Annotated in this window: 58 protein-coding genes (1 of these 58 only partly in view); 33 read left to right on the top strand and 25 right to left on the bottom strand. The window is 66.8% G+C overall.

Translation table 11 applies throughout. The annotated features are described in order from the left end of the window. The 3 genes from WMN78_RS16360 to WMN78_RS16350 form a co-directional block, all read right to left on the bottom strand. A protein-coding gene (locus WMN78_RS16360; protein ID WP_340534786.1) for an alcohol dehydrogenase catalytic domain-containing protein crosses the window boundary here: on the bottom strand, positions 1-543 show its 5' end (the start). 603 nt of this gene lie to the left of the window's left edge; 543 of the gene's 1,146 nt are visible here — the first part of the coding sequence; its start codon is at positions 541-543; its stop codon lies beyond the left edge, outside the window. Continuing rightward, a complete protein-coding gene (locus tag WMN78_RS16355) occupies positions 537-839 on the bottom strand; it encodes a YciI family protein (RefSeq protein ID WP_340534785.1) in 303 nt (100 codons plus the stop codon). The genes WMN78_RS16360 and WMN78_RS16355 overlap by 7 nt, the downstream gene beginning before the upstream one ends. A 138-nt stretch (positions 840-977) precedes the next feature. Then, positions 978-1,913: a LysR family transcriptional regulator gene (locus tag WMN78_RS16350; RefSeq protein ID WP_340534784.1), complete on the bottom strand. Its 936-nt coding sequence runs from the start codon at positions 1,911-1,913 to the stop codon at positions 978-980. Between the two features lie 48 nt (positions 1,914-1,961). On the opposite strand from WMN78_RS16350, the gene WMN78_RS16345 reads away from it, so the two are divergent. The 11 genes from WMN78_RS16345 (at position 1,962) to WMN78_RS16295 (ending at position 15,464) form a co-directional block, all read left to right on the top strand. Beyond that, positions 1,962-2,792: an IclR family transcriptional regulator gene (locus tag WMN78_RS16345; RefSeq protein WP_340534783.1), complete on the top strand. Its 831-nt coding sequence runs from the start codon at positions 1,962-1,964 to the stop codon at positions 2,790-2,792. Between the two features lie 212 nt (positions 2,793-3,004). Continuing rightward, entirely contained in the window at positions 3,005-4,381 is a 1,377-nt protein-coding gene (locus tag WMN78_RS16340; RefSeq protein ID WP_340534782.1) for an MFS transporter, read from the top strand. 76 nt (positions 4,382-4,457) lie between these two features. Next, entirely contained in the window at positions 4,458-5,627 is a 1,170-nt protein-coding gene (locus tag WMN78_RS16335; protein ID WP_340534781.1) for a Gfo/Idh/MocA family oxidoreductase, read from the top strand. Positions 5,628-5,636: 9 nt separating this feature from the next. Beyond that, positions 5,637-7,688, top strand: a complete 2,052-nt coding sequence (locus tag WMN78_RS16330) for an FAD-dependent oxidoreductase (protein ID WP_340534780.1) — start codon at positions 5,637-5,639, stop codon at positions 7,686-7,688. Beyond that, entirely contained in the window at positions 7,685-8,521 is an 837-nt protein-coding gene (locus WMN78_RS16325) for a sugar phosphate isomerase/epimerase family protein (protein ID WP_340534779.1), read from the top strand. The genes WMN78_RS16330 and WMN78_RS16325 overlap by 4 nt, the downstream gene beginning before the upstream one ends. Next, complete coding sequence (locus WMN78_RS16320) at positions 8,518-9,354, top strand: aldo/keto reductase (protein ID WP_340534778.1); 837 nt, start codon at positions 8,518-8,520, stop codon at positions 9,352-9,354. The genes WMN78_RS16325 and WMN78_RS16320 overlap by 4 nt, the downstream gene beginning before the upstream one ends. A 48-nt stretch (positions 9,355-9,402) precedes the next feature. After that, a complete protein-coding gene (locus tag WMN78_RS16315) occupies positions 9,403-11,250 on the top strand; it encodes an FAD-dependent oxidoreductase (protein WP_340534777.1) in 1,848 nt (615 codons plus the stop codon). Positions 11,251-11,380: 130 nt separating this feature from the next. Beyond that, on the top strand, positions 11,381-13,480 hold the full coding sequence (locus WMN78_RS16310; RefSeq protein ID WP_340534776.1) for a S8 family serine peptidase: 2,100 nt from the start codon (positions 11,381-11,383) through the stop codon (positions 13,478-13,480). Between the two features lie 30 nt (positions 13,481-13,510). Continuing rightward, a complete protein-coding gene (locus tag WMN78_RS16305) occupies positions 13,511-14,368 on the top strand; it encodes a CPBP family intramembrane glutamic endopeptidase (protein ID WP_340534775.1) in 858 nt (285 codons plus the stop codon). Between the two features lie 61 nt (positions 14,369-14,429). Beyond that, a complete protein-coding gene (locus WMN78_RS16300; protein ID WP_340534774.1) occupies positions 14,430-15,152 on the top strand; it encodes a DUF4386 family protein in 723 nt (240 codons plus the stop codon). A gap of 105 nt (positions 15,153-15,257) precedes the next feature. After that, positions 15,258-15,464, top strand: coding sequence for a hypothetical protein (locus WMN78_RS16295; protein ID WP_340534773.1), 207 nt, complete (start codon positions 15,258-15,260; stop codon positions 15,462-15,464). Here WMN78_RS16295 and WMN78_RS16290 read toward each other — a convergent pair. The 4 genes from WMN78_RS16290 to WMN78_RS16275 all read right to left on the bottom strand — a co-directional run bounded on the left by WMN78_RS16290 (position 15,461) and on the right by WMN78_RS16275 (position 19,015). Next, the gene (locus WMN78_RS16290) at positions 15,461-16,444 is read right to left on the bottom strand and encodes a CapA family protein (RefSeq protein WP_340534772.1); all 984 of its coding nucleotides are present in this window, start codon (positions 16,442-16,444) and stop codon (positions 15,461-15,463) included. The two genes, WMN78_RS16295 and WMN78_RS16290, sit on opposite strands and share 4 nt — an antisense overlap. A 4-nt stretch (positions 16,445-16,448) precedes the next feature. Continuing rightward, complete coding sequence (locus WMN78_RS16285) at positions 16,449-17,699, bottom strand: ABC transporter permease (RefSeq protein ID WP_340534771.1); 1,251 nt, start codon at positions 17,697-17,699, stop codon at positions 16,449-16,451. 2 nt (positions 17,700-17,701) lie between these two features. Then, positions 17,702-18,655, bottom strand: coding sequence for an ATP-binding cassette domain-containing protein (locus tag WMN78_RS16280; protein ID WP_340534770.1), 954 nt, complete (start codon positions 18,653-18,655; stop codon positions 17,702-17,704). A gap of 183 nt (positions 18,656-18,838) precedes the next feature. Further along, a complete protein-coding gene (locus WMN78_RS16275; protein ID WP_011693297.1) occupies positions 18,839-19,015 on the bottom strand; it encodes a CsbD family protein in 177 nt (58 codons plus the stop codon). A gap of 155 nt (positions 19,016-19,170) precedes the next feature. Here WMN78_RS16275 and WMN78_RS16270 point away from each other — a divergent pair, with 155 nt between their 5' ends. Then, positions 19,171-19,575, top strand: coding sequence for a hypothetical protein (locus tag WMN78_RS16270; RefSeq protein ID WP_340534768.1), 405 nt, complete (start codon positions 19,171-19,173; stop codon positions 19,573-19,575). A 4-nt stretch (positions 19,576-19,579) separates the two neighbouring features. Here the strand turns inward: WMN78_RS16270 and WMN78_RS16265 are convergent, their stop codons facing one another. Then, positions 19,580-20,323 (bottom strand): GAF and ANTAR domain-containing protein, encoded by a 744-nt coding sequence (locus WMN78_RS16265; protein ID WP_340534767.1) that lies wholly within the window; start codon positions 20,321-20,323, stop codon positions 19,580-19,582. 390 nt (positions 20,324-20,713) lie between these two features. Here WMN78_RS16265 and WMN78_RS16260 point away from each other — a divergent pair, with 390 nt between their 5' ends. Then, positions 20,714-22,051 (top strand): phosphoribosyltransferase, encoded by a 1,338-nt coding sequence (locus tag WMN78_RS16260; RefSeq protein ID WP_340534766.1) that lies wholly within the window; start codon positions 20,714-20,716, stop codon positions 22,049-22,051. On the opposite strand, the gene WMN78_RS16255 is transcribed toward WMN78_RS16260, so the two are convergent. Next, the gene (locus WMN78_RS16255; protein ID WP_340534765.1) at positions 22,003-23,082 is read right to left on the bottom strand and encodes a glycosyltransferase family 4 protein; all 1,080 of its coding nucleotides are present in this window, start codon (positions 23,080-23,082) and stop codon (positions 22,003-22,005) included. The two genes, WMN78_RS16260 and WMN78_RS16255, sit on opposite strands and share 49 nt — an antisense overlap. Before the next feature lie 288 nt (positions 23,083-23,370). Between WMN78_RS16255 and WMN78_RS16250 the strand changes: the two genes are divergently transcribed. Beyond that, the gene (locus WMN78_RS16250) at positions 23,371-25,041 is read left to right on the top strand and encodes a GAF domain-containing sensor histidine kinase (protein ID WP_340534764.1); all 1,671 of its coding nucleotides are present in this window, start codon (positions 23,371-23,373) and stop codon (positions 25,039-25,041) included. A gap of 61 nt (positions 25,042-25,102) precedes the next feature. On the opposite strand, the gene WMN78_RS16245 is transcribed toward WMN78_RS16250, so the two are convergent. From WMN78_RS16245 to WMN78_RS16235, 3 genes are all read right to left on the bottom strand, one after another. After that, entirely contained in the window at positions 25,103-25,732 is a 630-nt protein-coding gene (locus WMN78_RS16245; RefSeq protein WP_340534763.1) for a response regulator transcription factor, read from the bottom strand. Beyond that, on the bottom strand, positions 25,722-26,435 hold the full coding sequence (locus WMN78_RS16240; RefSeq protein WP_340534762.1) for a hypothetical protein: 714 nt from the start codon (positions 26,433-26,435) through the stop codon (positions 25,722-25,724). Before WMN78_RS16240 ends, WMN78_RS16245 begins: the two co-directional genes overlap by 11 nt. A gap of 129 nt (positions 26,436-26,564) precedes the next feature. Further along, positions 26,565-27,044 (bottom strand): universal stress protein, encoded by a 480-nt coding sequence (locus WMN78_RS16235; protein ID WP_340534761.1) that lies wholly within the window; start codon positions 27,042-27,044, stop codon positions 26,565-26,567. 61 nt (positions 27,045-27,105) lie between these two features. Between WMN78_RS16235 and WMN78_RS16230 the strand changes: the two genes are divergently transcribed. The 5 genes from WMN78_RS16230 to WMN78_RS16210 all read left to right on the top strand — a co-directional run bounded on the left by WMN78_RS16230 (position 27,106) and on the right by WMN78_RS16210 (position 30,755). Next, positions 27,106-27,495, top strand: coding sequence for a DUF3040 domain-containing protein (locus WMN78_RS16230; RefSeq protein ID WP_340534760.1), 390 nt, complete (start codon positions 27,106-27,108; stop codon positions 27,493-27,495). A gap of 103 nt (positions 27,496-27,598) precedes the next feature. Beyond that, complete coding sequence (locus WMN78_RS16225) at positions 27,599-27,739, top strand: hypothetical protein (protein ID WP_340534759.1); 141 nt, start codon at positions 27,599-27,601, stop codon at positions 27,737-27,739. Positions 27,740-27,894: 155 nt separating this feature from the next. Further along, positions 27,895-28,767: an NAD(P)-dependent oxidoreductase gene (locus WMN78_RS16220; protein WP_340534758.1), complete on the top strand. Its 873-nt coding sequence runs from the start codon at positions 27,895-27,897 to the stop codon at positions 28,765-28,767. A 7-nt stretch (positions 28,768-28,774) separates the two neighbouring features. Continuing rightward, positions 28,775-29,806 carry an aldo/keto reductase gene (locus tag WMN78_RS16215; protein WP_340534757.1) on the top strand — a complete coding sequence of 344 codons (1,032 nt, stop codon included), beginning with the start codon at positions 28,775-28,777 and terminating at the stop codon, positions 29,804-29,806. 145 nt (positions 29,807-29,951) lie between these two features. After that, positions 29,952-30,755: an NYN domain-containing protein gene (locus WMN78_RS16210; protein WP_340534756.1), complete on the top strand. Its 804-nt coding sequence runs from the start codon at positions 29,952-29,954 to the stop codon at positions 30,753-30,755. A gap of 4 nt (positions 30,756-30,759) precedes the next feature. On the opposite strand, the gene WMN78_RS16205 is transcribed toward WMN78_RS16210, so the two are convergent. Together WMN78_RS16205 and WMN78_RS16200 are read right to left on the bottom strand one after the other, a co-directional pair. Next, positions 30,760-30,975 carry a hypothetical protein gene (locus WMN78_RS16205; RefSeq protein WP_340534755.1) on the bottom strand — a complete coding sequence of 72 codons (216 nt, stop codon included), beginning with the start codon at positions 30,973-30,975 and terminating at the stop codon, positions 30,760-30,762. A 279-nt stretch (positions 30,976-31,254) separates the two neighbouring features. Next, complete coding sequence (locus WMN78_RS16200; protein ID WP_340534754.1) at positions 31,255-32,364, bottom strand: DNA alkylation repair protein; 1,110 nt, start codon at positions 32,362-32,364, stop codon at positions 31,255-31,257. A gap of 149 nt (positions 32,365-32,513) precedes the next feature. Here WMN78_RS16200 and WMN78_RS16195 point away from each other — a divergent pair, with 149 nt between their 5' ends. Beyond that, positions 32,514-33,296, top strand: a complete 783-nt coding sequence (locus WMN78_RS16195) for a phosphatase PAP2 family protein (RefSeq protein ID WP_340534753.1) — start codon at positions 32,514-32,516, stop codon at positions 33,294-33,296. Positions 33,297-33,302: 6 nt separating this feature from the next. Then, positions 33,303-33,608, top strand: coding sequence for an MmcQ/YjbR family DNA-binding protein (locus WMN78_RS16190; RefSeq protein WP_340534752.1), 306 nt, complete (start codon positions 33,303-33,305; stop codon positions 33,606-33,608). A gap of 8 nt (positions 33,609-33,616) precedes the next feature. Here WMN78_RS16190 and WMN78_RS16185 read toward each other — a convergent pair whose 3' ends face one another. Next, positions 33,617-33,934 (bottom strand): MerR family transcriptional regulator, encoded by a 318-nt coding sequence (locus WMN78_RS16185; RefSeq protein ID WP_340534751.1) that lies wholly within the window; start codon positions 33,932-33,934, stop codon positions 33,617-33,619. 143 nt (positions 33,935-34,077) lie between these two features. On the opposite strand from WMN78_RS16185, the gene WMN78_RS16180 reads away from it, so the two are divergent. The 5 genes from WMN78_RS16180 (at position 34,078) to WMN78_RS16160 (ending at position 38,055) form a co-directional block, all read left to right on the top strand. Continuing rightward, positions 34,078-34,503: an Hsp20/alpha crystallin family protein gene (locus WMN78_RS16180; RefSeq protein WP_340534794.1), complete on the top strand. Its 426-nt coding sequence runs from the start codon at positions 34,078-34,080 to the stop codon at positions 34,501-34,503. A gap of 77 nt (positions 34,504-34,580) precedes the next feature. Beyond that, positions 34,581-35,012, top strand: a complete 432-nt coding sequence (locus tag WMN78_RS16175; RefSeq protein WP_340534750.1) for a J domain-containing protein — start codon at positions 34,581-34,583, stop codon at positions 35,010-35,012. A gap of 18 nt (positions 35,013-35,030) precedes the next feature. Further along, the gene (locus WMN78_RS16170; protein ID WP_340534749.1) at positions 35,031-35,420 is read left to right on the top strand and encodes a hypothetical protein; all 390 of its coding nucleotides are present in this window, start codon (positions 35,031-35,033) and stop codon (positions 35,418-35,420) included. Between the two features lie 40 nt (positions 35,421-35,460). Next, a complete protein-coding gene (locus WMN78_RS16165; protein WP_340534748.1) occupies positions 35,461-36,960 on the top strand; it encodes a GH1 family beta-glucosidase in 1,500 nt (499 codons plus the stop codon). A gap of 54 nt (positions 36,961-37,014) precedes the next feature. Continuing rightward, a complete protein-coding gene (locus tag WMN78_RS16160) occupies positions 37,015-38,055 on the top strand; it encodes an AAA family ATPase (protein WP_340534747.1) in 1,041 nt (346 codons plus the stop codon). Between the two features lie 168 nt (positions 38,056-38,223). Here WMN78_RS16160 and WMN78_RS16155 read toward each other — a convergent pair whose 3' ends face one another. The 3 genes from WMN78_RS16155 to WMN78_RS16145 all read right to left on the bottom strand — a co-directional run bounded on the left by WMN78_RS16155 (position 38,224) and on the right by WMN78_RS16145 (position 41,009). Further along, entirely contained in the window at positions 38,224-39,282 is a 1,059-nt protein-coding gene (locus WMN78_RS16155; RefSeq protein ID WP_340534746.1) for an App1 family protein, read from the bottom strand. Between the two features lie 73 nt (positions 39,283-39,355). Then, a complete protein-coding gene (locus tag WMN78_RS16150; RefSeq protein WP_340534745.1) occupies positions 39,356-40,087 on the bottom strand; it encodes a DUF72 domain-containing protein in 732 nt (243 codons plus the stop codon). Positions 40,088-40,118: 31 nt separating this feature from the next. Then, positions 40,119-41,009, bottom strand: coding sequence for an aldo/keto reductase (locus WMN78_RS16145; protein ID WP_340534744.1), 891 nt, complete (start codon positions 41,007-41,009; stop codon positions 40,119-40,121). A gap of 47 nt (positions 41,010-41,056) precedes the next feature. Here WMN78_RS16145 and WMN78_RS16140 point away from each other — a divergent pair, with 47 nt between their 5' ends. From WMN78_RS16140 to WMN78_RS16120, 5 genes are all read left to right on the top strand, one after another. Next, positions 41,057-42,850 (top strand): glycoside hydrolase family 15 protein, encoded by a 1,794-nt coding sequence (locus tag WMN78_RS16140; RefSeq protein WP_340534743.1) that lies wholly within the window; start codon positions 41,057-41,059, stop codon positions 42,848-42,850. Between the two features lie 101 nt (positions 42,851-42,951). After that, positions 42,952-43,827 carry a fumarylacetoacetate hydrolase family protein gene (locus tag WMN78_RS16135; RefSeq protein WP_340534742.1) on the top strand — a complete coding sequence of 292 codons (876 nt, stop codon included), beginning with the start codon at positions 42,952-42,954 and terminating at the stop codon, positions 43,825-43,827. A gap of 69 nt (positions 43,828-43,896) precedes the next feature. Then, positions 43,897-44,127, top strand: coding sequence for a hypothetical protein (locus WMN78_RS16130; RefSeq protein ID WP_340534741.1), 231 nt, complete (start codon positions 43,897-43,899; stop codon positions 44,125-44,127). Positions 44,128-44,209: 82 nt separating this feature from the next. Further along, complete coding sequence (locus tag WMN78_RS16125) at positions 44,210-44,521, top strand: hypothetical protein (protein WP_317783436.1); 312 nt, start codon at positions 44,210-44,212, stop codon at positions 44,519-44,521. A gap of 14 nt (positions 44,522-44,535) precedes the next feature. Next, positions 44,536-45,234, top strand: a complete 699-nt coding sequence (locus WMN78_RS16120) for an HAD family hydrolase (RefSeq protein ID WP_340534740.1) — start codon at positions 44,536-44,538, stop codon at positions 45,232-45,234. 14 nt (positions 45,235-45,248) lie between these two features. Here WMN78_RS16120 and WMN78_RS16115 read toward each other — a convergent pair whose 3' ends face one another. Next, positions 45,249-45,467, bottom strand: a complete 219-nt coding sequence (locus tag WMN78_RS16115; protein ID WP_340534739.1) for a hypothetical protein — start codon at positions 45,465-45,467, stop codon at positions 45,249-45,251. A gap of 149 nt (positions 45,468-45,616) precedes the next feature. On the opposite strand from WMN78_RS16115, the gene WMN78_RS16110 reads away from it, so the two are divergent. After that, complete coding sequence (locus WMN78_RS16110; RefSeq protein WP_340534738.1) at positions 45,617-46,792, top strand: zinc-dependent alcohol dehydrogenase; 1,176 nt, start codon at positions 45,617-45,619, stop codon at positions 46,790-46,792. Here the strand turns inward: WMN78_RS16110 and WMN78_RS16105 are convergent. The 6 genes from WMN78_RS16105 to WMN78_RS16080 form a co-directional block, all read right to left on the bottom strand. Beyond that, positions 46,789-47,736 (bottom strand): CHAD domain-containing protein, encoded by a 948-nt coding sequence (locus tag WMN78_RS16105; protein WP_340534737.1) that lies wholly within the window; start codon positions 47,734-47,736, stop codon positions 46,789-46,791. The genes WMN78_RS16110 and WMN78_RS16105 overlap by 4 nt on opposite strands. Before the next feature lie 65 nt (positions 47,737-47,801). Beyond that, positions 47,802-48,950 carry a serine hydrolase domain-containing protein gene (locus WMN78_RS16100; RefSeq protein WP_340534736.1) on the bottom strand — a complete coding sequence of 383 codons (1,149 nt, stop codon included), beginning with the start codon at positions 48,948-48,950 and terminating at the stop codon, positions 47,802-47,804. 171 nt (positions 48,951-49,121) lie between these two features. Further along, positions 49,122-49,934, bottom strand: coding sequence for a bifunctional allantoicase/(S)-ureidoglycine aminohydrolase (locus WMN78_RS16095; RefSeq protein WP_340534735.1), 813 nt, complete (start codon positions 49,932-49,934; stop codon positions 49,122-49,124). A gap of 10 nt (positions 49,935-49,944) precedes the next feature. After that, entirely contained in the window at positions 49,945-51,219 is a 1,275-nt protein-coding gene (locus WMN78_RS16090) for a DUF6986 family protein (protein ID WP_340534734.1), read from the bottom strand. Positions 51,220-51,222: 3 nt separating this feature from the next. Beyond that, positions 51,223-52,821, bottom strand: coding sequence for a malate synthase A (gene aceB, locus WMN78_RS16085; RefSeq protein ID WP_340534733.1), 1,599 nt, complete (start codon positions 52,819-52,821; stop codon positions 51,223-51,225). Positions 52,822-52,847: 26 nt separating this feature from the next. Then, a complete protein-coding gene (locus WMN78_RS16080) occupies positions 52,848-54,296 on the bottom strand; it encodes an NAD-dependent malic enzyme (protein WP_340534732.1) in 1,449 nt (482 codons plus the stop codon). 221 nt (positions 54,297-54,517) lie between these two features. Between WMN78_RS16080 and WMN78_RS16075 the strand changes: the two genes are divergently transcribed. Continuing rightward, the gene (locus WMN78_RS16075) at positions 54,518-55,273 is read left to right on the top strand and encodes an IclR family transcriptional regulator (protein ID WP_340534731.1); all 756 of its coding nucleotides are present in this window, start codon (positions 54,518-54,520) and stop codon (positions 55,271-55,273) included. Positions 55,274-55,287: the final 14 nt, after the last annotated feature.

Genomic DNA, 55,287 nt, shown 5'->3' with positions numbered 1-55,287 from the left:
GTACAGGGTGGCAAGCAGTCCGATGGGGCCGCTGCCCAGGACGAGGGCGGTTTCGCCTGCCGCGGGACGGCCGCGGTTGACGGCCTGCATGGCGATGGATGCAGGTTCGGCCATGGCGGCGAGATCCAGTGCGAGGCCCTCGGGAACCGGGCACAGTTTTTCCACCGGCACGCTGAGCACTTCCACCAGCGCGCCGTCCGAATAGCAGCCGATGCAACTGATGTTCCGGCAGACATTGAACCGGCCCTGAAGGCACGGCCGGCATGTTCCGCAGTAGGTCATGGGGCTGACGGCAACCCTGTCGCCCACGCTGATGCCGGCAGGGTTGTCGACGTTATCGCCAATTGCCTCGACGACGCCGGAGAACTCGTGGCCCTGGACGAGCGGCAGTTCGGTGGGGTAGTCGTCCTCCCAGATATGGAGGTCAGTGCCGCAAAGGGTGACGTGGTGGACCCGGACCAAGGCATGGCCGGGCTCAAGGACGGGTTCAGCCACTTCCTCGTAGCTGATGGTTTCCTTGGCGATAGTGCGTGCGGTCAGCATGACGCGTCCACACGTTCGGCGCCGAAGAAGATGTTCCATTGCCGGATGGTCCGTTCCTCGATCAGGTTGTTGCTGAAGAACGGGTCCTGGTTCATCAGCGCTTCGACGTCGGCTTTGGACCCGCCCCTGAGGATCAGCAGCGCGCCGGGGGCTTCATCGGAGCCGAAGGGGCCGCTGGTGACCAGCCGGCCGCCGTCGAACTGCGTCTGCAGGAATTCAACGTGGCGGGGGCGGTGCTCATCGCGGCGTTCGGCGGTGGCGTCGGAGTAGGCATAAGTGACGGCGAAAGTTGCCATGGTGCGGTGTCCTCTTCATTGAGCGCGGGTGCGATGTCACTCAATGGTGGGTGCGCGATTGAGACGTGTCCAATACTTACTTGGTCATTGACTATGTGCGGAAAACACATAGCCGGCGGGCTGCACCAGTTCTGCGGGTTATCCGGGCGGCGTGGGGAGGACGGAATCGGCCAGCTCAAGGGCCAGCCTGAGGGCGGGCGACATCAGGGCCGGATTCCATGCGATTCCGGAGTCCAGCAGCGGGACCTCGCCGGAGAGGGGGATGAACACCGTTCCGCCCGGCATGATGCTTGCCATGGAGTCGGGCATCAGGCTGACGCCCACGCCACCGGCCACCAGTGAAAGGGCCGTGTAGGGATCGGTCACCTCCTGCACCACGCGCGGACGGAAGCCCGCGGCAGTGCACGCCGAGAAGACGACCTCCCGCAGCGTGGAACCCTGCGCTGCGGGCATGGTGACGAAGCCATCGGCTGCCAAGTCGGCCAGGGCGATGGAGGGCCGGCCGGCCAGCGGATGGTCCACGGGAACAGCAGCACCCAGCGGCTCCACGGCGATGCGCCGCGTGGCCAGGGAAGGCGCATCCACCGGCAGCCCGATGAAGGACAGGTCCAGGGACCCGTTACGCAGCTGGTCGAGGGCGTCCTGCGTGAGCAGGCCTCCGCTGAGGGTGAGGTCCAGGTGCGGGTAGCTGTTGCGCAACGCCCGCGTGAGCGGGGGGAGGGTCCGGTGGTTGAGGGCTCCGGAGAATCCGATGCTGAGCCGGCCGTAGACTTCGCCGCTGTCCGCGGTGGCCGCCCGGCGTGCCAGGTCCAGCTCCTCCAGTATTTTCCGCGCGTGCGGCAGGAAGGCAAAGCCGGCCGTGGTCAGCGAGACCGCCCTGGTGTTCCGTTCAAAAAGATCGGTGCCGAGGTTCTTTTCCAGCTTCTTGATGGTCTGGCTCAGCGGGGACTGCGCCATGCGAAGCCGGTGGGCGGCGCGGCCAAAATGCAGTTCCTCGGCCACCGCCAGGAAAGCCTCGATCTGCCGCAGCTCCACGTGGTTCCTCCCGCTGGTTCCTTGCTCAGGTGTTGTCACGCCAAGGCTATATTGGCAGGAAAGACACAGGCGCAACCGGGAGGAACAATGGCGAACTCCGCATCGGGGGAGTCCGTCATCCAGCGCGTGGTGAAGATCCTGGATGCCTTCTCCAAGGGGCATCCCCGGCTCACCCTCGCTGAACTGGTGCGCATCACCGGGATGTCCAGCAGCACTGCCCACCGCCTGGCCAACGACCTCGTGGACAGCGGGCTGCTCAACCGCGGCGACGCCGGGGACTACGGCGTAGGCGTCAAAATGTGGGAACTTGCCTCGCGCAGCAACCCCTTGGAAGAGTTCCGGCGCCGCGGGCTTCCCTTCCTGGAAGGTGTCCACGCAGCCGTCCGCGAGAACGTCTCCCTGTCCGTCCCCGACGTCGAATCTGGCAGCGTCCTCTACCTTGAGCGCCTGGACCGGCACGGCACCGTGCTGAACCTTGCCGACGTCGCCGGCCGGCTGGACATCCACAACACGTCCTCGGGCCTCGCCATGATGGCCCACATGCCGCGCCACGTCCAGGAGCGTTTCCTGGCGGGCCCGCTGGAGAAGACCACGCCCAATACGGAGACGGACCCCGTGAAGATCCGGGCGCACCTGGCGTTGATCCGGGAGCGGGGCTATGTCCGGCTGTCCGGCGTCCTGGTCCCGGAAAACACCGCCTACTCCGTGCCCGTGTTCGGCGAGGGCAACAGCGTGATCGGTGCGATCGCCGTCGTCGTTCCCACCGCGGAGGAGAAGCCACAACTGATCCTGCCGGTGCTGGTGGCTGCCGGCCGCGGCCTCTCCCGGACCATGGGCGCGGAGCGCCGGCCGTACGGCACCCGGCCTTGGCTGGAGCCGGGCCGCCAGGCTGCCGGCGGCCGGGGCGCGAAGATCTAGGCTGCGCCCGCCCTATCGATGCCGTCCCGTTGAATGGGATCTGCCGCTGAGTTCTGTGATGCCGCTCATACAGTTTTTCTTCAGGGAACCACGCCACCGCCCGCCATCCGGCGGACGGTCCTGGCCCCCAAAAACGCTTACGGAACGTGCCACCGCAACGTGGCGGCGGCCCTCCACCACCCCTAACCCGTGACACTCGACGAGGAGACACTATGGGACCTGTTCAGCAACCCCCGGCAATAGATGCCCTGGCAACTGAGGCCCTGGCGCCTGCGGCAACCCGCCCGGCCAAGATGCCAAAGAAGGCTGCGCTCGCATCCTTCCTGGGATCCACCCTGGAGTACTACGACTTCTTCATTTACGGCACCGCCGCGGCGCTGGTCTTCCCCAAGATCTTCTTCCCCGGCGGCGACCCCGTGGTGGCGCTGCTCGGAGCGATGGCCACCTTCGGCGTGGGCTACCTGGCCCGGCCGCTGGGCGGCATCGTGATGAGCCACTTCGGTGACAAGGTGGGCCGCAAGCAGGCCCTCATGATCACGCTGGTCATCATGGGCGTCGCCTCCATCGGCATCGGCTTCCTGCCCACGTACGGCCAGATCGGCTACTGGGCCACCGCGCTGCTGCTCGTCGGCCGCCTGGCGCAGGGCTTCTCCGCCGGCGCCGAAGCCGCCGGAGCATCAACGCTCACCATGGAGCACTCCCCGGAAGGCCGCCGCGGCTTCTTCACCAGCTTCGTGATGACCGGCTACGCCTCCGGCATGGTGCTCTCCACCGTGGTCTTCATTCCGCTGGCCGCCCTGCCCGAAGACCAGCTGCTCAGCTGGGGCTGGCGCGTACCCTTCTGGATGTCCGTGGTGGTCCTGGGCGTCGCCTACTGGATCCGCACGCGCCTGGAGGAACCGCCGGTCTTTGAAGAGGCCGTGGACCCGACGAAGCCCAAGGGCATTCCGGCGGCCGAGGTACTCAAGACCCAGTGGCGCGACGTCCTGCGCATCGCCCTGGTCATGCTGTTCTCCGTCATGCAGACCACCTTCACGGTTTACGCCCTGGCCTACGCCACCGGACCCTCCATCGGCCTGGACCGGACCCTGATGCTCAGCGTCAACGCCATCACCATCGGCCTGTCCATGTTCACCATCCCGCTGGCCGGCATCATCTCGGACAAGTTCGGCCGCAAGAAGGTGCTCCTGGTGGGCGCGCTCGGTTGCGCCATCACCTCATTCGGCTACTTCTGGGCCATCAGCGAGCACAACGTCCCGCTGATCTTCGTCTTCGGGTTCCTGAACATGAGCGTGTTCTACTCCTGCTGGAACGGCGTCTGGACGGTCTTCTTCCCCGAGATGTTCCCCGCCCCGGTCCGCTACTCGGGAATGGCCATCGGCAGCCAGGTGGGCCTGATCCTCACCGGATTCGCCCCCGTCATCGCCACCATGCTCGCCCAGCCCGGCCCGGGCGGCTGGATTCCGGTGGCCAGCTTCACGGTGGTCTGCCTGACGGTCTCCGCGATCGCCATCTCAACGGCGAAGGAAACCCACAAGACCCCGCTCGAAGAGCTAGGCCTGCCCCGCAAGCGCCGCGTTTCCGCCTAGCGCACCGCCAGCCAGCGCACCGCCGCCCAGCGCCCCACCGGCCAGCCCGCCCACGCACCAGAAAGTTGATCCTCCAGTGACATCATCAGCATCCGCACCCGCCCGTACCTTCCGCGTCGGCATCGTCGGCTGCGGGGCCATCTCCCGCAACCACCTTGAGGCCTTCGGCGCCCTGGACAACGTCCGGATCGTCGGGGTCTGCGACATCGACCTGGACCGGGCCCGTGCCACGGCCGAGTCCTGGGATGTGCCGCACGCCGTGAACACGGTGGCCGAACTGCTGGGCCTCGGGGTGGACATCATCTCGGTCTGCACGCCGCACCCCACCCATGAGGACGTGGTGCTGCAGTCGGCCGCGGCGGGCGTCCACGTCCTCTGCGAGAAGCCCATCTCCACGGACCTGCCCTCCGCCGAACGGATGGCGGCGGCCTGCGCCGGCGCCGGGGTAAAGCTCGGCGTCCTCTTCCAGCGCCGCTTCTGGCCGGGCGCCCAGCGGATCCGGGCAGCGATCGACGACGGAACGCTGGGCCGCCCGGTGATGGGCCAGTGCTCGGTGATGCTGCACCGCGAACCGGAGTACTACTCCAAGGACGCCTGGCGGGGAACCTGGGCCAACGACGGCGGCGGCGTGCTCATGACGCAGGCCATCCACTACATCGACCTGCTGCAGTGCTTCATGGGGGACATCGCCGAGGTCTACGGGAAGATCAACAGCTACAAGCACGGCACCAACATCGAGGTGGAGGACTCCGCCACGGCAGTCCTGACCTTCACGTCCGGAGCGATGGCAACGCTGGAGGCCTCGACGGCGGTCTCACCCAGCCTGGGCGTGCAGATCCGGATCACCGGCGAGACCGGCGCCTCGGCCTCCCTCACCGAGTTCCCGGAGGGCAGCGACGGCCGGGTGGACCTGTGGGCCGTCGGCGGCACCATCACCACCGAAGCAGTCCACCCGGCGGGCGTCCGGCCCAATGTGGACCTGGCCACCATCAACGGCCAGCTCATCCCGCACCACACCAGCCAGGTCCGCGATTTCGTGGCCGCACTGGAGAACGGCACCGAACCGGCCATCACCGGCGAGGACGCCACCAAGGCCCTGCGCATCCTGCTGGCCGTCTACGAATCCTCCCGCACGGGCTTGCCGGTCCGCTTCGCCGCGGTGGACCAGATGGACATCACCGGCCAGCCCTCCCCGCCGGAAGCCCCGGCAGCTGAACTGACCACCCGCACCCCGGTCTCAAGGTAGGAACATCCCATGACCCCCGAACGCTACGCAGCCCGCCCGCTCACCCTCGGACGCAACGGACGCACCCCGCGCACGCTCCGCAACCGGCTGGCGTCCGCCCCCATGGAACGCAACTACGGCACCACGGACGGCCGCATCACCGAGCAGTACATCGACTACCTGGTCACCCGGGCCAAGGCAGGACTGGCCCTGGTGACCACCGAGGCAACCTACGTCCGCGCCGACGGCAAGGGCCGCACCCACCAGCTGGGACTGCACAGCGATGCCATGATCCCGGGCCTGCGCAAACTCACGGACGCACTGCACGCCGCAGGTGCGCTCGCCGCCGTGGAACTCAACCACGGCGGCCGCACCGCGCAGGCCGCAGTGTCCGGGTTCAAGAACCTGGCGCCGTCGCCGGTGCCATGTGAGGTGGCCGGCGGCGAGGTGCCGCGGGAGCTCACCACCGGGGAGTGCCACGACCTCGCCGAGGCGTACGGCCAGGCTGCCCGCCGCGCGGTGGAAGCCGGCTTCGACGTCATCAACATCCACGGCGCGCACGGCTACCTGATCCACCAGTTCATGTCCCCCATCTCCAACCACCGCACTGACGAATTCGCCGCCCCCGAACGCTTCATGAACCTGGTGATCGACGAAGTCCGGCAGGCCGCCCCCGATGCCATCATCGGCATGCGCGTCTCCGTGGTGGAGGGCCCGGCGGATGGCATCACGGCGGAGCAGCAGCTGGCCATCATCGGCAAGGCCCACCTCGAACACCTCGACTTCCTGGACATCTCCGCCGGCAGCTACGAGGCCGGTGAATGGATCGTCCAGTCCGGAGAATGGAAGCCCGGAGTCCTCTCCGATTACGCCAGGGCCTACCGCCGGTTCGGCCTTCCGCTGGGCATGGCCGGCCGGCTGAACTCCGCGGCCATCATCGAAGAGGTCCTCGGTGAAGGCACCTGCGATTTTGTCAGCCTGGCCCGCGCCATCCATGCCGACCCTGCCTTTGTGGGCGGCGTCCTGCACGGCGGGCGGTACCGCCCGTGCATCGCATGCAACGTCTGCATCGACAACCTGGGCCTCGGCCAGGTGACCTGCACGGTAAACCCGGCCGTGGGACGCTCCCGCGTCCCCGTGCCCACCCCCGCCGTCCGGGAGGGCTCCCGCGTTGTGGTGGTGGGCGCCGGCCCCGCAGGCCTCACCGCCGCCCGTGAACTCGCCGAAGCCGGTGCGCAGGTGACCGTGCTCGACGACGGCGCACGTCCCGGCGGGCAGTTCGCCCTGGCGGAAGGGATGAAGTCCACCCCGGACTTCCACCGCTTCGCCGAATGGTCCGCGGCGGAGAACACCCGGCTCGGCATCGACGTCCGGCTTGGAACACGCGCGGACACCAGCGACGTTGCCGCACTGGCCCGCGAAACCGGTGCCGACGCCGTCGTGCTGGCCACGGGCGGCTTGCGTCCGGCCGCCGGGTTCAGGGGTACGGAGTCGCCGAACGTCCGGGACGTGCGCGAATGGCTCGCCGCCCAGCCCGGCGTGTTGGACGGTACGGACTACCCCGCGGCCGTGACCATCTGGGGCGCCGACTCCGTGGCCATGAGCGTGGCGGACACCCTGGCGGACCGCGGCACCGCCGTGCTGCTGGTGGGGCCGCAGGAGGTCATCGCGCCGGAATCCGGCCGTCGCGCCAAGATCCTGGCCGTGCCCAGGCTGGAGCAGAATCCGCGGGTCCGGATCCGGCTGGGCGCCACCATCGAGGAATACGACGGCACCCGGGTGCGGCTGGGCAGCGGCGAGTGGCTGGACGCTCCAGGGCCGCTGCTGGTCTCCCGCTCGGTGGCCCCGCTGGACGGCTCCATGCCGGCCAGGGAACGCGACGCGGCGCTCAGTTTCGTGGCCGGGGTTCCCGTGACCCTTGCCGGCACGGTGGTGGACCAGACCCCGGCCATCGCCTCCAACGCCGTGAAAAGCGGCTACGACGCCGCCCAGCGCGTGGCCGCTGCACTGGCCGCCGGCCCGGCTGATGGAGCGCCGGCCGGCGCGAATCGCGAACTTACCCTGAACGGAGCAGCATCATGAGCACCCAGCCACGCCGCCAGGTGGGCTTGGCCCAGTTGTCCCTCGTGGGGACCGCACCACCGGACCTCGTGAGCCTCGCCGCCGCGGCGGGCTTCGACTTCATCGGCGCCCGCGTTCGTCCGGTCACCGCCACCGAACGCGCCTACGACCTGCAGCCGGGCTCGCCCATGCTCAAGGAAACCCTGGCCCGGATGCGCGACACCGGCGTGACCGTGAAGGACATCGAGTTCCTGCTCCTGGACGGCAGCGATCAGCGCGAGGCCTGGCTGGGGATGATGGAAGCAGGACAGGCGCTGGGCGCCGGCTCGCTGACTGTTGCCGGCGCCGATCCGGACACCGCCCGGCTGGCCGACACCCTGGCCCGGATGACGGAGGACGGCCGGGGGTTCGGCATCGTGCCCACGCTGGAACCGATCTCCTACCAGGCGGTACATTCCATCCCCGCGGCGGCGGAGCTGGCCCGGGCGGCCGGCTGCAAGATCGTGGTGGACGCCCTGCACTTCAACCGCTTCGGCGGCACGATGGAACAGCTGGCAGCCGGTGCGGACCTCGTCCCGCTGCTGCAGCTGTGCGACGGCCCGGCGCAGCGGCCCGCCAGCCGCGAGGACCTCGTTGCCGAATCGCGCTCCGAGCGCGGCATCCCCGGCGAAGGCGAGTTCGATCTTGCCGGGCTGGTGGCTGCCCTCCCTGCCGGAACGCCGGTGAGCGTGGAAACGCCGTCGGACCGGCGGGTTGCCCGGCTCGGCGAGCCGGGCTGGGCCCGGAAGCTCAAAGCCGCTGCCGACACCGTGCTCGCGGCAACGGCGAACCTCCAGAAGGCAGGGGCCAAGTGAGCGAAGTACTGGAAAGCACGACGACGGAGCTCACCCCCGGTGTCCGGGTTCCACTGATCGGGCTGGGCACCTGGCCGATGGCGGGCGAGGAAGCCGCGGCTGCGGTAAGCCGCGCCATCGCGAATGGCTACCGGCACATCGATACGGCCGAAAACTACGGCAACGAAGAAGACGTGGGGGAGGGCATCCGCCGCAGCGGCATTGCTAGGCAGGACATCTTCATCACCACCAAGTTCAACCGGGACTGGCACAGCCGGGAGGGCGTCCTCACAGCCTTTGAACGTTCGGCGCACAGGCTGGGGGTGGACTATCTGGACCTGTTCCTGGTCCACTGGCCCAACCCGGCGCAGGGACGGTTCGTGGAGGCCTGCGAAGGTCTCCGGCAACTGGCGGACGACGGCGCTATCCGCGCCTGGGGCGTGTCCAATTTCAAGCCCGCCCACCTGCGCCACGTCCTGGACGCCGGGCTCACCGTGCCGGTCAACCAGGTGCAGGTGGATCCCGCCCGCGGCCAGCCGGACCAGCTGGCCTTCCACCGCCAGCACGGCATCACCACGGGGGCGTACAGTCCGCTGGGCCGCAACGGGGACTTCATGGCCAGCCCGGCCATCACCGGACCGGCCCGGGAACTGGGCAGGACGCCCGGGCAGATCGTCCTCCGCTGGCATGTCCAGCAGGGCCGCATCGCCACGCCGAAATCCGCCAGCGACGCCCGGCAGCGGCAGAACCTGGACGTCTTTGGCTTTGAGCTGACACAGGAGCAGCTGGCAGCCATCAACGCCTTGGAAACCGGCGGCCCGCCGCGCCTCGATTCAGACACCTTCGGACACTAAGAATTCCGGACACCAGAGAACACCGAGAGAACCACAATGGAGAACCCCATGAACGCGAGCACCGACTCGGCAACGCCGGACTCGACAACACCAGCCCCTACTTCGGAACAGGACCGCCGGCTTCCCGCCTTGGACTGCGACGTCCTGGTGGTCGGGTCCGGTGCAGGCGGGCTGTCCGCAGCCGTCACAGCGGCCTACCACGGCCTCAAGGTCATCGTGGTGGAAAAGGCGGAGGTCTGCGGCGGTGCCACGTCCTGGTCCGGCGGCTGGGCCTGGACCCCCGGCAACCCGCTGGCGAAGGCTGCCGGCGTGAACGAGGACAAGGACACCTTCCGCACCTACCTGCGCCACACCCTGGGCGAGGAGTACCAGGCGGACAAGGTGGACGCCTTCCTCGAGGCCGTGCCGCACATGGTGGGATTCTTCCAGGACAAGACGTCCCTGCAGTTCGTCCCCGGCACCAGGATCAACGACATCTACGGCAAGGTACCGGGCGCCGGCACCGGCAACCGGTCAGTGGGCCCCAAACCCATCAACGCCCGGCGCATCCGTCCGGAACTCCGGGCCAAGATGCGCCACCAGCTTTACGAAACCTCCTTCCTGGGGATGGGCATCATGGCCGGGCCGGACCTCACCAAGTTCCTCTCCGCTTCGCAGGGCAACCCCAAGGGCATCGTCCACGCCGGCTGGCGCCTGGGCCGCCACCTCCTGGACCTGCTGGTCCACCGCCGCAACATGCAGCTGGTCAACGGCACCGCCCTGACCGGACGCCTGCTGAAGTCCGCTGACGACCTGGGAGTCGACATCCGCGTTTCCACGCCCGCGCAGCGCCTGCTCACCGATGCGAACGGCAGGGTGACCGGCGCCGTCGTCGGTTCCCCGGACGGTGAGCTGCAGATCAACGCAGCACGCGGCGTCGTCCTCGCCGCAGGCGGCTTCCCCCACGACATCCAGCGCCGCAAGGAGCTCTTCCCGCACACTCCCACCGGCCGGGAACACTGGACGCTGGCGCCCCGGGAAACCAGCGGTGACGGCATCAGCCTGGCCCAGACCGTGGGCGCCCGGTTCAAGACCGACGTGAAGTCCGCGGCGGCATGGTGCCCGGTATCGCTGGTGCCGTACCGCAACGGCCGCACCGGCACCTTCCCGCACATCATGGACCGCGCCAAGCCGGGCAGCATCGGCGTCCTGGCGAACGGCAAGCGGTTCGTCAACGAGGCCAACGGCTACTACGACTACGTTGCCGCGCTGATGGAAGCCACCCCCGAAGGCGGCACCGCGGAATCATGGCAGATCGCGGACAGCCGGTTCGTCCGGAAGTTCCCGCTGGGCATGGCAAAGCCGCTGCCGGTGCCGCTGTTCCCGTACCTCCGCTCCGGCTACCTCAAGAAGGGACGGACCATCGAGGAACTCGCCGCGAAGTGCGGGATCGATCCCGCAGGCCTCAAAGCCACCGTTGAAGAGTTCAACCGCAACGCCCGCGACGGCGTGGACCCGGACTTCGGGCGCGGCGAGACGGCCTTCAACCGGTATGGCGGCGACGCCCGGAACCGGCCCAACCCCTCGCTCGGCCCGATAGGGAAGGGACCCTTCTACGCTGTCCGCGTGGTTCCCGGCAGCTTCGGCACCTTCGCCGGGCTGGAGGCGGACGGCCGCAGCCGGGTCCTGGACAACCACGGCAGGCCGATCGACGGGCTCTACGTTGCTGGCAATGACCAGGCCAACGTGATGGGCGGCCATTACCCCGCCGGCGGCATCAACCTGGGCCCGGCCCTCACCTTCGGCTACATCGCCGGCCGGGACCTCGCGGGTGCCGGGGCGTACGAGGATGACGGTAACCTGCCGCAGGCGAGGCCGGAGGAGGGGGCGGCGCTTCGCACGCCATTGACCGCCTAGGGTGCCGAGCGTATGCTGACGCTCACCTTCCGGGGCCCCCGCTCGGCGGAGGCCCGGGTCTCCTTCTAGAACACATGCGGCCGCCGGGTGCCTAGGCTGTTTCCGGCGGCTGCCCAGGGGGCACAACTTCATGTCTGAAATCACCATCAACGGCATCACCATTGATCCGATCAAACAGAACCGTGCCCTGCGCGACGCCGGGCTGGTTGCCGAGGACTCCTCGGAATCGGACCACATCCTCATCCAGACCGCGGAGCCGCTGACGGCGGAACAGCGTGCGGAACTTGCGGGCATCGACGTCGAGATGCAGGAATACGTCTCGGACAACACGTACCTGGCAGCATTCCCGCCGGCAGACCTGGACCGCGTCCGCGCCCTGCCGTTCGTGAGCTGGGCGGACGTCTACTCCCGTGTCTTCAAAATCCCGCCGCCCCTGCTGCCGCGCAGCGCGGACACGGCCAATGTCCGGTCCCTGGCGGACCACGACCCGCATCCGGACCGCCGGCTGGAACGGGTGGACCTGCTCCTGCACCCCGGCGTGGAAGCCAGCCCCGACCTGATTGCCCGGGTTGCCGTGGCCGCCCGGGTGGAGCCCGACGCCGTGGCGGTGACCCCGGGCAAGCTGCGCATCACCACCTCCGTGGGCCAGCTCCCGGAACTGGCCACAATTGACGAGATCCGCGAGATCCATCCGGTGCGCGATCGCCAGCTCTTCAACAACGTTGCCCGGGAAATCCTGAATGCCGGGGTGCAGCTCAACGGGACCACGTACCGGGGCCAAGGCGAAGTGGTGGCCGTGGCGGACACCGGGTTCGACACCGGCGACGCCGCCAACCCGCATCCGGCATTCACCGGAAGGGTCCAGACCCTTTACCCGCTGGGCCGCACCGCGCCGGACAAGGCGGACGATCCGCACGGCCACGGCACCCACGTTGCCGGCTCCGTGCTGGGCCGGGGAAACTCGGCCAGCATGGGCGGTGACATTGAGGGCACGGCGCCCGAGGCCCTGCTGATCCTGCAGAGCCTCCTCGACGCCAACGGCGGGCTGGGCGGCATTCCGGTCAACCTCAACGACCTCTTCCAAAGGACGTACGACGACGGCGCCCGCGTCCACACGAACTCCTGGGGCGTGCCCGGACTCAACCTTCCCTACGATGCGAGCTCCCGGGAGATCGACGAGTTCGTGTGGAACCACCCTGACCAGGTGATCTGCTTTGCGGCCGGGAACGACGGCGTGGACGGCAACAGCGACGGCACGGTGGACTCCAACTCCATCGGATCGCAGTCCGCGGCGAAGAACTGCATCACGGTGGGCGCCAGCGAAAGCCTCCGCAAGGAATTCGCGCCCTCCTACGGCACGTACTGGCCTGGAGACTTCCCCGCGAATCCCGTCAAGCGGGACAAACAGGCCAACAACCCGGACGGGATGGTGGCCTTCTCCAGCCGCGGGCCCACCAAAGAGGGCCGCATTAAGCCCGACGTCGTGGCGCCGGGGACCAGCATCCTGTCCGCGCTTTCGCGGAACGCGCCGATGGGCAACACGTTCGGCACCTCCACAGACCCGCTGTTCTTCTTCGACTCCGGCACCTCGATGGCAACCCCGCTGGTTGCCGGCTGCGCCGCGGTGCTGCGCGAGACCCTGGTGAAAAACGGGCTCAGCACGCCCAGCGCCGCCCTGGTCAAAGCCCTCCTGATCAACGGCGCCGACGTGCTGCCGGGACAGTACAACCCAAGCGAAGCCGGTGAATCACCGAACGGGAGCTCCGGCTGGGGCAGGGTCAACCTGGCGCGTTCCGTGGTCTTCCCCGGGCAGCCCGGCAACTCCGGCCTGGGCGAAGGCGGCCCGCTCGAGCAGGGGGAGGAGGACACCTTCATCATCGACATTCCCGAAGAAGTCCCTGTTCCCAAGGTTGTTGCCAAGGCGAGGCGGCGCCGTGGCCCGGCCGGGGACCCGGAACCCGCCGCAGCCGGGGTGACGTTGAAGATCACCCTCGTGTGGTCCGATCCGCCCGGCGCGCAGCTGCAGAACGACCTCGACCTCATTGTGCTTGCGGCCGACGGCAGCGAGCGGCACGGAAACTCAGGAACCACTGCCGGCTTCGACCGCCGGAACAATGTGGAACAGGTCCACTGGACGGGCATGCCGCCGGGCCAGGCCAGGATCGTGGTCAGGGCTTTCCGGATCACGCAGTTCCCGCAGCCCTACGCCTACGTGTGGCGGCTGTCCTAAAATGGCTTGACGCCCGAACCGAGGCGCATCATGACTGTTGAATCCCGTGCACCGGAGGCCGGCGGAAGCATCCGCTCCCGGATCGCCGCGCACCCCGTGGCTGCGTTCCTGATCCTCGCCATTCCGCTGGCCTGGCTCGCGCAGTGCCTGGCCATACTGCTGCTGCAGGACGTGACTCCCGGGCTCCTGGTGGAACTCCTGGTCCTGCTGGGAGCCGCGGTCCTCGTGACGGCGGCGGCTGAAGGCCGTGCCGGCGTCCGGCGGCTGTTCAGCGGCGCGGTCCGCTGGCGGGTGGGCGCCGGCTGGTACGTCATGGCGCTGCTGGCGCTGCCGCTCCTGACCCTGCTGACCGCCGTCGTGACCGGTACCCTGCGTGAGCCCGGCAGCGGCTGGGCGGCCACCGCGGGACTGTACCTGCTGAAAGCCGTGGTCATCGGCGCCCTGCTGGGCAACGTCTGGGAGGAACTGGCCTGGGCCGGAGTGGTCCAGCGGCGGCTGATGGACCGTAAGGGCATGCTCGCGGGCTCACTCCTGACGGCCGTTCCGTTCGCGCTGATCCACCTGCCCCAGGCTTTCGCCGAGCGCGGCTTCGCCGCCACGCCCTGGACTGACGTTGCCCTCTCCTGGGGCGTCCTCTTCGGGTTCGCCTTCCTGGCCCGTTACCTACTGGGTATGGTCTTCGTCGGAACCGGCGGAAGCATCCTCATACTGGGACTCCTGCACGGGTCCATGAATGCATCCCAAAGCATGGACGCTGTGGACTGGTGGCAGTTCATTCCGGCGGTGGCGGTGCTGGCGGCGGCTGTCGCCGGGTACCTCGCGTTCAGGTCCAGGTCCGCCATGCGCAAGGAGTTTTTGTCCAGATATCGCGACTTAGGGGCCGCTTAGCGCCAATTATCTGGACAAAAACTCCCAGCCGGGGCGAAGGAAGGGAACGGGGGCAGGGGTCATGGAACATCCCACGGGCGACGGCGGGCTCCGCAGGCCTGAGCTGCGACTGTCCGCCACGCTGCTGTTCGGCGGCGTCCTCATCTCGCTGCTGGCCGCGCTCCAGCACCCGGACGCGGCGGACGCCAACGACCACACCGCTTCCTTCACGGCCTATGCCGCCAGTGACGCCTGGATCGCCGTCCACCTCGGGCAGTTCCTCGGCATGGCGCTTCTCAGCAGCGGACTGATTATCCTGGCTTTCGCCCTCAACCTACGGCACGGTGCTGTGGCCTGGGCAGTGCGCCTCGGTGCTGCGGCGGCCATCGCGGCGCTGGCCCTCTACGCTGTCCTGCAGGGAGTTGACGGCGTGGCGCTGAAGCACGCCGCGGATGCCTGGGCAGGCGCAGCCGAGGGGGAGAAGGCGCTGCGCTTCGCGGCCGCGGAGGACATCCGCTGGCTGGAATGGGGAGTCCGGAGCTACCAGAGTTTTGTGTTGGGGTCGGCGCTCATCCTGTTCGGCATCGCCATCACCGCCACGCGCAGGATCTCCAGGTTCATCGGATACCTGATGGCGCTGTCCGGAGCGGCCTACCTGGCACAGGGCTGGGTCATCGGTGTGGAAGGGTTCTCAGCATCCAATGCCGTGCCCACCCTGGCCGGCATCGTGCTGGTCTTCGGGTGGACCGGCTGGCTCCTCGTCACTGCCTGGCGGGGGAAGGGCTCCTCGTCCTCGGGCGTCTAGTCTTCCGCAGGCTGCTCTTCCGCAGGCTGGCGGGCGCGGATAATCTGGGACTTGCCAGGATGCTGCCCGTACAGCACCCCAGTTCCTGGCCAAGAGAGGCACGACATGTCAGAAAAGCTGCATCTCAGCCCGGAAGACGAGTTTCCGGAGGATCTTTCTAAAGTTGAGGACAAAGATCTTCAAGTTCTCGACAGCCAGATCCAGCGCCAGCTCGATTACGAATACGTGGCCGAGGGCGAGCCGAATCCGGAGACCGAATTCCGGCACTACGACCTCGACGAAGAATTCAGCGAACGGGACAAGCGGGACTAGCCCTCCACCGGAATCTCCAGCACGTTCGTGTCGTCGGACCAGCTACTACGCGTTCCCAGCTGAAAACTGAGCTCCTGCATCCGTGCCGCGATCTGTTGTGAGCTCTTCCCGGCCAACCGCGCCTGGAATCCGGTGATTTCGGTCGGGTGGAGCTGCAGCCGGACCGGGACGCTGCCCGAAGTTTCCAGGAGGAAGATGAAGGACTGGTCGTTGCGCTCCCCGGGGTCCACGGCATAGTCGTCAATGAAGTCCCCGGCGCTGTAGATGAGGGGACGGCCGCGGTAAAGCTCGATGCCGCGGAAAATGTGGGCCGAATGCCCGAACACGACGTCGGCCCCGGCATCCACCAGCGCCCGCCCCAGCTCCCGGTGGGAGGACGGCACCTCGGCTCCCCAGTTGCCGCCCCAGTGGGCGGAAACCACCAGCAGGTCCGCGCGCGCCCTGGTGCGGCGGACCAGGGCAAGCAGGTCCCGGACCCTGGCGTCGCCCCGCTGCCGTTCCTCCACCGGAACGTAATACACGCCGGGCCGCTGCGGCCCCGCCTCCCAGTCCGGCTGGTTGTCCGTGAAGGCAATGAGTCCGACGGCGGTCGGACCCGCCCGCCTGATCGCCGGCCGCAGCGCGGCCTCCAGGTCCGGCCCCGCTCCGGCGTGCAGGATTCCGCAGCGGTCCAGCGCAGGCAAGGTCTCCCCGAAAGCGTCCAGCCCGTAATCGAGGACATGGTTGTTGGCGAGTGAGACGGCGTCGATGGCTGCCGCGCTCAGGACGGCCGCGTTGCGGACGTCCGAGCGGAAGTGGAACACCTTGCCCGGCTCCGGCGCCCCGCCGTCGGCCAGTACGCACTCGAGGTTGGCGAAGCGGATGTCCGCCCGGGCCAGGACTGGCAGCGTATCGCCCCAGGGGAAGTCAGGCGGGACGGACTTGAGCCGCTGGTTCACCAGCCGGCCCAGCATCACATCGCCCACGAATGCCAGCCGCATGCGGCTACTTCTCCGACGGGGCGGCCACCGCATGCCGCGACCCTGCTTTGAGGGCGGTCCTGATGCTGACCTTCGAGGTGTAGGAGATGGACCCGTACTGGAACAGCCGCACCGCCACACGGAGCATCACGGCGGCACCGGCGTAGAGGATGGCGATCACCAGAGCGGCTTCCATGACGCCGAGGGAGCCGAAGGCGTTCCGCAGCAGCGCTGTGACCGGCGCAGAGAACGGAAAGTACGTGAAGACCTGGACGATCGGGGAATGCGGCTCGGAAACCACCAGGCTGACCGAATAGAAGGGGATGAAAATCAGGGCGATCATCACGCCCATGAAGTTTCCGGCTTCCTTGGCTGTGGGCATCACGGCGCCGATGGCCACCAGCGTGGTGGTGAAGAGGGCGAAGCCGCCCACGAGGATCAGGAAACCGACGGTCATACGCAGGGGGTCGAAGATCAGCTGCGACGCCTCGAACTCGGGGATGCTCAGGGCATCCCGGTAGAAGAGCGCCCCGACCAGGACGGGGGAAGCGAACACCGCCACCTGGACGAGGCCCACCATGAACAGGGCCAGCACCTTGCCGGTGATCAGGGTGGTGGGCTTGAGGGTGGTCAGGATCATTTCGGTGACCCGGTTCTCCTTCTCCTCCAGCGTGGAATTCAGCATCTGCCCCGCGAGGAGCACCACCAGCCCGTAAAAGACCACCAGAAATGCCATCGGCGGAATCACGGAGTTCATGCCTCCCGCCACCTCGGACCCCTGGTAGGTGACGGTTTCCACCTGCGCCGACCCTGACGCGAGGCTGGACAGCTGGGGCGAGCCGATTCGCACGGCCACTGCGCGTGCCAGCATGGCCTGCGCGACGGCGGCGTATTTTCCGTTCTCGAACAAGCCCTTGTCCGTGCCGTACACCTTCACCGCCGTGGTCTCGGGATGTGCGGGGAACTCGAAGTAGGCATCGACGGCGCCGGACTGGACGTCCCGGATACCGGCGTCGGACGAGTCCGCGGGAACGGCGCCGAATGCGGCTGCGTCGGCGGGGGTGATCAGGCCGGAGGCGTCCCGGTAGGAGATGCTGAACTGGGCGTTCTTCTGCGCCTCGGCGGCGGAACTGGTGCTGGTGTTGCTGAGGAAGATCATCCCGAACACCACGGCCATGATGACGGGCACGGACAGGGTGCCGATCCAGAACCGGGGCTTGGTCACGGTGCGCACGAATTCGAAGCTGATGACCGTTCCAAGGTTGTGCTGCGCCATCGCTAGGCACCTGGCCTCGCGGCGACGCGGCCACGGACGGGCACGGGCGACGGCTGCTGGCTGCGCTCCCCGTACACGCGGATGAAGATGTCCTCCATCGAGATTTTGGTGGTGGTGAAACTCCGGACGATCAGGCCCGCATCCATGAGTTCCCGCAGGACGGTTGCCTCGTCGGTGTCGTCCGTGATGGAGAGCTCGGCATAGTTGGTTTCTTCGAGCGTCACCTCATAGTGGGGCGACGCCGGAATGCGTCCTGCGTGCCGGAGGCGGACGATCCTTCCGCCGTACCTGTTCTGGACCTCGTCGATGGTGCCGTAGGCCTCCGACGTGCCGTCCTTGAGGAGGATGATGCGGTCGCAAAGCCGCTCCACCTCCTCCATCTGGTGGGTCACCATGACCACGGTGGCGCCGTCGTTCTTCTGTTCCGCGATGATGTCCATCAGCAGCCGCCGGTTCACCGGGTCGAAGCCCTTTGTGGGTTCGTCCAGGATGAGGAGTTCCGGGCGGTTCATGATGGTGACGCCGAGCTGGACTTTCTGCTGCTCGCCGCTGGAGAGCTTGTCCACCTGGGTGGCGGCTTTGCCGGCCAGGTCCACGCGGTCCAGGTATGCCAGCGACCAGTGCCGCGCCGCCTGCCGGTCCATTCCCTTGAGCCGGCCGAAGTAGGTCATGACGTCCATGACCTTTTCCTTCTTATAGAGCCCGCGTTCTTCCGGGAGATAGCCAAGCCGGCCGCCGTGCTCGGGTTTGAATGGCCGGCCGTTGATGTGCAGGACCCCGGCAGTGGGTTCGTAGAGGCCCAGGAGCGCGCGGATGGTGGTGGTCTTGCCAGAGCCGTTGCTGCCGAGGAACCCGAAGGTCTCGCCGGCGCGGACGTCGAAGGAGAGGTCGCGGATCACGGTGGTGTCCGCGAAGTCCATCCGGAAACCGCTGATATGCACCACTGGTTCGTCCATGGCCGTCGCCGCCTGTACCGAATCATTGCCCGCCAACGTCGGTTCCCCCCGAGGCAGGCTGCCATGTGAACAGACTGACCGGAGTGTCCCTCAAACGGAAGGGGCGAAGGTCCCCTGGCCAGCCGGCGCGGCATACAAAAAGCCGGGGCGCGGAAGTCTCCGCGCCCCGGCTTCGGGTAACGACTACTTGTCGTTGATGGTGTCCTTGACGTCCTCGGCTGCGTGCTTCGCGTCGGCCGTGCCCTGATCAATCTTGCCCTCGGTCTCGAGCTTGCTGTTGTTGGTCAGCTTGCCCAGTGCTTCCTTGGCCTCACCGATTGCTTTCTCGGCAGCGTTCTTGATCTTGTCGCCCAAACCCATGTTTGTTTCCTCAATCAGTTGATCAGTCGCAGGCGGGCGGATGCCAGCCGTTGCCCCTCCACCCTAGGCGCAACCGGCATCGCTTTTTTCCATCCGGCGTTCCATGCCCATTTAAGTCCTCGGCCCCGCCTAATACGCGCCGGAACGGTACCATCATGACCATGCCCGGAGTTATCGACATTGCAGGTCCCATCCTGGAAGTGCTGACCTGGATTTGCCTGCCCGCCGGCCTGATACTCCTTGTGGCCGTGGGGACGATGCGGCGGTTCGAAGATCAGTGGACCCAGTCGGAGGGCGTGGTCTACTCCGACGAAAGCGGAGTGGGCTTCCGCTGGTACGACCACCACTACCAGGTCCACAACGCGCCCATGTCGCCGCATGACATCCGGCACATGGCCCCGGGGGACGCCGTCACCATCCACTATGCGGTGAAGACGCCCACACGCTGGCGGACCAGTGCGCCCGAGGTCCGCGGGGAAGCGGCCGGCGTCCTTGGCTGGATCCTGAGCGGTATCGGAGCGGCGGCCTTCGTCGCCGGCTTCCTGCTGCCGATGTTCTGAGGATTTACAGCTCGAAGTGCGTCCTCGTCGGGCCCTGGCCCAAGGAGTCCACAATGGCCGCTGCCACACCGTGCAGTTTGACGTTCCGCGCGCTTGAGGCCGCCTTCAGCAGCTCGAAGGCCTCCTCCTGGCTGCACCGGTTCTGGGCCATGATGATGCCGATGGCAACGTCGATGGCGGTGCGGGTCTCGAGAGTCGCCTTGAGGTTGTCCGCCGTCTCGCTGAAGTGCGCGAAACGCACGGCCAGCCGGAGGGCCATGGACGTCTGGCTGACAAAATCCTCGGCGAGCTCCAGGACCTTGCCATCGAACCGTCCGGGCCGGTGGGAGTAGAGGTTCAGCGCTGCGCGGGTGTCGCCGTCGAGCTGGAACGGCACCGCGAGGATGGAGCGGACGCCGTGCCCCAGCACCGTATCCGAGTACTTGGGCCAGCGCTCATGGGACGCAAGGTCCCTGATGTGAACGGTCACCTGGTCGCGGGACGCGGTCATGCACGGGCCGTCGCCATAGGCATACTGGATTTCGTCCATCGCCTGCGCTTCGGGGCTGCTGCTCGCCACGGTCGCGGCTTTCCGGTGCCGGAGAAGCGTAATTCCGCAGAGGACGGCGTCCTCCGGTTCGGACAGGCTGCGCGCGGATACGCGTGCGAGTTCGTGAAGAAATTGCCCTACATCCGAACTATTCAGCACCATCTCGTGGAGGTGCTCGCTGATGGATGGTGCGGTGTTTGCGGTCGACTCGCTGGCCACGATGTTCTTGCTGCCATTTCGTTCAGGTCAAAACGAACCGGCAACGCCGTGTTTCACCCTGGCGTTCGCAACGCGGGGCAACAGGCAGAGAAGCCGGATCGTAGAACTATCCAACGGCTCTCTGCTAAACCGTACCGGGAAATTATATACATCAGCCGACGGCCTTCGGTCGAGTGTGACACGGCACGCGGCTGGGCCGGTCCGGTATGGCGGCCGAGCTCCCGGCGCACGGCCAATCCGGGCCGAAAGTCCCTCGCAACCCGCCACCGCCTGCCGGATAGTTGGAGAACAGTGGCCGCCGATGTCCCCGTCCCCGCGTGCCGGGCTGCACGCCCGATGACGTGCACGGACCGCAAGGCGGCCTTGAGTTACGAGGCGGAACGGCCGGCCATGAGCATTTTCGAGGACAGAGTTGAAGCAGGACGGCGCCTGGGGCAGCGCCTCGAATACCTCCGCGGCCAGAATATCGTGATCCTTGGGCTGCCCCGGGGCGGTGTTCCGGTGGCGTTCGAGGTGGCCGCGGCACTGGACGCGCCCCTGGACGTGATCGTGGTGCGGAAACTGGGCGTCCCGTTCCAACCCGAGCTGGCCATGGGGGCAATCGGCGAAGGCGGCGCGCGGGTGCTGGACAAGCACATCATTTCCCGCGTGCGCGTGTCGCAGGCCGAACTTGACGCTGTTGAAGACCGGGAGCGCGCCCTGCTCGAGTCGCGGGTGGCGCGGTTCAGGAAGGGGCGGACCCGTGCGGACCTGCGGGGACGCACCGCCGTAATCGTCGACGACGGCATCGCCACCGGATCCACGGCCCGCGTTGCGTGCCGGATCGCCCGGGAGCAGGGAGCCGCCAAGGTGATCCTTGCAGTGCCGGTGGCGCCCGCGGACACCCTCGCGGACCTCACGGAACCGGACGAGGTTGTCTGCCTCGCCACGCCACGCCAGTTCACCGCCGTCGGCTACCACTACCGGGACTTCTCGCCCACCGGCGACGACGAAGTGGTGCTGCTGCTGGATGCGGCAGCGAAGCGGCTGCACAGTGCCCAGACAGTAGCCAACGGAACCGCCGTCGATGAGGACGTCCAGATCCAGGCGGGCCGGACGAAGCTGCAGGGGCACCTCCACTTGCCGGCGGCGGGCGCCCCCGTCGTGGTGTTCGCCCACGGAAGCGGCAGCAGCAGGCACAGCCCCCGCAACCGGTTTGTGGCGTCATTCCTCCAGCGGGCCGGGCTCGGAACCCTGTTGCTGGACCTGCTCACTCCGGCCGAGGAACTCAACCGCGCCAATGTGTTCGACATCGGGCTGCTCGCCGGCCGGCTGACGGGGGCAACTACCTGGCTCGGTGACCGGCCGGACACCGCCCGGAGCCGCGTCGGGTATTTCGGCGCAAGCACCGGGGCCGGTGCCGCGTTGTGGGCCGCGGCGGAACCCGGTGCCCGCATCGATGCCGTGGTGTCGCGGGGCGGCCGTCCGGATCTCGCCGGTGAGAGGCTCTCGGCGGTCCGTGCCCCCACGCTCCTGATCGTGGGCGGAGCGGACCGCGAAGTGCTGGAGCTCAACCGCTGGGCCCAGGCCTTGCTGCGCTGTCCCAGCCAGCTGTCCGTTGTTCCGGGGGCCACGCACCTTTTCGAGGAGCCGGGGACGTTGCCTGAAGCCGCGGCGCTCGCGAGGGACTGGTTCCTCCGCTACCTCGAGCCTGGCGGGGACCAGCCCGGAGGCGGTTCCGGGGACTGAGCCAGCCGGCTGTCCCTCAGTATCTCCTCATACAGGGAGATGTGGTCGGCCACCATCCGGGCGGTGCTGAAGCGCAGCTCGGCGGCCCGGCGGCACGCATGCCGGTCCAGTCCGGGGGCCAGCGAGAGGGCGTCGGCCAGTTCGCCAATGCCGTTCCGGAGGTAGCCCGTCACGCCGTCGTCCACTATTTCGGGGGCTGCCCCGGAACCGGTGCCCACCACTGGAGTGCCTGTCGCGAGGGCTTCGATCATCACCAGGCCGAACGGTTCGGGCCACTGGATCGGGTTGAGGAACGCCACGGCGCCGCCCATGAGCTGGTACTTTTCCGGTGCGGAAAGTTCGCCGAGGAACTCCACCTCCGGCCCCAGGAGCGGGGCAACCTGGCTGTCGAAGTAGTCCTTTTCCTCCCTGCCCTGGATACGGGCAGACATCAGAAGCCTGTATCCGGCCCGCCGTGCGATCAGGATGGCCTCCCGGGGCCCCTTGTCCGGGCTCATCCGCCCGAGGAATGCCGCGTATCCGCCGGCGCCGTCCCCCACCGGCACGGCCTCGACGTCGATGCCGTGGTGGATCACGCGCGCGATCTGCACGCCGGCAGCGTCCGCGGCCTGCCGATGCGAGATGGCCACCATGGCCACGTCCGGTCCCATCAGCCGGTAGAGATCACCGAGGAGTGAGGTGAACGGGCCGTGGTTGGTGGTGACCACGGGGAGCGCGGCCGGGCGGTAGCGGAAGAAAGGTCCGGCCACTGTGTGGTCGTGAACGAGGTCCACCCCGCTGAGGGCCGCATAGGCCCGGGCCACGTGGTACAGCTCTGCCGTGGCGGACCAGGTGGCGGCCGAACCGGCTCTGGGCGCCAGCATGCCGGGCACCAGCGGGACGGGGCAGGTGCTTCCCTCCGGCGCCGCCAGCAGGACGTCGTGACCGGCGGCCACGAGTCCGCGGGCCAGCCCGTCCACCACCACTTCGGTGCCGCCGTAACGGGGCGGAGGCACTTGCAGCCAAGGCGGCGCGATCAGTCCGATACGCACGTTGGATCATCTCCTCGCACCCGGGGATGAAGCGTTCTTCCGCGAGCTCAGGATGCCACCCACGCAGCTGCTTTCCCAGTGTCTTTAGTCCCCGATCCGCTTTTCCTTGAGCCGCTGTGTCGGTCTTGGTACTGTGTTGATATCAGTCTGGGGTTGATGCATACGTACTCGGTGAAGCAGTCCGCCGTGGGTGTCTCGTTGCTGTGGGGAGTCGCATGATCCCGGACCTTCCGGTAGTGAAAATGTATCGGTCAACCAATTCCTGTAAGCCCAACGCCCGGTTGAGCCATGTGGCGTGAACCCATCCGAAGGCGCACCGAAGACCTGTTGCGCGACTTCGTGGCCCGGGCAGATGAACTTGTACGCGCCCAGGACCAAATGCAGGGCCTGCTGGGCGCAGTGGTTTCCCTTACCGAAGACCTCAGCCTCGAGGCCGTCCTGGACCGGGTGGTGCAGTCGGCGTGCGAGCTGGTTGGCGCGCGCTATGGCGCGCTCGGTGTGATCGACGCCGATCACGAGCTGGGGCACTTCATCACGGTGGGAATCGACGACGACGGCATCCGGCTGATCGGCGACCTCCCCACGGGCCGCGGGGTGCTGGGGCACCTGATCCGCAAGCCCGAGGCACTCCGGCTGGACGACCTGGGCTCCCATGAAATGGCCAGCGGCTTCCCGGCGAACCACCCTGACATGAAGACGTTCCTGGGGGTGCCCGTCAGGGTCAGGGGGTCCGTCTTCGGAAACCTGTACCTGACGGAGAAGATCGACGGCGGGCCGTTTACCGAGGAGGACCAGGAACTCGCTTCGGCTCTGGCGGCGGCCGCCGGCGTAGCTATCGAGAACGCCCGGCTGTACGAGGACACCCGCCGGCGCCAGCGCTGGCTTGAGGCAGGACTGGAGGTCAGTGACCAGCTGAGTTCGGCGCTGTTCCCCGGTGAAACCGACAACCTGGACCTCGTTGCCGAGCGGGCACTGAGTGTCTCGGACTCGATCCTGGCCGTGATTGCCTACCCCGATTCCGACGGCACGCAGCGGTGCCGGACCATGGTGGGCGTCCAGTCCCTTCCCGCCGGCCAGGAGCTGCCGCCATCAAAGGTCATCGCCGAAGTCCTCGAGACAGGCGCGTCGGCCCTGGTGCGGGACCCCAACGAGGTCTTCGGAGCGGGAACGGATGAAAAAATGGGGCCGCTGCTGGTGGCCGCCCTGGGCCGCAAGAGCAGCGAACGAGGCCTGATCATCCTTGCACGCCCCGCCGGCGGTCCCGTCTACATCCAGTCCGACCTGCAATCCAGCGCAGTTTTCGGTTCCCGTGTAGGGCTGGCACTCGGGCTGGTCCGGGCGCGGCAACGGCGGGAGGAACAGCTGCTGTCCACGGACCGGGACAGGATCGCACGCGACCTGCACGATCTGGTGATCCAGCGTCTCTTCGGGGCAGGCCTCAGCATGCAGAGCCTCCGCCGGTACATCCCGGACCCGGTGGCCCAGGAACGCATTTCCGCGGTGACCGCCGAACTGGACGGGACCATCCACGAGCTCAGGGACACCATCTACTCGATGCGGACCGGCCACGGCCAGAAGGAACCGCTCACCGGCCTCATCATGCGGACCATTCACGAGGGGATCCGCAATTCCGAGTTCTCACCCAAAGTCCAGCTGACGGGACCGGTGGACGAGACTGTTCCCGACGCCGTCGTCGAGCAGTTGCTGCCGGTGCTGTCCGAGGGACTGAGCAACGCCGTCCGGCACTCCGGTGCCGATGAAATCAACATTTCGCTCACCGCGCTGCCGGACTGCGTGGAGCTCAATATCGTGGACAACGGCCGTGGGTTCGAAAACCCCACGCGGGTCAGCGGCATCGCCAACATGAAGCATCGGGCCACGGCCCTGGGTGGCGAATGCACCATCAAGAGCCGTCCCGGACACGGAACCCGGCTGACGTGGACTGCCCCTTCTCACTGAGTCTGGCGCAGTGAGTTGGGCGCACTGAGTCTGGCGCAGTGACCCCGTCCGGGCAGTACGCCTAGCCCCGCAGCTCGAAGCCCAGTTTCGTGAGTATTCCGGCCACCTGGACTTTAACGGCCGTCCGGGCAAAGCGCGTTTCCTCGCTGATCTGGCGGTTGGTCAGCCCCTGCCCCATCAGGGCAAGGACCCTCAGCTCCTGCGAACTCAGGCCGTTGTGGGCGCGGCTGACCTGCGCCCGGTACAGCCGCTCCATGACTTGGCGCTCGACGCCGGGCTCCAGTAATGATTCGCCGGTGGCCACCCGGCGGATTCCCTCCAGGAGTGCGGTCCCGGGCAACTGCCGGAGGACATAGCCGGCCGCCCCGGCCAGTACCGCGCCGCTGAGGGCATGGTCGTCGTCGTAACTGCTCAGGAGCAGGCACCGGAGGCCCGGGTTGTCGGAAAGAATTTCCCGGCACACTTCGATGCCGGTGCCATCCGGCAGGTGGGCTCCGATCACCACCAGGTCGGGGCTCACCCCCGGGATCACGCGGCTCGCCTCGGAAGCCGAGCCGCTTTCGCCAACCACCTGGAAGTGCGCCTCTTCCAGCAGCTCGCGGATGCCCACCCGGACCAGGGCATGGCTGTCCAGGATAAATACGCGCGTCCCCCCAACACCGTTGTTCCGGATTGCTGGGTCAGCGGCCACCGTGAGCCTCACCCAGTCCTGGCTTCATCGGGTCGGCGACAGCATGGCCCGTGTGCCGGCTGCCGCCTCGGCGGCTTAGGAAGGCGTAGTACAAGAGGCCCAGACCGGCCACTAAAGGCACCACGGCGGTGAGGTATTCCATGGCGCGGAAACTTACGGCGGACTGAATGGCAAAGGACAGCCCCAGAACGGCCAGGCCCGCCGCCGGAATCAACGGCCACTTCATCCGCTCGGGCGTGACGGTCAGCGAGGCAAAGGTTGCGGCAAGACCCAGGAACAGCACGGCCGCCGCGGGCGAACCGTCCAGCGCCGGGGGCAACGCCACCACCAGGGCGAGGGTAAGCATCACCCCGCACGGAATCAGGGCCCACCAGTTGGCCCGCACCCGTATGTATACCGCTGCAAATCCTGCGCAGATGAACAGGAAGAACAACGAGCCCGGCCAGTCCCCGGCTGATTCGGGCCACAGTTGCGTGGTGGCGGACACCGCGGCCAGCCCCAGGAGGACAAACCCCGGAATGGCCGCCCACCAGTAGTCGCGGCTCCTGGAAAACACCGCCAGGAAAACTGCGCCGGCGGTGCCGAAGATGAACGGCCACACCAGTAGCGCCGTATCGAGGACACGCAGGGCGTCCAGCAGTAGCAGGACGCCGGCAAGCAGGAGGACTGCGCCTGCGATGATGCTCGCCGTTGCTGCTTTCATGACGACGCTCCCGGAACTTGGGTGCGCGGTGCCTGCCGCGCTAGTGCATTCAGGTTAGGTATTGGATGCAAACCGGGATCAGGGGACAAAGTCACTGAATGCCCGGGCTCGCAGGGGAAGTGCCGGCTCTCACCCGGACGTTGGACCGGCTGCCGGCTCGGCCACCTTGGAGTCCTGGCCCACCACCAGGACGGGGCAGTGGGCGTGCGCAGCGCAGGCCCCGCTCACGGATCCCATGACCTGGGAGAGGAAGCCGCCTTCCCCCCGGCGGCCCACCACCAGCAATTGGGCATCTCGGCTTTCATCGACCAGCGTCTTTGCCGCCGGACCGAATTTCACGGTGCGGGAAAGCCTTTCCGGAGGCGATGCCCCAAAGGCCCTCTCCACCGCCTGGTCAACCAGGCGCTTGGCCGTCTCCTCGAGTTCCTCCATGCTGGGGACGCGCCCGGCGGGCATGTGGGACGCGAGGTAGAAATCAGAGGTTCCCAGGCACGTGATGATCTCCAGCGGGGCATTGAGGCTGCCGGCCATTCGTCCGGCGAGCTGCAGTGCGGCAGTGGAGAACTCGGAACCGTCCACGCCCACCACGATGCGCTCTTCAGTGTTCATGGATTCCAGCGTGCACCGCCCGGATCCGCCTGCCTAGGGTCCAAAGTCACCGGGGTTCCCCATGTCTTTCGGCTCTATTGACTTTGCCGCCGTAGGGACCATCCTTAATATCAATCCGGTTCGGAGGTCAATGATGCCGCTTTCTGAACATGAAAAGGACGTCCTCAGGCAGATGGAGCAGTCGCTTCACGAGGACGATCCGCAATTCGCCGCGCGTATGGAAGGCCAGTCCTGGTCACTGATGCGTCGGGTGGTACTCGGCGCCTTGTGCGTGGTCTGCGGGTTCCTCACCGTGATCGCGGGCGCGGCCCTGCACGTTGTGTATCTGGGCGTCGCCGGGTTTGCCGTGATGGTGGCCGGCGGTTACTACGCATCCCTGGGCATCAGTCCGAGCAGGCTTCGCTTCGGGCGTCCGAGCATGGGTTTGCCGGGCCAATCGCAGCATATCTAGGGCCCAGCCTCGATGACCTCACGTAGCCGGGTGCCGGGCGCCGCCCCGGACGCCGAAGGTCCCGTGCGGGCCCGTAGGCTCCTCCGCCTGGCCTGGATTGCTGTTGCTGCCATTCCCGTCGCGTTCGTGGCCGGCATGGTCATCGGCGCAGGGCTACTCACCATGCAGGGCGGTCATCGGCATCGTGGCGGCCGCCTTCACCATCATCACGAACACCCTTCCGCTGCTGCTCCGGATCGGCTGAGGGCCGCCGGAAGGCGGGGGCGCTCCTTCCTAGGACTCAGAGGGCCAGCCTGAAGGGCTGCGTTCATGCCGTCGCGCCCCTAGGGTGGAATGACGACGGCGGCGGCCGGCAGTCGCGGAAGACGGCATGCCGCCAACTACCCAGAGGAGTTCCTGATGAGAGTTGCTGTAACCGGAGGAAGCGGAAAGCTGGGCAGGAGCGTGGTCCGCAGGCTAACCGAGGACGGCCACGATGTCCTGAACCTGGACCGCACCGGCGCCAGAGGCCGCGGTTTTACCGAGGTGGACCTGCGCAATTACGGGCAGGTCCTGGACGCCATCCTTGGCCTGGATGACCGCCACGCGGGCTTTGACGCGATCGTGCACCTGGGGGCCATCCCGGCTCCGGGCCTCGCCCCCGATGCCGCCACCTTCGAGAACAACATGCTCGCCACGTACAACGTCTTCCAGGCGGCCCGCAGGGCCGGAATCAAGAAGGTGGTGTACGCCTCCAGCGAGACGGTGCTGGGACTGCCGTTCGACGTCGACCCTCCCTACATTCCGGTGGACGAGGAATACCCGGCACGGCCGGAAAGCACCTACTCGCTGGTGAAGCACCTGGAGGAGCAGATGGCCATCCAGCTGACCCGCTGGGACCCGGAGCTGAGCATCACCGGCCTGCGGTTCTCCAACGTGATGGACCCTGAGGACTACGAGGACTTTCCCTCCTTCGACGCCGACGCCACGCTGCGGAAATGGAACCTGTGGGGCTACATCGACGGCCGGGACGGCGCACAGGCCGTGGCCCGCGCCCTGGAGCACGGCAAGCCCGGCTTCGAGGCGTTCATCATAGCCAACGAGGACACTGTGATGAGCCGGTCCAGCGCGAGCCTCGCGGCGGAAGTCTTTCCCGGCGTCAAGGTGGTCAAGGAGCTCGGCGAACACGAGACCATGCTTTCCATCGACAAAGCCAAGCGCCTGCTGGGGTTCGCCCCGGAGCACACCTGGCGCAGCTACCACTCGAACCGCACCACACCCACCGAGGACTAGGAGAACCATGCAATACCGCACACTGGGCAACAGCGGCGCCGTCGTTTCCAATTACGCGCTGGGCACCATGACCTTCGGCGCCGAAGCCACCGAGGAAACGTCCTTTGCCATCCTTGACGATTACTTCGCAGCGGGCGGCAACTTCATCGACACGGCGGACGTCTACAGCCAGGGCGTCTCGGAACAGATCATCGGCCGCTGGCTGGCCGCCCGTCCCGAGGTCAGGGACCGTGCCATCGTGGCCACCAAGGGCCGCTTCCCCATGGGCCAGGCCCCGAACGACCTGGGAACCTCCCGCCGCCACCTAACCCGCGCCCTCGATGACTCGCTGCGCCGGCTCGGCGTCGAACAGATCGACCTGTACCAGATGCATGCGTGGGACCCCATCACGCCGCTGGAGGAGACACTGCGCTTCCTGCACGACTCCGTCAGCAGCGGCAAAATCGCCTACTACGGCTTCTCCAACTTCCTGGGCTGGCAGCTGACCAAGGCGGTCCACCTCGCCACAGCGCACGGCTGGAGCGCGCCGGTGACTCTGCAGCCGCAGTACAGCCTGCTGGTCCGGGAGATCGAGTCGGAGATTGTTCCGGCGTCGCTGGATGCCGGGATCGGCCTGCTGCCGTGGTCGCCCCTGGGCGGCGGCTGGCTCTCCGGCAAATACAAGCGCGACGAGGCACCGGCCGGCGCCACCCGGCTCGGCGAGAACCCCAAGCGCGGCATGGAAGCCTGGCAGGCCCGCAACGACGATCAGCGCACCTGGGAGGTCATCGGAACCGTTGAGAAAATCGCCGCGGACCACGGCGTAAGTGCCTCGCAGGTGTCCCTGGCATGGCTGGCGGACCGCCCGGCGGTCACTTCGGTGATCCTCGGGGCCCGCACCAGGGAGCAGCTGGCGGACAACCTTGCGGCCGCGGACCTGGAGCTGACCGGCGAGGAAACCCGCCGGCTTACCGAGGCCAGCCAGCCCCGTGTCGGCGTGTACCCGTACGGTCCAATGGCCCAGGAGCAGCGAAACCGGAAGATTGAAGGCGGACGCTAGCCGGCGCGGACTGAGTCCCTGACAAAGGAGGCCGACGGCGGCACTTGCCTGCCGACGTCGGCCTCCTTTCTGGTCCCGCAGGCGCTCCGCCGCGCCCTGCGGGCGGTAGGATCTGTTTACTATTCGCTGGGGGAGGACGGTTTACGTGGCAGGGTCGCAGCAACGGAACGTGGCCATTTTCCTGGACATGGAGAATCTCTTCGGCGGGTATAAGAACGACGTCACGTCCGTGCCGCTCGCCACGGTGGTCCGGGACATCGAGAAGGTCGTCCGGGACACCGGCCTCGGCGGGCAGACAGCCCTGTCCCGGGCGTATGCCAACTGGGGCCGGGCTGACATGGCCGCCTACCGCAGCCAGTTGCTGGCACACAACATCAAGCCCGTGCAGATTTATTCGTTCGACCAGAGCAGCAAGAACGCCGCGGACATTGAACTGGTGGTGGACGCGCTGGAAGTGGCTGCGGACATGCCGTGGATTGAGCTCTTCGTGATCGTGAGCGGCGACGGTGACTTCGTCCCGCTCCTCCGCCGCCTGCATGCGCTGGGAAAGCGCTCGCTGGTGGCCACCACCTCGCAGCCCAAGGCAGGCGTCGTCAACAAGGTACTGCAGTCCGTTGCCGACCATTTCCATGTCATCGACATCCCCACGCCGCCGGCCCCAACAACGGTGACTCCTGCAAAACCTGCGAAAAAGAAGACCCAGGCGCCGCACACCGAGCTCGAACTCTACAAAGCGAGTGTCCACGCGTTCCTCAAGGACGATCCCACTCTCTGGGTGCAAGGCCTGGTGAACGCACCCCGCCTCGGCCAGCTCCTGAGGGACCGCTGGCCCAACGTGACCTACAAGACCTTCGGCTACAAGACCCTGACGTCGTTTGCCGAGGAAGGCTGCGGACTCAAAGTGATCAGCACTCCCGCCGCCGGACCAAAGGTCCGCGCCAAAGTGTGAGCCTTCAGCTGACAGGGAGGACCTCGTAGCCGTCGGCCTTGGACACGAGTTGGCGGCCGTGGTTGCCGTCGAAGCGGAGCCACATCACGGCGGAATCGTGAGTGGCGTCCTCCACCTCGCCGGTGCGGACAACCCTGCCGTCGAGCCGCAGTTCAACCCGGCTGCCAATCAGCTGCTGCCAGTCGCGGGCTGTTTCAGGAACGGGGGCGGGGGCGGTCATTCCGGGTCCTTATCTGTGATCGCTAACAATTATGGAATGCTATCCGCGCCTGCACTGTGAAGCAAATCACATTGAGCCTGCGGCGTGTTTTCGGGCGCGCGCGGTGTGCGCAGACGCCGCGCGCGCCGGGCGGAGAAAGCCGACCGGCGCGCGCCAGGCTGGAAGTCAGGCCCGGGCGCCGAGGCCCGGAACGCCGTCGTGGATCTCGAAGGTAGCCTTGGTGCTGACGGGCGGCCTGCCGTGGTGACGAAGTCCAGCACGCGGAAATCCGCCTGCAGGTCAGACCTCGACGAGGAACTGCGTGGGAGCGTACCGGACGCCGTTGATCTGGAGTTCCAGAGCGTGGCTGCCCGGGTGGTGCACCCGGGTGGTCATCTGTCGGAAGGCGTGGCGCTTGGACACGGTCCGGGTTTCGCCGGGGTCCAGGGTCAGGGCAGCAAGTTTGAAGACCTTTTCCGATTGCGAGCCGTTCGCCTTCATATAGTGCACGATGTAGTCCACAGCGAGCCTGGCCGGACCGGCCCCAGTGTTGGAGATCTCGAATTCGAAGCCGAGGTCTGCCGGAAGCGTCACGGTGTCCCGGTCCAGCCTCGGCGGAGTCACTGCAAGGGATGCCGGAGCGAATCCTTGCAGGGCCAGGGCGCCCGGATGGGCTTTTTTGATCAGGGTGCGCAGCCCGTGTCGGACCACCCACGGGGTGTTGGCATCCGGTGCGGCCGCCCATGCTCCGGCCGCGGCCAGCACCGCCTCGGGGGAATGGCGTGCCAGGTCGTTGAGGTGGTTCGCCACTGAACGCCGGACATACTCGTCCGGGTCCCGGTACAGGGCGTCAAGGATGGGGACCGTGGCTTCGGGCCGCTGGATCAGGCCCGGAATCCGGACAGCCCAGGGGAGGTAGGGGCGGGTCCCTTCGCTGGCGAGGCGGCGGACGTGCGCGTCCGGGTGGGCGGTCCAGGTCAGCACGACGGCGAGGGCCCGGTCCAGGTCGGCGGCCAGCAGCCGCCGGATGGCAAATTCCCCGGTCAGCCGCGGAGTCAGTTCGGCGAGGAGCTGCAGGCAGTCCTCAAAGTCTGTGGATCCGGATGATTCGAGGGCGAGCGTCACTGCCGTTTCCGTGACCGGCCAAATGGTCCAGCCGGTGAAGTCCGGGTCCGGAAGGGCGCTTCGGAAGGTACGCGCCGCCGTCGAATAATTCCGCTCGCCGGCAGCGGCGAAATCCGCGAGCAGCGCCCGGCTCACGTGGTCGGTGCGTTCACGGAGGCTCAGGTCATCCAGCGAGGTGCCGGCCTGCGTGACATTGGTCCAGGCTACGCCGGGGGCCGCCGCCGCGAGTACGCGCACCAGCCTGTTCACGGCCGCTCGGTCAATCAGTTCGTTCATGGCACCCATGCAGTCAGGCTACCGCTGCCGGCGTCCCGAGTCGGTTCCCTTGATGACCCGGCGGCCCGCATTGCCCGTGCCGACGCGAGCCAAAATTGCGGAACCGGGATAATCTCAGCGGACACAATTTTTTTAGACTGCATAGGCGGAAGCGGCACATGGCTGAAGATCGGACCCGGAAATCGCCCCACTGGTGGCGGGTCTTCCACGACAAGTTCGTGGTTGAAGAGCGGTACATGAGTGCTGCATCCCGAAAGAACCTCTACCGCATCGCCGTGATCCTGATGATCCTCGGTGCCGGCCTCTTCGTGCTGACCCTGACGGACGTCCTGGGAAGGGACGGGCTGACCGGGCTGGATGAGCCCGCACGCTCCTGGCTGGTCAGCCAGCGCTCGGAGCCGCTCACCGGCGTCATGATCTTCCTGGCGATCGTCTTCGGGCCCGTGGCGCTGCCGATCATCATCCTGGTGGTAACTGTGGTCTGGGGGGTCGCCGCTAAGCACGCCTGGCGCCCCCTGCTGCTGGCAGGGGCCATGCTCACCGGGGTTGCACTGGCGCAGATCATAGGGCGGTCAGTAGGTCGCCAGCGGCCGCCATTGGACCTCATGCTGTTTGGTCCCGATGTCACCTTCTCCTTCCCGTCCGGACACGTCCTCGGCGCCTGTGATTTCCTGCTGATCACCGCTTTCCTGGTCTTCTCACGACGCCAGAGCACCTGGCCCGCTGTGTTTGGCTTTGCCGGAGCCGCCGTCGGAATTGTCCTTGCCTCCGTCAGCCGGCTCTACCTGGGCTACCACTGGGTCAGCGACGCGCTGGCCTCACTGTTTATCTCTTTCGTGGTCTTGGGGGCCGTCATCGCGGTCGACACGTGGCGGACGGCCCGCATTCCGGGAGAACAGATCACCGGTGAACTGTCCAAGGCCGACACCATCGAAAGCTAGCGACAGGTGGCCTCCGAAGAAGACGTACGCCGCATCTGTCAGGCCCTGCCGGGCGTCACGGAGCGCCCCAGCTGGAACAAGCCTGCGTGGTTCGCGCGGACACTCATGGCCAGGCTATGGGAGGACGGCGTCCTCACGGTTAAGACGCTGGAACGGGAAGCGCTGGCCGGAACCGATCCCGAAACGTATTTCTGGACTCCGCACCACGAGCGCTCGCCCCAGTTGGTCCTGGTCCGCCTGGACCGGATCGATGTGGAGGAACTGGCGGAACTTCTTGAAGAGTCGTACCTCATCGCCGGCGGCCGGCCCTGAAGCCCGCGTCAGCCCTGCGGGCGTGAGCGCGCCCTTTTCAGTTCGATCCTGACTTTGTTCAGTTCGATCCGGAGCTTGCCATTGGCCGCTTCGAGTTCCAGCACCTTGGCCACTCCGGCCAGGTTGAGCCCTTCATCCAGCAGTTCGCCGATGCGTTTCAGCACGGTGAGGTCCGCATCGCTGTACTGCCGCGTCCCTCCGGAAGTGCGGTCCGGGGTGAGCAGGCCCTTCCTTTCGTAAAGCCTGATGTTCTGTTGGCCGGTACCCACCAGATGGGCCACCACGGAGATCGCGTACAGGCCTGTCTCCGCACTACGCGCTGCCATGGTCCTCCCAAAATTTTCCCGAAAAGCGTCTTGCAACAGTTTCTCACCGGTGCTATAAAAAATCTATACCCGCCAATACAGATTCCCAAGGGCGGGCACGCAAAAGAAAATGGAACAACCACAAGCTGAAGGAGTGGGAAATGATGTTGATGCGTACGGACCCGTTCCGTGAACTGGACAGGCTTACCCAGCAGGTGTTTGGCACCGCAGCCCGGCCTGCGGCCATGCCGATGGATGCCTGGCAGGAGGACGGGGAGTTCGTCGTCGCATTCGATCTGCCGGGAGTCGACGTCGACTCTGTGGACCTCAATATTGAGCGGAACGTGCTGACTGTGCGGGCTGAACGGCGCGATCAAACCCAGCCCAACGTGGAACTGGTCGTTTCGGAACGCCCACGCGGCGTCTTCAGCCGCCAGCTGATCCTCGGCGACACGCTGGATACGGACAACGTCAAGGCCAAGTACGACGCAGGCGTGCTGACTCTCCGTATCCCCGTTGCCGAACAGGCGAAGCCGCGCAAGATCGAGATCGAAACCAAGAACGACACGATGCACGAGATCAGCACCTAATCGCACGCGGAACCCGGGGCGGCAGCCGGCACTTGCCGGCCGCCGCCCCGCCACGCACCGGACAGTGTGACACGGCCATGAACGACCAGCTACCTGACTACTACGGCGTCCTCAACGTGGCCCGGACAGCCACGAGGCAGGAAATTGCGCGTGCCTACCGCGCGTTGATGCGCCAGCACCACCCCGATCTCGAGGGCGGCACCGCCGGGTCCAACGAAACCGCCGGGTCCAACGAAGGTGCCGGTGGAGTGGGCAGCATGGCAGGCGTCGGTACGGACAGCGGCGGCGATAGGGGGCTGTTGCGCATTATGGAAGCTTTTGCCGTGCTTCGGGATGCGAAATCGCGTGCGGCATACGACCGCGCCCTGTCCGTTCCCCACATCAGCAGCGGAGGGCCCCGGGAGGTGCCGGTCCGCCGGGTTAAAACTCCGCAGCCCCCGCTGCTGCGGGTCTCACCCGTGCTTTGGGAGCGCGGCCCCTGGCCGGGCGCCGGTACGGGTACTGGATAACAAGAGAAGGAGCATTCCATGAGCGCCTGGCGCCGCTACGATTCCCATCTGATTCCTGCGTTCCACGAACGCTTTGAAAAACGGTGGGGTCTGGGCACAGCCCCGTTCCTGGATCCGGAGGCGCACGAGGAGCCCCTCCCGCGGGCACAATGGATCCACCCGGAGACCGGCGCGGCACTGGCCGTGGTCCCCGTCTGGACACCGGATGACAGCCAGCACCGGTCCTTTGGGGTCTTTTACCTGCCGCCGGGAGGCGATATCTGGGTGCTGCGCCCGGGCTTCACGGGCTACCTTGAACCCGCAGCGGATGAAACGGAGCACCTGATTACCCTCCGTAACGACGCCTTCAAAAAAGCCCTGGCGCATGCCAAGGAGTTCCTCTTCGGCTCCGACGCGACGGTGCACTAAAATCAGTCCACCACCCGAAACTACATAAGGGATCAAGCAGATGAAGCACTCCGCCAAAGACCTGGCTGCCAGGATCCCGCCGTCCTTCACCATGGGCGTGGCCACCGCCGCTTTCCAGATTGAGGGCGCCCTTGACGAGGACGGCCGCGGACCGTCCGGCTGGGACATCTTCGCGCGGAAGCCCGGCGCAATAGTGGACGACCACAGCCCCGTCACCGCCTGCGACCACTACCACCGCATGCCCGAAGACGTTGCGCTGATGAAGGAACTGGGAATCGACTCCTACCGGTTCTCCCTGTCCTGGTCCCGCATCCAACCCGGCGGCAGCGGTCCGGTCAATCCCAAGGGCCTGGACTTCTACGACCGCCTGCTGGACCAGTTGCTGGCCAGCGGAATCTCGCCCATGATGACCCTTTACCACTGGGACACCCCGCTGCCGCTCGACGAGGCCGGCGGCTGGCTGAACCGGGACACGGCATACCGGCTCGGCGAGTTTGCTTCGATTGCGGCCGCAGCCTTCGGCGACCGTGTGGCCCGGTGGGTCACAGTGAATGAGCCGGCCACCGTGACCACCAATGGCTACGCCCTGGGGCTCCACGCGCCGGGCGAATCGCAGTTGCTCAAGGCTCTGCCCACGGTGCACCACCAGCTCCTCGGTCACGGCCTGGCAATGCAAGCACTCCGTGCGGCCAACGTCCCCGGCGAAATCGGCATCACCAATGTCTATTCGCCCATGGTTCCCGCCTCGATCAACCCGCTGGACAAGTTGAGCACGTCACTCATGGACGTTTTCCAGAACAGGCTGTTCGCGGATCCCGTGCTCCTCGGAAAGTATCCGGACATCATCCGGGCCGCCACCTTCTTCAGCTCGTTCAGCCCCTCCGATGAGGACATGCAGCTGATCTCCCAGCCGCTGGACTTCTATGGGCTCAACTACTACATGCCCACGCGGGTTGCGGCAGGCCCCGGCGACGGCGCCGTTCCCGCCGGGATGGCGGAGGCCATGGGGGATGACCTCAGTGGAAGCGCTCCCGGTGCGCCCTTCCATATCACCGAGTTTCCCGACGCCGAGACAACGGCGTACGGCTGGCCGATCAGGCCCGACTACATGCCGGTTGCCTTGGCGGAGATGGCCGAACGCTATCCCGACCTGCCGCCGGTCTTCATCACCGAGGGCGGAGCGAGCTTCGAGGACGTGGTGGTCCGGGACAAGGCCGGGGACAGGATCATCATTCCGGACGAGCGCCGCCTGCGCTATCTTGCCGAGCACATCTCCAGCGCAGTGCAGGCCACCAGCCCCGGAGGGCCTGCGGAGTCCATTGACCTGCGCGGCTACTACGTCTGGTCGCTGCTCGACAACTTCGAATGGTCCGCAGGCTATAAGCAGCCTTTCGGCCTGCTGCATGTTGACTTCGAGACGCTCACCAGGACACCCAAGGCGTCCTACTACTGGCTTCAGGAGCTGCAGGAAGCCCGCAGGGACGCGGCCGCGGCGGCCGTGGATGCGACTGCTGCCGGCGAACCGGAGCCGGTGGCCTGACGCACCAGACGCCGCGGAGCAGCCCGGTCGGGAATCGAGTACTACAGTGGATGTATGGCTGCCAGCCGCAATCCGCTCGACGACCTGCGCGAAACCATCGGCCATCTGGCCGATCAGCTAAAGCTGCACGGTTCGGACCGCGTTGACGACCTGGTCGGCGATCTCATCGGTGCGAGGCCCGGGCCGGCCCGGCCACTGTCCGAGGTGCAGGCCGAGCTCGACGCGCTGGTGGGACTGGAGACCGTGAAGGAACAGGTGCGGGCCCTCGTCGCACTGCTCCAGGTCCAAGCCCGCCGTAAGGCGCACGGCCTGCCGGAGGTGGCCACATCACAGCATCTGGTGTTCCTCGGAAACCCGGGCACGGGCAAGACCACCGTGGCGCGGCTCCTGGCCGAGATGTACCGCGCGGTCGGTCTGCTGCAGAAAGGCCACCTGGTCGAGGTCGACCGTTCGGGCCTGGTGGGGCAGTTCGTCGGCGCGACCGCCATCAAGACGGACCGGGTGATCCGGCGTGCGCTGGACGGCGTCCTGTTCATCGACGAGGCCTACGCGCTGGCCCCGGAGGACGGCCGGATGGACTTCGGCCCCGAGGCGATCGAGGTCCTGCTCAAGCGGATGGAGGACCACCGCCACCGCCTGGTCGTGATCGTCGCCGGGTACCCGCGGCTGATGGAGTCCTTCTTGCTCTCGAACCCCGGACTGCGCTCCCGGTTCGCCCGCGAGATCACGTTCCCCGACTACTCTGTCGACGCACTCCAGACGATCTTCCACCAGATGCTGGCCCAGCATGAGTACACGCTGGAGCCGGGTGCTGACCAGATGCTGCGCCGCATCCTCACCGGGCTCCACGCGGGCGAGGACTCCGGCAACGCACGGTTCGCCCGCACGCTGTTCGAGCAGGCGCTCAACCGCCAGGCGCTGCGGCTGTCGCTCGACGAGGAACAAAGTCTCGACGCACTCGATCGTGAGGCCCTCATGACGCTCACCGCGGACGACATCGTCGAGGCCGCGCTGGCCTTGGGCGAGGAGCCGGAGCCGGAACCGACGCCGGAACCGGAACCGGAGCAGTCACGCTGGTGGCGCTGGCTGGTCTGACCGGATCCGCGGCGGCTGTCAGGCGAATGCCCGTCCCGCCCCGAGCGGGAAAAAGCACAACTATTCCACTGTCGTGCAATGAAACTGCTCCCCGAAAGTCAGAACTGAATCTTCAGTCCAACTTTCGGGGAGCAGTTCAGAAGGGGCCGGCCTTTCCTGGTTCTTGACTCAGACGATTTTGAGGTCGGCGAGGCCCTTGGTGATGCCCGCGCCGTCGGGGGAGTAGATCCACGGGACCCTGGAGCCGGTGTGGTCCCCGGTCTCTGAGTGGCCGCCGGCCAGCACGGACTCGCCCACGGAGAGCTGGCGGATGGCGATGGCGGCCACGCGGTCGCCGTGTTCCCTGGCGAACTTCGAGTAGATCTGTTCATCATGCTGGCCGTTGTCGCCGATCAACAGCCACCGCATGTCCGGGAATTCCTTGGCAAGCCGCTCCAGGTTTCCGTTCTTGTGCTCCTGGCCGCTACGGAACCAGCGGTCCTGGGTCAGGCCCCAGTCCGTCAGGAGGAGGGGGCCGGCCGGGTACATGTTCCGGGTCAGGAACCGTGCCAGCGTGGGTGCGGCATTCCAGGGACCGGTGGACAGATAGATCACCGGGGCATCGGGGTGTTCCACCACCAGCCGGTCCATGAGCACCGGCATGCCCGGCGTGGCCATGCGTGCCCGCTCACTGAGCACGAACGTGTTCCACAGGGCCAGGAACGGCCTGGGCAGCGCCGTGACCATCACAGTGTCATCGATATCCGACACGATGCCGAACTTGGTGTCGGGGCCTATGACAATAATGCTGGCCTTCACGGCCTCGGTTCCCTCAGCCCGCAGGGTCGCTGTGTGCCAGCCGGGGGAGAGCTCAACATTGACCACGGTGTCAATCAGCCCGCCGCGGTCCGCCTTGACGCGCGTGGTCACACCCTCGATGTCGATTTCCACGTCGGTGAACTGCAGGGGCACGCTGGTGAAGGCCCGCCAGCCGCGGATGTTCTGGTTGCCGTTCTTGGCGGCGCGCTCGGCGTGGCTGCCCGGCGTCGGCCTGGTGGTCAGTACGACCCGGCCGAGGACCCGCACCCACGATGTGGAGCCATACCCCTGGTAGGCGACGGTCTGCGGAACAAAGTTCCAGCGCCGGGCCAGCTTGATGCGGACGCTGTTGACCGTGTCCGAGACTTTGTGTGCCGCCCGGAACGCGTGGTTTCCGGACAACGATGATTCCTGCGGCGCCGATTTCATGCCTCCACTCTGCCACAACGGCGCTCGTCGGCACCGGTGCGGTCCCACTAAGGCGCCGCACCGTAACAAGGACTCAGCCGGCCCCGAGCAGCCACCGCAGGGTATCGGCGTTCCGTACGGCGTTGCCGCCGCCGTCGTTGTTGAAATACACAAACACGTCCTTTCCCTGCCCCTGCCACTCGCGGATGCGGTCAGCCCACCAGCGAAGGTCATCCTCCGAATACGAGCCGCCGTAAAGGTAGTCGTGGTCCGGTCCGTGCAGGCGGACGTAAACGAAAGGCGCCGTGGCCCGCAGGATGCAGGGCAGGTTGGCGCCGCTCATGATGCAGTAGGCGGCCCCGTGGCGCTCCAGCAGGGCGTACACCTCCGGGTGGTCCCAGCTGGGGTGGCGGAACTCCACCGCCACGCGCACCCACCACGGCAGGGCGGCGAGGAAGTAGCCAAGACGGGCGTCGTCGCGGCCGAATCCCGGCGGGAGCTGGACCAGCAGGACCGCCCTCTTATCACCCAGCTCATGCCAGCACCTGATGATCCGCTCCACCCAGACTTCGGGGCCGTAGAGCTTCTTCGCGTGGGTCAGGCCGCGCGGGGCTTTGACGGACATCACGAATCCCTCGGGCAGGCGCCGGCGCCAGCTGGCGAAGGACGACTCCCGCGGCCAGCGGTAGAAGCTTGCGTTCAGCTCAACCGTGCCGAAGCGCGCCACGTAGTAAGCCAGCCGGTCGCGGGCCGGAAGTCCCGGCGGATAAAGCACGTTCTCCCAGTGGTCATAGCTCCAGCCGGAAGTGCCGATGTGGATACCCATAGTGTGCCTGGACGCCAGTCAGCCGTCGGGCTCAGACTTCGCCGGCCCAGTCGGCCGCGTAGGGCGCGAACGCATCTTCCCAGCGCTTGCGCTCGCTGCCAGGCAGCGGGCCGCGTCCGACGGCGGCTGCCGCGGCCTCGAGGTTGCTCACCTTGGAAGTACCCACGATCGCTGTGCTCACCCCCGGGCTGAATGCCGAGAAGCGCAGTGCCGTGCCCTGCCAGTCGTCGGTTTCCGGCTCGAGGCCCATCCGGCGGAGCCGGTCCCAGTAGGTTTCGCCGTACACACCCGCCGGACGTTCGACATGGCGCCAGGGGGCGTTGGCAAGCGGCCGCTTGGCCACCACTCCCAGCCCCTGCCGGCCGGCAGCGGGCAGGACGTCACTCCGCGAGCGCTGGTCCGCGATGTTCACGGAGGACTGCAGGGCGCCGAACACGCCGGCGTTCCCGGCCCACGCGAGGGCTTCGTTCTCGCCGCTGTAGCCCGGCACCCGGACCTTTCCGGCGTCCACGCACTGAAGCAGCGCCTCCACCGCATCGCCCTGCCGCAGGACGGTGAGCGGGCAGGAGTGCAGGAACACGACGTCGATCACGTCGGTTCCCAGCTTGCGCAGGGCCTCATCCACTCCGCCGGTCACCGCGGCGGCGCTCCAGTCATCCGCGCCGTCGACGTCGTATCCCACCTTGGTGGACAGCACGACGGCGTCGCGATGTCCACCAAGGCCGGGCAGCCAGGTGCCGATCCGTTCCTCGGAGAGTCCGTAGCCCCGGGCTGTGTCGATGAAGGTGACGCCCAGATCCAGTGCCCGGTCCAGTAGGCCGTGCGCCTCCCGCTCGCTGACGTCGTCGTAGCCGATATGGCCAGCACCGAATCCGAGGGCGGATACGGTCAGGGCAGAGTCTCCGAAGTTCCGTTGCAGCATGCCTTGGATAGTAGTCGGCCCGGACGGGTTGTGGCACTGTAAGGTCCATGGCACGCATAGAGGACTACGCCGTGGTAGGCGATCTGCAAACGGCGGCACTCATCAGCACCGAGGGCTCCATCGACTGGCTGTGCCTGCCGCGGTTTGACTCCCCGGCCTGCTTCAACGCGCTGCTGGACACCCCCAGGGCGGGGCGGTGGCTGCTGGCACCGGCCGGTGCCGGGGAGTGCACACGGCGCCATTACCGCAAGCAGACCCTCATCCTGGAAACCGAATGGGAAACCTCCACCGGCAAGGTGAGAGTCATTGACTTCATGCCCCCGCGTGACAGCGCAGCGGACATTGTGCGGATCGTGGTGGGCGTCCGCGGTTCCGTCCGGATGCGCGGCGAACTGGCGCTGCGGTTCGATTACGGCCACATCGTGCCGTGGGTGCGTCACGATGACCACGGCATCCACGCCATCGCCGGACCGGACGCGGCCTATCTGGTCACGGAAGCCCCGCTGCGCGGCGAACGCCTGCGGACCGTCAGCGACTTCACCGTGCGCGCGGGCGAGCGGGTCCCGTTCGTGCTGACCTGGACCCCGAGCCACGTACCCCGCCCCCGGTCCATTGATCCGGAGGCGGTCCTGGTTTCAACGGAGGCGTTTTGGCGCGAATGGTCCGCCAGATGCAAAATCACCGGCCCGTATCGGGACGCCATCCAGCGCTCGCTGATCACGCTGAAGGCGTTGACCTATGCCCCCACGGGAGGCATCGTTGCCGCGGTGACCACGTCCCTGCCGGAACAGCTGGGCGGGCCGCGAAACTGGGACTACCGGTACTGCTGGCTGCGGGATGCCACGCTCACGCTGCAGGCACTGCTGGCCGCCGGCTACACCGAGGAAGCCGCCTCCTGGCGCGATTGGCTCCTGCGGGCGGTGGCCGGGGACCCGGCGGACCTGCAGATCATGTACGGCATCCACGGGGAGCGCCGGCTGCCGGAGATGGAGCTGCCGTGGCTGCAGGGCTACGAAAAATCCGCACCCGTCCGGATCGGAAACGGCGCCGCCGGCCAGCTCCAGCTGGACGTATGGGGTGAAGTGCTGGACTGCCTGGCCCTGACCCGGCATTCCCAGCTGGAGCACAGTGACGAAGCCTGGGATGTCCAGGTTGCCCTGATGGAACACCTCGAAGGTATCTGGCAGCGGCCGGACAACGGGCTGTGGGAGATGCGCGGCCCGCAGCGCCACTTCACGCACTCCAAGGTGATGGCCTGGGTCGCTGCGGACCGGATGGTCGAGGGCGTGCGTGACTTCGGCCTGGTGGGACCGGCTGACCGCTGGGAGGCCCTGCGCGACACGATCCACGCCGAGGTGATGGCCAACGGCTTCGACGCAGACCGAAACACTTTCGTCCAGTCCTACGGGCGGCCGGAGCTGGACGCGAGCCTGCTGCTTATTCCCCGTGTGGGCTTCCTGCCGCCGGATGACCCCCGGGTGGTGGGCACCGTTGAGGCCGTGCAGCGCGAACTGACCCACGACGGGTTCGTGCTCCGCTACCGCCCGGCGGAGGCCGACGACGGACTGCCCGGTGACGAAGGCATCTTTGTGGCCTGCTCCTTCTGGCTGGTGGAAGCGCTCATCGGCGCGGGCCGGCGCAGGGAAGCCCAGGAGCTCTTTGAAAGGTTGCTGACGCTGCGCAACGATGTGGGCCTCCTGAGCGAGGAATGGGGCGTGGACGCGGGCCGGCAGCTGGGAAACACGCCGCAGGCATTCAGCCACTTCGCGCTTGTCATGAGTGCCATGGAACTCCACGAGGACAGTGTGCAGCGCAGCGACGCCCCGGTGCACGGGCACTAGCAGCGCCTGGCGGTCACATTTTGTTCAGCGGGGACCGGGCTCCGCCGCGTGGTTCCATGGTCACGGAACCTATTGGAGCAGGCACGAAGGAGTGTGGACCGGTGAAATTTGCGCGTCTCGGAGATCCAGGCAGGGAACAGCCGGCCGTTCAGCCCGGCGGGCCTGAGTCCAACGGCAAGTGGTATTCCCTCGCCGGCATCGCGGCCGACATTGACGGAACCTTCCTTGAAGGCGGCGGCATCGCCCGGGTCCGCGATGCCCTTGCGGCAGGGAACCTGGCCGAGATCCCCGACGCCGGCGCGCTCCGCGTGGGTGCCCCCCTGGCCCGTCCGGGCGCCGTCGTGGGAATCGGCCTGAACTACGCAGGCCATGCTGCCGAGTCGGGTGCAGCCATCCCGGAGGTTCCGGTGGTGTTCCTGAAGCCAAGCACCACGGTGGCCGGCCCGTTCGACGAGGCTCCCATTCCGCCGTCGTCCGGCAAGTACGACTGGGAAGTTGAGCTGGCCGTGGTGATCGGAAGGCGCGCCTCCTACCTGGCGTCGGCGGACGAAGCCGCGGACTGTGTTGCCGGCTATGTGCTGGCCAACGACCTGTCGGAGCGGGATTACCAGCTGCCAGGCGCGGCGGGTCAGTGGGTCAAGGGAAAGTCGCTCCCCGCCTCCACGCCACTGGGTCCGTGGTTCGTCCCGGCCGCCGACCTGGATCCCTCGGCCCTGCGGCTGCGGACCTGGGTGAACGGGGAACTGCGCCAGGACTCGTCCACGGCGGACCTTATATTCGACGTCCCGGCCGTGGTTCATCACCTGAGCCAGTTCATGGTGCTGGAGGCCGGCGATGTCATCCTGACAGGCACTCCCGAGGGAGTGGCCCTCTCGGGACGCTTTCCCTACCTGAGGGATGGCGACGTGCTGGAGTTGGAGGCTGATGGACTGGGCCGCCAGCGCCAGGTTCTTCGCCGGACGGTGGCTGCCTCATAGCAACCCGAAACCCCTCGCAAAGGGTTCCGGCTTGTGGCACTCTGGGCCGTGCCATCAGGTTCCCGGGTCATGATCTACCCCAAGGATGACCATGAAGCGGCGACATTCACGGTGCTCAACTTTGTCGCCGAGGACGTTGAGCGGACCGTGGACGAGCTGAACGGCATGGGTGTCCAGACCAAGATCTACGATGACCCCGGGATGCCCACCGATGCCAAGGGGATCATGAAGGACAACGGCATGGCCATCGCCTGGTTCAAGGACCCGGCCGGCAACGTGCTTTCGGTGGTCAGTGCCTGAAAAGCCCCCAGGACTTCCGTAACCCGCACAGGTAAGTATACTTACTAATACCTCAGATTGGGGTTGAAGCGGAGGTATAGCAGTGGCTGGACACTTCGAGCTGGTTGATGCGCCCGACGGCGGATACCGCGTCAAGCTCATCGACGGAAGCGGAAACCTGATGGCCATCTCAGTAACTTTCCCCACGAAGCGTGCCGCGGCCGCCGGCGTGACCAAGGCCAGGGAAATCGCAGGAACCGGGCTGATCCGGGACCTCAGTGAAAGCCAGGATTCGGAGCCCCTGAAGCAGCCGCCCGTGAGGCAGCACGTCAAGGCGCCGAAGAACATTGGCGTTCTGGGGTCCGGGCGCCCCACAGGGGCCACGGGGCTCAAGCGTGCCCGCACACATTACTAACCCTCCGGCCTGCCATGTCTCCTAACGGGCCGGGCGGCCGGAAGCGCGGCGTCCTCTTCGACGTCGACGGGACGCTGGTTGATTCCTGCTACCTGCATACCCTCGCGTGGTGGCAGGCGTTCCGGGAGGCGGGGCTGGACGTCCCCATGGCGGCCATCCATCGGTCCGTGGGCATGGGCGGCACGGAGCTACTGGACCACCTGTTGCCGGCAGGCCGCGACAAATCGGGCGACGCCGCCATCAAGTCCTCCCACGGCGCGGTTTTTGCCACTTTCTGGCCCGCCCTCCGTCCGCTCGACGGAGCCAGGGACCTGCTGGCCCAGTGCTATGAGAGCGGCTTTGCCGTAGCGCTGGCGTCGTCTGCCCGGAAGCAGGACCTTGACGTGCTGCGTTCAACGTTGCGGGCGGATGCCTTTATCCATGCCGCAACCAGCGCCCACGATGCCAAGGCGGGGAAACCGGCGCCGGACATCTTGCAGGCGGCACTGGATGCTGTCGGGCTGCGTCCGGAAGACGTCGTCTACGTAGGCGATGCTGTCTGGGATGTCTACGCGGCCGGCGGTCTTGGCATCCCCACCATCGGGCTCACATGCGGCGGCACCTCCGCCGCTGAACTGCTGGCGGCCGGCGCCGTCGAAATCTACGGAAGCCCCAGGGAGCTCCTGGCGAACCTGCGGGACAGTGCGATCGGCAGGCTCGCCGGGAGCTCCTAGTGACCGGGGAAACCTCAGGCGTCCGCGATGGCGCCCTTGTTCCAGGAGACCGCGACGCTAACTGATCCGTCGTCGTCCCGCTCAACTTCGGTGATGACGTCGGTGGGCCCGGCTCCCATTTTCATCAGTTTGGCGCGGTACGACGTGACCAGTTCTTCAAGGCTGGATTCCGTCCACTCTCCGGGACGCATGCGTGTTGAGATTTCTACCGGCTCTGGTTGATACAGCGTCATGTCGTTGCCTTTCCTCGGTGCTCGGATGGTTCAACGCTATGGTCCCCGACGCCGGCACGCAAGAGATTTACTCAGTGTGCTTAGTTTTTGTTCGGGTAGGTAGTAAGCTTGCTGACCTTCACCTAAGCAATCTGACTGAAAGGCGCACCATGAAGGCACTAACGTGGCAAGGCAAACGCTCCGTCAGCGTGGAGAACGTCCCCGATCCCACCATCCAGGAGCCTACCGACGCGATCATCCGCATCACTTCGACGGCAATCTGCGGATCGGACCTGCACCTCTACGAGGTCCTCGGCCCCTACATGCACAAAGGGGATGTACTGGGCCATGAGCCCATGGGCATCGTGGAGGAAGTGGGGAGTTCGGTAACCAGCCTCTCCAAGGGTGACCGGGTAGTGATCCCTTTCAACATCTCCTGCGGCCACTGCTTCATGTGCTCCCGGGGACTGCAGTCGCAATGTGAAACCACCCAGGTCAGGGAAAAGGGCTCCGGGGCGTCGCTGTTCGGGTTCTCTGAGCTGTACGGGTCTGTTCCAGGTGGCCAGGCGGAATACCTCCGGGTTCCGCACGCCGACTATGGCCCCGTCAAGGTGGGAACGGAGCTGCCGGACGAACGCTACCTGTTCCTCTCGGACATCCTGCCCACTGCCTGGCAGGGCGTGAAATACGCGGATACCCCGGAAGGCGGCACCTTGGCAGTGTTCGGTCTGGGACCAGTGGGTCAGTTCGCCACACGCATCGGAAAGCACCTTGGCCTGCGTGTGATCGGGGTTGATCCCGTGCCCGAGCGGAGGGCGATGGCCGAACGCCACGGCGTCGAAACGATGGACTACGCCAAAGCCGTTGCCGATGAACTCCGGGAGGCGACCCAGGGGCGCGGCCCCGACTCGGTGATTGACGCCGTCGGCATGGAGGCTCACGGTTCGCCGGTCGCGGCCTTTGCGCACCAGGCGTTGGGACTCCTGCCGGACAAACTGGCGCAAAAAGCCATGGAAACCGCCGGCGTGGACCGGCTCGCGGCACTCCACACGTCCCTCGATGCCGTCCGCCGGGGAGGCACGGTTTCGCTCAGCGGCGTCTACGGCGGCCAGGCGAGTCCGATGCCGCTGCTGTCGATGTTCGACAAGCAGATCCAGCTCCGGATGGGCCAGTGCAACGTCCGGAACTGGACCGACGTGCTCCTGCCGCTGGTGGAGGACGAAGCGGATCCCCTGGGGGTCATGGACCTGGTGACGCACCGGGTTGGGCTGGATGAAGCCCCCGCGATGTACGAGAAATTCCAGAAGAAAGAGGATGGCTGCATCAAGGTGGTGCTGCAGCCTTAGCCGCCGGGCTGGTGGCGGGAAAATTTCTTCCAGGCTTTCCAGAACTCGGCTTCGGCGCTTGCGGCAAGGGCTTCCTCCCTGGCGTGGAGACGGCCGTACGTGAAGCCGCTCGCGTCACTGCTTCCGCCGCTGCTGCTGGCGGGCCGGCCGGTGCCCGCGGTCCGGCCGCCCAGGTCCGCCAGCAGCGTCCTTGCCACCACGCTGTCCTGGTGGAGTCCGAGGATCTGTTGCAGTTCGTGGGCCCGTTTGGCCGTCTTTGCAGCTTTCTTTCCCGCCACCGGCTCGGCTGCCTCCGCTGCATAGCGCAGGCGCTTGGCTGCCTTCCGGACTTCATGCAGCCCTGCATCACGGGCCGGGCTGCCGTGCCTGGGGCCGTCCGTGGCCCCCTCCAGGTCAGCGACGGCGCGCCGCACCCTTGCGGCGTCCTTGGCCACCAGCTTCCGCATGGTTTTGCGGGGCGGGCGGGCGGCCCGTTCGGTCAGCGGTGCCACCGTCACGAGCTCCTGGAGATGAGAGAGGAGTCGGGCATAGCGGTCCGAGTCGAGGGCCTCCAGCGCGGCTTTGCGGCCGTCGGCGGAGGCGGCCTCCAGTTCCCTGTCGATGGCCAGCCCGGCGGGACCAAAGACCAGCGCGTCAGGTTCCTCGGCCAGGAGGTCCCGGAGCCGCTGGTGGATCACCTCGGGGTCCCGGGCCGAGCCCAGGGCTCCGGAGAGCCATTTCAGCTCTTCCCGCACTTCCGGCACGCTTGCTCCGGCGGCGGGGGCGGCGGCGTCGTCGAAGAGTTTCTTCCCCGTGGCAAGCACCGAACGCAGGCGGCGGGCGGACATCCGCATCTGGTGGACCGAGTCCGGCTCATCCTGCCGGACCAGGGGTTCCTGCTGCTTCAGCCCGGCGATCTGCTGTGCCAGGTAATTGGTCAGGAGTTCGCCGGCTGTGGTGGGCATGCTTTACTTTACGTCGCCCGTGCGGCGGCCAGAAGGGCACCGCGCCGCATGGGCCGGCGGCGGTCCTAGCAGCTTGCGTTGAGGGCTTCCTCGACGACGTCGGTGAGGTCGTCCACGATGCCGTTGCCGGTGGCGCTGAAGGGCTGCGGCGGATAGGCGAGGGCAAACGATGCCTGCCGGGCTCCGTCAGCGCTCGACATTGAAATGGTGCCGTACCCGGCGTTCTGGCCGGCATGGCCGTAGTAGAAGTTGTTGGTACAGGTATCGTTCCATCGCCGGATGCCCAGACCGTACTGCGCGTAGGGCGGGTCCTGCATTTCCGTGACCAAGGCCCGGGGGATCAGCCGGCCCTGAAGGAGTGCCGCGAAGAAAATGTTCAGATCGCCGACGGTGGACACCAGCCCGCCGGCAGGGTCTCCTGCATGAAACGCAGGGTAGCTGACGTCCAGGCGTTCACCGAAGCTGGTGACGTAGCCGTGGACCAGCGAGGGCGGGGCCGGACCGGGCTCGGTCATCGAGGTGCCTTGGAGGCCGAGCGGCTCAATGATGTCAGACCGCAGCACCTCGCCGATCGGACGGCCGCGCAGCCGTTCAACGATCATGCCCAGCACGATGTAGTTCGAATTGGAGTATTCAAAACCCTGTGCCAGCCTGCGCTCCCACCGCTGGGTCGCTGCCAAGGCAAGGCGTTCGCGGTGGCTCCGGCCCGTGGACAGCACATCGCGCAGGCTGCCCTGCTGAAGGAGCGGGACGACGTAGTCCGGCATCCCTGACCGGTGCTGCAGCAGCTGCCGGACCGTGACCGGCCCGGGCGGGTGCATGATGCCCTCGAAGTCCGGGAGATGCTTGCTGACGGGGTCCACGAGCCCCAGTTTGCCTTCGGCGGCGAGTTTGAGCACGGATACTGCCACGAAGGATTCGGTCACGCCGGCAATGTGGACCTGATCGTCGGTCTCCACCGGCTCCCGGTCATCCAGGCTCCTGACACCGGAGGCGCGCGCCCATTCTTCACCCCGCACTTTGGCCTGGATCAGGACGGCGGGGGCGCCGTCGTCGAGCATTACGTTGCCGAACTCCTCCAGCGCTTCCGCCAGCCGGGCGATCGACGAAGGCTCCTCCGGCGGTTCCGGGGCCGCAGTGCAGGCGCCCAGTGCGGCGACCAGCACGGCTGCGGTTGCCGCGGCTGCCGTCCGGAACGGCAATCTGCGAACCATGGCCACGGAACTCATGTTCCTCAGGACGTTCAGACGCGTCAATAGCTAGCGAATGCCGCCGTCGGAACCCGGTCAAAGTCCCGTTAACCCCCAACTGACTCGCAATTAACGTTGCGAAACCGCGTTTTGGCGACGTTAACTGCCAGTCAGTTGGGGTGGGGAAGGTCAGGCCTAGGTGAGCCGTATCTGGCGGTTCATGTCCTTGTACAGCAAGTAACGGAACTGGCCCGGGCCGCCGGCGTAGCAGGCCTGCGGGCAGAAGGCGCGCAGCCACATGAAGTCGCCGGCCTCCACCTCAACCCAGTCGTTGTTGAGCAGGTACATGGCCTTGCCCTCGAGGACGTACAGGCCGTGCTCCATGACGTGGGTCTCCGGGAACGGGATGACCCCGCCCGGCTGGAACGTCACGATGTTCACCTGCATGTCGTGGGCCAGGTCGCTGGAATCCGTGAAGCGGGTGGTCTTCCAGGCGCCGTCGGTATCCGGCATCGCGGTGGGTTCCACCTCGGCATCACTGGTGACGAAGGACTTTGCCTCGTAACCCTCAAGCCGCTCGTAGGCCTTGCGGATCCATTGGAAGGAGACAATGTCATCCGAGACGTTCTCCAGTCCCCAGGTGGCACCGGCGGCCAGGTAGGCGTAGCCGCCCTCCTCAAGCTGGTGCAGTTCGCCGTCGAGGGTCAGGTTGACCTTGCCCTTGGTGACGAAGACAACGCCTTCGACGCCGGGCTCAAACTCGGCTCTGGGAGCGCCGCCGCCCGGTCCTATCTCCACGATCAGCTGCGAAAACGTGGTGGCAAACCCGGAAATCGGGCGGGCCAGGATCCAGGCGCGGGTATTGGAGAAACCCGGAAGGGTGCTGGTCACGATGTCGGTCATGACGCCCTTGGGGATGACCGTGTAGGCCTCCGTGACGATGGCCCGTTCCGTGGTGAGGTGGGTCTGCGGCGGCAGGCCGCCCTGGGGGTAGTAATACTTTCCCATCATTGGATCCTTATTTCGAAGTGGAGTGGGCCAGCCGCGGGTGGGCCAGTCCGGTCAGTTGGGGGATTCCGACGCCGGCAAGCGCCTGGACGTCTTCGGCGCCGACGGCTCCGCACTGGACGCCGCGCAGCACGAAAGCGGCCAGCGCGCGCGCCGTGGCGGGCTCGTCCATGACACCGCCCTCGGTGCGTTCCACATAGTTCCGAAGCCGGGCCGCAGCGGCGGGCAGCCCCTGGCGGTAGAACGCGTAGGTGGAGGCGAACCGGCTGGGCAGCTGGGCCGGGTGCAGGTCCCAGCCCTGGTAGTAGCCGCGCTCCAGGGAACGCCGCACCAGCCGGCCGTGCAGGCGCCAGGCGTCTTCCACGTTGTCGCCCACCGGGATGATGTTCGTGGAGCCGTCCGAAAGCCGGATGCCGGTTCCCGCCACTGCCAGCTGCATGACTTCCTTGGCGAAGTCCGCCACCGGGTGCTCCATGGACTGGTACTCCGCCGAGATCTGCAGCGAGGCGGAGTAGTCGTAGGTGCCGTAATGCAGGCCGCTGATCCGCCCGGGCACGGCGTGCGGCAGCTGGGCCACGGGCGACGTTCCCTCCGGGCCGAGGATCAGCTGCGGCGTTTCCACCTGCACCTCGAACCGCAGCCGGCCGGCGGGCAGCGAGTGCGCTTCCTCCAGCCGGGAGACGGCAAAGTCCATTGCCTGCACCTGCGCCACGGTGGTGACTTTGGGCAGCGTGAGGATCAGGCCCTGCGGGAGTTCACCCGCCGAGGCGAGGCCGGAGACAAACAGGTCCAGCGTGCGCAGGCCGCGGGCCCGGGTGGCCGCCTCGAAGCACTTGAAGCGGATGCCGATGAACGGGGGAGCGGTGCCTGCCGCGGCTGCGGCAGCCACGGCGGAAGCCGCGGCAGCAGCGGCGGCGTCCTCGGCGTCGTCGCCCCTGTCCCCGAAGCCGTCCTCGAAGTCCAGGCGCAGGTCCTCGATCGGTTCGCTTTCCAGTTTCGCCTGGACCCGGGCCGCCACGGCCCCGGCCAGCTCGGCGTCCTGGCCCAGCAGGTGGCCCAGCCGGGTCAGGCCGCCGTGGGCATCCGCCGCGGCCAGCGCCTGGGCGCCCCACTCAGCGGAGAACGACGGCGTGAAACGGTCCGCCGGTACATACACGGTATGTACGGGCTGGCGGGTGCCGTCGTCGCCCGGGTAGTTTCGCTCCAGCAGCCGGTCGGTGTCAGCCAACTGGCGGTCGATCTGCGCCAGATCGGCAGCGCTCAGGGAACCTGAGGGTACCGCCATGCCTCAGCCCACCAGTTCGTAGGCCGGGGTGGTGAGGAAGTCGGTGTAGTCCTCGGAAAGGCAGATGTCCGCGATCAGTTCGCTCGCAGGCTGGTAGTACTTCGCGAAGGTTTCCTCGCCCACTTCACCGCGGAGCTTGTCCGTTTCCTCGGCCAGGATGGTGCTGACCAGTTCACGCGTGACTGTGTTGCCGGTGTCGGCCAGGACCACGGCGTTGCGGATCTGCTGCCAGACCTGCGAACGCGAGATCTCGGCGGTGGCGGCGTCCTCCATCAGGTTGTGGATGGCCACCGCACCGTTGCCCGAGATCCACACGGCCGTGTAGGCGACCGCAACATAGAGGTTCAGGCGCAGCCCGGCCTCAGTGACCTTGCCGTCGGCCGAGGCGATGTCCAGCAGCTGGTCCGCCGTGACGCTGACCTCGGGACGCTGCTTGTCCAGCTGATTGGGCCGCTCGCCCAGGACGGAATCGAACACTTCCTGGCACACCGGCACCAGGTCCGGATGCGCAACCCAGGAGCCGTCAAAACCGTCGTTGGCCTCGCGCGTCTTGTCGGCGCGGACCTTCTCGAACGCCTGGGCGGTGACCTCGGGTTCGCGGCGGTTGGGGATGACGGCAGCCATCCCGCCCATGGCAAAGGCGCCGCGGTGGTGGCACGTCTTGACCAGCAGCTCAGTGTAGGCGCGCATGAACGGTGCAGTCATGGCCACCGTGGCGCGGTCCGGCAGCACAAAATCCGCTCCGGCGTCACGGAAATACTTGATGATGCTGAACAGGTAGTCCCAGCGGCCGGCGTTCAGTCCGGCGGCGTGGTCGCGGAGCTCGTACAGGATCTCGTCCATCTCGAACGCTGCCGGGATGGTCTCGATCAGCACGGTGGCCTTGATGGTGCCCTGCGGAATGCCCAGGAAATCCTGTGCGAAGACGAACACCTCGTTCCAGAGCCGCGCCTCGAGGTGGCTCTCCATCTTGGGCAGGTAGTAGTACGGGCCGTGGCCGTTGAGGAGGAGCTGCTTGGCCGTGTGGAAGAAGTGCAGGCCGAAGTCCACCAGCGCACCGACGGTGTGTTCGCCGTCGAGCAGGAGGTGGCGTTCGTCCATGTGCCAGCCGCGGGGGCGTGCCACGACGACGGCGAGCGGGGCATCGGTGCGGAGCCGGTATTCCTTGCCCTCCGGGGAGGTGTAGCTCAGGGTTCCCGCGGCGGCGTCGCGGAGGTTCAGGATGGCGTCTACGACGTTCGCCCAGGTGGGCGTGCTGGCGTCCTCGAGGTCGGCCAGCCACACCTTGGCGCCGGAGTTGAGGGCGTTGATGGCCATCTTGGCCGGCGAGGCGGGGCCGGTCATTTCCACGCGGCGGTCCTGCAGGGCGGCAGGGGCCGGCGCAACCTTCCAGTCGCCCTCGCGGACATCCTTGGTTTCCGGCAGGAAATCAAGCTTTCCGGTCCGGGCTACCTGCTCGCGCTTGGCCACGCGGGCTTTGAGGAGTTCGGCGCGGGTGCCCGCAAACCGCTTGTGGAGCTCCTCCACGAAGGCCAGTGCCTTCGGCGTGAGGATTTCCTCTGCTCGTGCAATCGGCTGCGGGTCTGTGACTGAGAGAGCCATTGTCCGGGTCCTTTCTAGGCTGCGTATCAGGCGTTGGCGGGTTCTAGGTTTGCCTTGGCTGCGGCGGCTGCTTTGGGAGCGCGCGCCGCTCCGGCGGCATGAGCTGCGTTGGCAACAGCAGTGGCCACGTCCGCGGCAACGTGCGGGTCGAAGACGCTGGGGATGATGTAGCTGGCGTTGAGTTCGTCATCGGCCACGCGGTTGGCGATGGCTTCCGCTGCGGCCACCAGCATGTCCGGCGTGATGTCCGAGGCGCCGGCGTCGAGCAGCCCGCGGAAGAACCCTGGGAATGCCAGGACGTTGTTGATCTGGTTGGGGAAGTCACTGCGCCCCGTAGCCACCACTGCCGCATGTTTCGACGCTACCACCGGGTCGATTTCCGGCGTGGGGTTGGCCATGGCGAAAACGATCGCATCCGGGGCCATTGCTGCCACCTGCTCCTCGCCGATCACGTGCGGGGCGCTGACGCCGATGAAGACGTCCGCCCCGACGAGTGCCTCGTGCAGGGTTCCGGAGAAGCCTTCCTCGTTGGTGTTGGCCGCGATCCAGCTGCGGTGTTCGTCGCCGTATTCCTCGCCGGAGTGGATGGCGCCGGAGCGGCCGGCGGCGATGATGTGCTGCGCACCCTGGGCCTTGAGGAGCTGGATGATGGCCGAGCCTGCGGCGCCGACGCCGGACACCACGATGCGGACCTCGGAGAGCTTCTTGCCCACCACGCGCAGGGCGTTGACGAGAGCGGCCAGGGTGACGATCGCCGTGCCGTGCTGGTCATCGTGGAAGACCGGGATGTCCAGCTCCTCGCGGAGGCGGTTTTCGATCTCGAAGCAGCGCGGTGCGGCGATGTCCTCAAGGTTCACTCCGCCGTACACCGGGGCGAGGGCCTTGACGATCTTGATGATTTCCTCGGTGTCCTGGGTGTCAAGGCAGACCGGCCAGGCGTCCACGTTGGCGAACTGCTTAAACAGGGCGGCCTTGCCTTCCATCACCGGAAGGGCGGCGGCCGGGCCGATGTTGCCCAGGCCCAGGACGGCGGAGCCGTCCGTGACGACGGCGATGGTGTTCCGCTTGACCGTCAGGTTGCGGGCCGCTGCCGGGTCCTCCGCGATGGCCAGGCAGACGCGGGCGACGCCGGGGGTGTAGGCGCGGGAGAGATCGTCGCGGTTGCGCAGGGCGACCTTGGGGACCACCTCGAGCTTGCCGCCGAGATGCATCAGGAAGGTGCGGTCGGAGACGTGCTGGACCGTGACGCCGTCGAGCGCGTTCAGGGCGTCCTTGACGCGGGAGGCGTGCTCGTCGTCGGTGGTGTTGCAGGTGACGTCCACAACCAGGGTCTCGTGGTGGGATTCGGTCACGTCGAGGGCGGTGATGGCGGCTCCGGCAGCTCCGACGGCGGCGGCCAACTCGCTCGTCGCGGTGAAGCTGGACGGCGCTTCCACGCGCAGGGTGATCGAATTTCCGGGGCTCGGGTTCGCCATTGAATGTTCCTCCAGGTCGGGCCCGGACGCTGGGTGCATCAGGGCGTAGTGCTCAATCAAATGTTTTCGTATTATGGATATTATTATCTACTTGGTGGAAGCACAAGCCCGGGCTGTACATCGACGGGGAACGATGCGTGCTGTATCTTGGGTCTTCTAAGCAATTTTTTTCACGATGTGGATAAGAGTTGTCGGAATCAATACCGCAGGAGACCACGGTTATGGCTGAAAAAGCCCCGGGAGGCGTGCAGTCCGTTGAGCGCGTCTTCGAACTTTTGGAACTGATCACTGATGCCGGCGGAGACGTCACGCTCAGCGAGCTGTCATCCTCCACCGATTTGCCGCTCCCCACCATCCACCGCCTGCTGCGCACCCTGGTCACGCTGGGCTACATCCGCCAGCTCCCGAACCGGCGGTACGCCCTCGGCCCGAGGCTCATCCGGCTTGGCGAAGGCGCCAACAAGCAGCTCGGGGCACTGGCCCGGCCGCAGCTCAAGTCCCTTGTGGACCGGCTGGGGGAGACGTCCAACATGGCCGTGCTGGATTCGGACATGGTCATCTACGTGGCCCAGGTTCCGTCCTTGCATTCCATGCGCATGTTTACCGAGGTGGGCCGCCGCGCGCACACCCACGCCACCGGCGTCGGCAAGGCGATCCTGGCCCAGCTGGATGACGAGACCGTCCGCGGGATCGTCCAGCGGAGCGGCATGCCCACGCCTACGCCCAAGAGCATCGGCGACATCGACTCCCTCCTTCTGGACCTGAAGCTGATCCGTGAACGCGGCTACTCCATCGATGAGGAAGAGCAGGAGATCGGCGTCCGCTGCTTTGCCATGGCCGTCCCGAACGCCCCGACGCCCACCGCCATCTCGGTGTCCGGGCCGGTGTCCCGTGTGGACCAGTCCTTCGCGGAACGCGCCGTCCCGCTCCTGCGCGAAGCAGCACAGGCGATCTCCGACGAGCTCAACCACAACTGACTCCCGCCGTCGTA

Source organism: Arthrobacter oryzae (assembly GCF_037911235.1).
Taxonomy (GTDB): Bacteria; Actinomycetota; Actinomycetes; order Actinomycetales; family Micrococcaceae; genus Arthrobacter; species Arthrobacter oryzae_E.
Note: the sequence above shows the minus strand (reverse complement) of the source record. Positions and strands in the feature narration are given on the sequence as shown.

Excerpts from the sequence above, each read along its gene's own strand:
- WMN78_RS16355 (WP_340534785.1), bottom strand. The coding sequence starts at position 839 with ATGGCAACTTTCGCCGTCACTTATGCCTACTCCGACGCCACCGCCGAA.
- WMN78_RS16345 (WP_340534783.1), top strand. The coding sequence starts at position 1,962 with ATGGCGAACTCCGCATCGGGGGAGTCCGTCATCCAGCGCGTGGTGAAG.
- WMN78_RS16340 (WP_340534782.1), top strand. The coding sequence starts at position 3,005 with ATGGGACCTGTTCAGCAACCCCCGGCAATAGATGCCCTGGCAACTGAG.
- WMN78_RS16330 (WP_340534780.1), top strand. The coding sequence starts at position 5,637 with ATGACCCCCGAACGCTACGCAGCCCGCCCGCTCACCCTCGGACGCAAC.
- WMN78_RS16325 (WP_340534779.1), top strand. The coding sequence starts at position 7,685 with ATGAGCACCCAGCCACGCCGCCAGGTGGGCTTGGCCCAGTTGTCCCTC.
- WMN78_RS16315 (WP_340534777.1), top strand. The coding sequence starts at position 9,403 with ATGAACGCGAGCACCGACTCGGCAACGCCGGACTCGACAACACCAGCC.
- WMN78_RS16310 (WP_340534776.1), top strand. The coding sequence starts at position 11,381 with ATGTCTGAAATCACCATCAACGGCATCACCATTGATCCGATCAAACAG.
- WMN78_RS16305 (WP_340534775.1), top strand. The coding sequence starts at position 13,511 with ATGACTGTTGAATCCCGTGCACCGGAGGCCGGCGGAAGCATCCGCTCC.
- WMN78_RS16300 (WP_340534774.1), top strand. The coding sequence starts at position 14,430 with ATGGAACATCCCACGGGCGACGGCGGGCTCCGCAGGCCTGAGCTGCGA.
- WMN78_RS16295 (WP_340534773.1), top strand. The coding sequence starts at position 15,258 with ATGTCAGAAAAGCTGCATCTCAGCCCGGAAGACGAGTTTCCGGAGGAT.
- WMN78_RS16290 (WP_340534772.1), bottom strand. The coding sequence starts at position 16,444 with ATGCGGCTGGCATTCGTGGGCGATGTGATGCTGGGCCGGCTGGTGAAC.
- WMN78_RS16285 (WP_340534771.1), bottom strand. The coding sequence starts at position 17,699 with ATGGCGCAGCACAACCTTGGAACGGTCATCAGCTTCGAATTCGTGCGC.
- WMN78_RS16280 (WP_340534770.1), bottom strand. The coding sequence starts at position 18,655 with ATGGACGAACCAGTGGTGCATATCAGCGGTTTCCGGATGGACTTCGCG.
- WMN78_RS16275 (WP_011693297.1), bottom strand. The coding sequence starts at position 19,015 with ATGGGTTTGGGCGACAAGATCAAGAACGCTGCCGAGAAAGCAATCGGT.
- WMN78_RS16270 (WP_340534768.1), top strand. The coding sequence starts at position 19,171 with ATGACCATGCCCGGAGTTATCGACATTGCAGGTCCCATCCTGGAAGTG.
- WMN78_RS16260 (WP_340534766.1), top strand. The coding sequence starts at position 20,714 with ATGAGCATTTTCGAGGACAGAGTTGAAGCAGGACGGCGCCTGGGGCAG.
- WMN78_RS16250 (WP_340534764.1), top strand. The coding sequence starts at position 23,371 with ATGTGGCGTGAACCCATCCGAAGGCGCACCGAAGACCTGTTGCGCGAC.
- WMN78_RS16240 (WP_340534762.1), bottom strand. The coding sequence starts at position 26,435 with ATGAAAGCAGCAACGGCGAGCATCATCGCAGGCGCAGTCCTCCTGCTT.
- WMN78_RS16235 (WP_340534761.1), bottom strand. The coding sequence starts at position 27,044 with ATGAACACTGAAGAGCGCATCGTGGTGGGCGTGGACGGTTCCGAGTTC.
- WMN78_RS16230 (WP_340534760.1), top strand. The coding sequence starts at position 27,106 with ATGTCTTTCGGCTCTATTGACTTTGCCGCCGTAGGGACCATCCTTAAT.
- WMN78_RS16220 (WP_340534758.1), top strand. The coding sequence starts at position 27,895 with ATGAGAGTTGCTGTAACCGGAGGAAGCGGAAAGCTGGGCAGGAGCGTG.
- WMN78_RS16215 (WP_340534757.1), top strand. The coding sequence starts at position 28,775 with ATGCAATACCGCACACTGGGCAACAGCGGCGCCGTCGTTTCCAATTAC.
- WMN78_RS16205 (WP_340534755.1), bottom strand. The coding sequence starts at position 30,975 with ATGACCGCCCCCGCCCCCGTTCCTGAAACAGCCCGCGACTGGCAGCAG.
- WMN78_RS16200 (WP_340534754.1), bottom strand. The coding sequence starts at position 32,364 with ATGGGTGCCATGAACGAACTGATTGACCGAGCGGCCGTGAACAGGCTG.
- WMN78_RS16195 (WP_340534753.1), top strand. The coding sequence starts at position 32,514 with ATGGCTGAAGATCGGACCCGGAAATCGCCCCACTGGTGGCGGGTCTTC.
- WMN78_RS16185 (WP_340534751.1), bottom strand. The coding sequence starts at position 33,934 with ATGGCAGCGCGTAGTGCGGAGACAGGCCTGTACGCGATCTCCGTGGTG.
- WMN78_RS16180 (WP_340534794.1), top strand. The coding sequence starts at position 34,078 with ATGTTGATGCGTACGGACCCGTTCCGTGAACTGGACAGGCTTACCCAG.
- WMN78_RS16175 (WP_340534750.1), top strand. The coding sequence starts at position 34,581 with ATGAACGACCAGCTACCTGACTACTACGGCGTCCTCAACGTGGCCCGG.
- WMN78_RS16170 (WP_340534749.1), top strand. The coding sequence starts at position 35,031 with ATGAGCGCCTGGCGCCGCTACGATTCCCATCTGATTCCTGCGTTCCAC.
- WMN78_RS16165 (WP_340534748.1), top strand. The coding sequence starts at position 35,461 with ATGAAGCACTCCGCCAAAGACCTGGCTGCCAGGATCCCGCCGTCCTTC.
- WMN78_RS16160 (WP_340534747.1), top strand. The coding sequence starts at position 37,015 with ATGGCTGCCAGCCGCAATCCGCTCGACGACCTGCGCGAAACCATCGGC.
- WMN78_RS16155 (WP_340534746.1), bottom strand. The coding sequence starts at position 39,282 with ATGAAATCGGCGCCGCAGGAATCATCGTTGTCCGGAAACCACGCGTTC.
- WMN78_RS16150 (WP_340534745.1), bottom strand. The coding sequence starts at position 40,087 with ATGGGTATCCACATCGGCACTTCCGGCTGGAGCTATGACCACTGGGAG.
- WMN78_RS16145 (WP_340534744.1), bottom strand. The coding sequence starts at position 41,009 with ATGCTGCAACGGAACTTCGGAGACTCTGCCCTGACCGTATCCGCCCTC.
- WMN78_RS16140 (WP_340534743.1), top strand. The coding sequence starts at position 41,057 with ATGGCACGCATAGAGGACTACGCCGTGGTAGGCGATCTGCAAACGGCG.
- WMN78_RS16130 (WP_340534741.1), top strand. The coding sequence starts at position 43,897 with ATGATCTACCCCAAGGATGACCATGAAGCGGCGACATTCACGGTGCTC.
- WMN78_RS16120 (WP_340534740.1), top strand. The coding sequence starts at position 44,536 with ATGTCTCCTAACGGGCCGGGCGGCCGGAAGCGCGGCGTCCTCTTCGAC.
- WMN78_RS16115 (WP_340534739.1), bottom strand. The coding sequence starts at position 45,467 with ATGACGCTGTATCAACCAGAGCCGGTAGAAATCTCAACACGCATGCGT.
- WMN78_RS16110 (WP_340534738.1), top strand. The coding sequence starts at position 45,617 with ATGAAGGCACTAACGTGGCAAGGCAAACGCTCCGTCAGCGTGGAGAAC.
- WMN78_RS16105 (WP_340534737.1), bottom strand. The coding sequence starts at position 47,736 with ATGCCCACCACAGCCGGCGAACTCCTGACCAATTACCTGGCACAGCAG.
- WMN78_RS16100 (WP_340534736.1), bottom strand. The coding sequence starts at position 48,950 with ATGGTTCGCAGATTGCCGTTCCGGACGGCAGCCGCGGCAACCGCAGCC.
- WMN78_RS16095 (WP_340534735.1), bottom strand. The coding sequence starts at position 49,934 with ATGGGAAAGTATTACTACCCCCAGGGCGGCCTGCCGCCGCAGACCCAC.
- WMN78_RS16090 (WP_340534734.1), bottom strand. The coding sequence starts at position 51,219 with ATGGCGGTACCCTCAGGTTCCCTGAGCGCTGCCGATCTGGCGCAGATC.
- aceB (WP_340534733.1), bottom strand. The coding sequence starts at position 52,821 with ATGGCTCTCTCAGTCACAGACCCGCAGCCGATTGCACGAGCAGAGGAA.
- WMN78_RS16080 (WP_340534732.1), bottom strand. The coding sequence starts at position 54,296 with ATGGCGAACCCGAGCCCCGGAAATTCGATCACCCTGCGCGTGGAAGCG.
- WMN78_RS16075 (WP_340534731.1), top strand. The coding sequence starts at position 54,518 with ATGGCTGAAAAAGCCCCGGGAGGCGTGCAGTCCGTTGAGCGCGTCTTC.